Here is a 54695-nt window from a genome sequence, read left to right as displayed (position 1 = left end):
CCCACTGCGGGTTCATAACAAAAAAAATCTTTGGGATGCAAAAAAGCCCTAGTCTTTCGACTAGGGCTTCAATAGTGACCGGTGAAGAGCCATATTCTGAACATCGGACGAACCCCCACTGCGGGTTCATAACAAAAAAAATCTTTGGGATGCAAAAAAGCCCTAGTCTTTCGACTAGGGCTTCAATAGTGGTCGGTGAAGAGGGATTCGAACCCCCGACCCTCTGGTCCCAAACCAGATGCGCTACCAAGCTGCGCTATTCACCGACTTTTGTTTTATCTCGATTTTCATCAAGAATGGAAGCAAAGCTACCAGAATAATGGGGTGGCTAACGAGACTTGAACTCGCGACAACCGGAATCACAATCCGGGGCTCTACCAACTGAGCTATAGCCACCATCAATTTTAAGTTTACCGCTTTAATGTAGCCATAAACTAAGATAGTGGTCGGTGAAGAGGGATTCGAACCCCCGACCCTCTGGTCCCAAACCAGATGCGCTACCAAGCTGCGCTATTCACCGACTTTTGTTTTATCTCGATTTTCATCAAGAATGGAAGCAAAGCTACCAGAATAATGGGGTGGCTAACGAGACTTGAACTCGCGACAACCGGAATCACAATCCGGGGCTCTACCAACTGAGCTATAGCCACCACTGAAATTTTTACCGATAAACCTTTAGACGAATGGCACGCCCGAAAGGATTCGAACCTTCGACCTTTGGCTCCGGAGGCCAACGCTCTATCCAACTGAGCTACGGGCGCATGCCCTATCGGCGGAGTGGAATAATACGTATATCACACAATGCCGTCTAGTACTTTTTCAACTTTTTTTATCGTTTGGTGCCTTTTTGGGCAATTAAAGTGTGATAAACCCCTATTTCCCACCAGATATACCCCTTGATGCGGGTAACTTGTTGTTTATTGCAACAAGTTATCAGGATATAATCACCCATTATTTACATTGATTTAACAGCAACTCATCTTATGAAGGGCTGTTGGTCAGTCACAATCTAATAATAGGTAAGCACGAACTTACCTTCAGGAATGTAAAGTGAGTTTAATGGATATGTCTCGAAAATTATTAACCGCTTTGGTCGCTGCGATTACTTTTTCTAGCGCCTCTTTTGCAGCCAGCGTAAGCCAAGAAGAATATGATGCAATTGCAGAACGTATCAAACCTGTTGGTGACGTCTATCTTGCAGGTGCAGAGCCAGTAAAAGCTGAACCTACTGGTCCACGCGACGGTGCGACAGTGTACGGTACTTTCTGTATCGCTTGTCACTCTTCAGGCGTAAGTGGTGCACCAAAAACTGGCAATGCGGGTGACTGGGCTCCGCGTATCGCTCAAGGTAAAGACGTGCTAACTAACCACGCACTAAATGGCTTCAATGCGATGCCTGCTAAAGGTTCATGTATGGACTGTTCAGATGACGAAATCATCGCTGCAATTGAGCACATGATTAAAGGTCTATAACCCGTTCTATATCGATAAGATCGAAAAGGCTTGGATTGTCCAAGCCTTTTTTGTTTTTGCTACTTTTTGAACATCGCTCTTAGATTGGCGATATGTGCCTGGCCTTTTGCCATCCGTTCCTCGGCAGAGACGGGTTTCTTCGTTTGTTCCCACTCAACGTCGTCAAAAGGTAGTTCATCTAAGAATCGACTTTGAGTCGGCTTAATCAACTCACCAAACTGGCGGCGCTCCTTACACATGGTAAAAGTCAGCTCTCGCTGAGCACGGGTAATACCTACGTACATCAAACGGCGCTCTTCTTCGACATTGTCTTCATCTATGCTGGTTTGATGTGGCAGTATCCCCTCTTCACTACCAATTAAGTAAACATAAGGAAATTCCAGACCTTTAGAGGCGTGCAATGTCATCAGTTGAACAGCATCGCTATCATCGTCCTCTTCACCACGCTCCATCATGTCACGCAGGGTCAAACGCTGAACCACCTCTTTAAGGCTTTTCTCTTCTTGGTCATAGTTGTCCCCTTCAAGATCCGCTACTATCCAAGAGTACAGATCAGAGACGTTCTTCATGCGCATTTCTGCCGCTTTCGGACTCGACGACGTTTCGTATAACCAATCTTCATAGTTAATGTCTCGAACCAAAGAGCGCACTGCCTCGACGGTATCGCCACGCTCAGCCTGATCCGCAATTTTAACCAACCAAGTCGTAAAGCGACGTAGGTTTTCTAACCCTCTCCCTGAGAGTGTTTGCTCTAAGCCCATTTCGAAACTTGCGTCAAATAAGCTTTTGCCGCGCATATTGGCATAACTGCCCAGTTTTTCTAAAGTTACAGGACCAATTTCACGTCTTGGCGTATTCACAATACGCAAAAATGCATTGTCATCATCAGGATTCACCAACATTCTCAGGTATGCCATGATGTCTTTAATTTCTGCGCGAGCAAAAAATGACGTTCCTCCCGAGAGCTTGTACGGCACACGGTTTTGCATCAACGACTTTTCAATTAAGCGAGACTGGTGATTACCACGATAAAGAACGGCATAATCCTTGTAATCAGTCCGATTAAGAAACTTATGAGCAATCAGTTCGCCCGTGACACGTTCCGCTTCATGATCTTCATTCTTAGCCAGTAGGACTTTGAGTTTTTCCCCATCTGGAATTTCAGAGAACAACGATTTTTCATAAACGTGTGGATTGTTGGCGATTAAAATATTCGCTGCTCTCAGGATGCGGCTCGTTGATCGGTAGTTTTGCTCTAACTTAATCAAACGAAGATTGGGAAAGTCTTCACCAAGCAGGACAAGGTTTTGAGGCTTTGCTCCACGCCATGAGTAAATTGACTGGTCATCATCGCCAACCACAGTTAAACGTCCACGTTCACCTACGATAAGTTTGACCAAATCATATTGGCTAGTGTTGGTGTCTTGGTACTCGTCGACCAACAAGTAACGAATTCTATTTTGCCAACGCTGACGAACTTCCTGATTGGTTTTTAGCAACAATACTGGCAATGAAATCAGATCATCAAAGTCGAGCGCGTTATAGGCTTTCATCTGTTTCTGATACATCTCAAAGCAGAACGCAAACAGTTGCTGCTGCTCACCTTTCGCCTGAGCTTTGGCTTGCTCCGGCGTCAACATGTCGTTCTTCCAATTCGAAATAGTGCTCAACAATTGGCGTAACAGGTCTTTATCACCATCGAGCTGTTTCTCTGTCAGCTCTTTTAGTAATGCCATTTGGTCCTGATCATCAAACAGAGAAAAACCCGCTTTTAAACCGAGCGCTTTGTATTCGCGTTTAATGATGTTGAGACCAAGGGTATGAAAAGTCGAGACCATCAACCCCTTTGATTCTTGCTTGCCCAATGTCTGGCCAACCCGTTCTTTCATTTCCCGGGCGGCTTTATTCGTAAAGGTCACAGCGGCAATGTTACGAGCCTTGTAGCCACACTGCTGGACCAAATAAGCGATTTTATTGGTAATCACGCGCGTCTTACCTGACCCCGCGCCCGCTAATACTAGGCATGGACCAGATACATACTTTACCGCTTCGTCTTGATTTGGATTCAGCTTCATCGTGTTCTCAGGTGAATAATTCAAATGGTGACTATAATAATGCTGCAACACAGTGATTGCTATGCTCTCAACAACAAGAATTTTGCTTAGTTAGCTAAATAATTTGTTGCATATACCCATCCCTTTTGCATTATAATGAATGAACGTTCATTCACAACCAGATCAATGTAAGAATATGTCTGACTCTGAACTCAACGTAGATAAAAGGCAAAAGATCATGGATGCCGCTGAAAAGCTGATTGCAGAATCAGGATTTCAGGGACTATCCATGCAAAAGCTAGCGAAAGAAGCTCGTGTAGCTGCGGGCACCATTTATCGCTACTTCTCAGACAAAGAAGATCTCTTGCTGCAAGTTCGCTTAGCGGTAGTTCAACGCAATGCTGAGATTATTCAGCAAGGTGTTACGAACGAAATGACTCTCAAACAACGTTTTCGAAAAATGTGGTTAAACATTTTCGATTTGTCAGGGTCGAATATCAGCACTTTGAAAAATCGGGCTCAATACGACTCTTTACCATGTGTTCGTAGCCATGAAACTAAAGAGCTTGAACGAGCTATGTTCAGCAAGGTCGAGCAACTGTTTGAAGAAGGGCGTGAACAAGGGATATTTAAACCTTTGGAAAATCCAGTACTTGCTGCTCTCAGTCTTGAGGTTAGCGTCACTCTGGCACGTAAACAATCTCTCGGATATTACCATCTGGATGAAAAAGCGATTGAAGCCGCTATTGAAGCCAGTTGGGATGCGATTACAAAACACTAATTTGGAGTTCTTATCAGAATGAAAAAGTGGACATTCTTTATGCTTCTTATCGCGGTACTGCTGTTTGGCAGCGTGATAGGTTTCAACTTATTTAAACAACAGAAGATTGCCGAGTATATGGCTAATCGCCCCGAGCCAGAGTTTCCTGTCACCGTTACAGAAGTCAAACCTGTTGATTGGGTTCCTGTCATCGAAGCCATTGGTTTTATTGAACCTAACCAAGGTGTTACGGTTGCCAATGAAACCAGCGGTGTCATTGATAGAATCGCATTTGAATCCGGTACTCAAGTTCAAGAAGGCCAACCACTGGTGCTACTCGATTCAGCGGTAGAAAAAGCGAATCTAAAGAGCTCTCAGGCTCGCTTGCCTGCGGCTGAAGCGAAATACAAGCGCTACAAAGGTCTATTCACTAAAGGTTCTATCTCTAAAGAAGCCTACGATGAAGCAGAAGCTAACTACTTCTCTCTTCAAGCGGATATTGAAAGTCTAAAAGCTTCAATTGACCGCCGTGAAATCAAAGCACCATTTGCTGGTGTCGTAGGTATTCGTAATGTTTACCTAGGTCAATACCTACAAGCTGGTACTGATATCGTACGTTTAGAAGATACTAGTGTGATGCGTCTGCGCTTTACGGTTCCACAAACGGACATTTCTCGTATTTCACTTGGCCAAGAAGTCGATATCTTTGTTGATGCTTACCCTGAAAAACCATTTAAAGGTTCTATTTCAGCAATCGAGCCTGCGGTAAATATCCAAAGCGGTCTCATTCAAGTTCAGGCAGATATTCCAAACAGCGATGGTCAGCTACGTAGCGGTATGTTTGCTCGTGCAAATATCATCCTGCCTAAGCTTGAAAACCAAGTGACTCTGCCACAAACCGCAATCACATTTACGTTATACGGCGACAACGTCTACATCATTTCAGATAAAGATGGTGAAAAGCGCGTAATACAGCAAGTCGTAAAAGTGGGTGAACGCACTCAAGATATCGCACACATCCTTGAAGGTGTTAAACCAGGTGATGTTGTTGTTACTTCGGGTCAAGTGCGTCTAAGCAACCACGCTAAAGTTCGTGTAGTAGAAAGCGATGCAACTACTCCACCAGCTGAAACACCAATGCTGTAACTGGAGGCCTCATGCGCTTTACTGATGTTTTTATTAAACGTCCAGTTTTAGCGGTATCGATCAGCTTTTTGATTGCGCTGCTTGGTTTACAAGCAATCTTCAAAATGCAGGTCCGTGAATACCCTGAAATGACGAATACGGTAGTTACGGTTTCGACCAGTTACTACGGTGCGAGTGCAGATCTAATCCAAGGCTTTATTACTCAGCCTTTGGAGCAAGCGGTCGCACAAGCAGATAATATCGACTATATGACTTCACAATCGGTTTTGGGTAAATCAACCATTACCGTCAACATGAAGTTAAATACGGATCCAAATGCGGCACTGTCTGATGTTCTAGCAAAGACTAACTCGGTTCGTTCTCAGCTCCCTAAAGAGGCCGAAGACCCAACCGTTACTATGTCTACCGGTTCAACAACCGCGGTTCTTTACATCGGTTTCACCAGTGATGAGCTCTCTTCAAGCCAAATCACTGACTACCTTGAGCGTGTAATTAACCCTCAGCTGTTCACCGTTAATGGTGTATCTAAAGTTGATTTGTACGGTGGTATGAAATACGCACTGCGTATCTGGCTAGATCCATCAAAAATGGCTGCGCTGGGTCTTACCGCTACGGATGTAATGGGCGTACTGAATGCCAACAACTATCAGTCTGCGACAGGTCAAGCTGTTGGTGAATATGTTCTGTACAACGGTAGCGCGGATACTCAGGTATCAAACGTTGATGAGTTGTCGAACCTTGTAATTAGTACAGACGAAGGCGACGTAACTCGCCTCAGCGATATCGCTAAAGTAACGCTGGAGAAAAGTCACGACGTTTACCGCGCAAGTGCTAACGGTCAGGAAGCGGTTGTTGCAGCTATCAACGCAGCACCAAGTGCTAACCCGATCAATATTGCTGCAGATGTACTAGACCTGTTACCTCAGTTAGAGCGTAACCTGCCGAGTACAATCAAGATGAACATCATGTATGACTCAACGATTGCAATCAATGAGTCCATCAATGAAGTAATCAAAACGATTGTTGAAGCAGCGGTTATCGTACTTATCGTGATCACCCTGTTCCTAGGTTCGTTCCGTGCGGTCATCATCCCTATCGTTACTATCCCGCTTTCACTAATCGGTGTAGCGATGGTCATGCAAGGTATGGGGTTCTCTTGGAACCTGATGACACTGCTGGCAATGGTACTGGCGATCGGTCTGGTGGTTGATGATGCGATCGTTGTTCTGGAGAACGTCGACCGCCACATCAAGTTGGGTGAGTCTCCGTTCCGCGCAGCCATCATAGGTACGCGTGAAATCGCGGTCCCTGTTATCGCCATGACACTCACGCTAGGTGCGGTATATGCGCCAATCGCGTTAATGGGCGGTATTACTGGCTCACTATTTAAAGAGTTCGCATTAACTCTGGCAGGTTCGGTGTTCGTATCTGGTATCGTAGCACTAACACTATCGCCAATGATGTGTTCAAAAATGCTCAAAGCTAATGAAGAACCAAGCAAGTTTGAGCAGAAAGTTCACCACATACTGGATGGTATGACTAATCGCTACGCGAAGATGCTTGCCGCCGTTATGCAGCATCGTCCTGTTGTCATTGGCTTTGCTGTCATTGTATTCGCCAGTCTGCCTATGCTGTTTAAGTTCATCCCAAGTGAACTTGCACCATCGGAAGATAAAGGCGTTGTAATGTTGATGGGTACTGCGCCGTCTAACGCAAACTTAGACTTTATGCAGAACACCATGAATGACGTGAACACGATTCTATCTGACCAACCAGAAGTTGCGTTTGCTCAGGTGTTTACGGGTGTACCTAACTCGAACCAAGCGTTTGGTATTGCATCAATGGTACCTTGGAGTGAGCGTGAAGCGAGTCAGTCTGAAGTAGCAAACCGCGTAGGTGGCCTAGTTAAAAATGTCCCTGGTATGGCGGTTACTGCTTTCCAGATGCCAGAACTACCAGGCGCGGGGTCAGGTCTACCGATTCAGTTCGTTATCACCACACCAAATGCGTTTGAAAGTTTGTTCTCTATCGCGACAGACGTACTGACTGAAGTGAAGTCTAGCCCGATGTTCGTTTATTCAGATCTCGATCTGAACTACGACTCTGCAACGATGAAAATCAACATCGACAAAGACAAAGCGGGTGCATACGGCGTCACTATGCAAGACATTGGTATTACGCTAAGTACTATGATGGCTGACGGTTACGTAAACCGTATCGACCTGAATGGTCGTTCTTACGAGGTTATTCCTCAGGTTGAACGTAAGTGGCGTCTAAACCCAGAGTCGATGAACAACTACTACGTACGCTCGGCCAATGGCAAAGCAGTACCTCTAGGCAGCTTGATTACTATCGATGTTGTGGCAGAGCCTCGCTCTCTCCCTCACTTCAACCAGCTTAACTCTGCGACTGTGGGTGCGGTTCCTGCACCAGGCACGGCAATGGGTGATGCAATTAACTGGTTCGAAGGTATCGCAGCCGACAAGCTACCAAGTGGTTACAACCATGACTACATGGGTGAAGCACGTCAGTACGTAACAGAGGGTAGCGCACTCTACGCCACCTTTGGTCTAGCACTAGCGATCATCTTCTTGGTTCTGGCGATTCAGTTTGAATCACTAAAAGATCCATTGGTTATCATGGTGTCGGTACCACTCGCGATTTGTGGTGCTCTGATCGCTCTAGCTTGGGGTGCAGCAACGATGAACATCTACTCTCAGGTAGGTCTAATCACGCTGGTCGGTCTGATCACCAAGCACGGTATCTTGATCTGTGAAGTCGCAAAAGAAGAGCAGCTACACAACAAACTCAGTAAGACTGAGGCGGTAATGGAAGCGGCGAAAGTACGTCTACGCCCTATCCTAATGACAACAGCAGCGATGATTGCTGGTCTTATCCCGCTAATGTACGCAACGGGTGCAGGTGCCGCTCAGCGCTTTAGTATTGGTATCGTCATCGTTGCTGGTCTAGCAATCGGTACTATCTTTACGCTGTTTGTACTACCTGTTATCTACAGCTACCTAGCTGAGAAACACAAGCCACTGCCTGTGTTTGTAGAAGATAAAGATTTGGAAAAGCTGGCACGAGTTGATGAAGCGAAAGCGGCTCAGCGTGAACTGTCAGAAAGCAAATAATCTTAAGTAAATGAAAAAGGTCACTTCGGTGGCCTTTTTTATTGGCCACATTCACTGATGGTCGCTTCGAATTTTTACTATCCAAGTAGCGACTTTCCCGTATCAATTACATAGAATGAGGGCAAATTGAAAGGAGTTTTAGTCACATGTTTGATCCAAAGAAACTAGAGCAAATTGCTAAACAAATTCACGACTCTATGCCAACACCAGTAAAAGAGCTTGGCGCAGACGTTGACCAAAAAGTGCGTCAGGTTATTCAAGGCCAACTGAACAAACTAGACGTTGTTAGCCGTGAAGAGTTCGATGTCCAAACTCAGGTTCTACTGCGTACTCGTCAGAAGCTTACTGAAATGGAAAAGAAGCTGGCAGATCTAGAAGAGAAGCTAAGCGAAAAATAAGCGATCGGCTTGTGAAGGTTTGAAGGGTTGGCGTGAGAGCGTCAGCCCTTTTTGTTTGGCGAAACAAATCCGGCCACAAAAGTCACCACCAGTGTTCACCGTAGAAGAGTGCTGTCCTTTCTAGTATCTCCATCCCAATTTCCAAAAAAAAAGCTTGGTCAACGGAGACCAAGCTTTTTGATTAGATGTTGTGTTTTATGTTGTATTTATTGACCCCAGTCTACCCGGAGTTCTTGCCTAATTTATGTTAACAGATAACGAAAATTAGAGATTCTATGCGAAGCAGATCAGCCGCCTACCGCGATGTTTTTCATATCAGTCATGTAACCACGTAGCTCTTCACCAATGTATTCAACTGGGTGGTTACGGATAACATCGTTAACTTCGATAAGACGCGCGTTATCTACTTGGTTAGATTTTTCACCTAAACCACGACCGATTACGTCAGTGCCAATTGAAGGCATGAATTTCTCACGCAGTAGCGGTGTTGCTACGTTTGCAAATAGGTAGTTACCGTATTCAGCCGTGTCTGAAATAACGACGTTCATTTCGTATAGACGCTTACGTGCAACCGTATTAGCAATTAGCGGTAGTTCGTGTAGAGACTCGTAGTACGCAGACTCATCAATGATGCCTGATGCTGTCATCGCTTCGAATGCTAGCTCAACACCTGCACGAACCATTGCAACCATTAGGATACCGTTGTCGAAATACTCTTGCTCAGAGATCTCAACGTCACCTGCTGGGTAGTTTTCGAATGCAGTTTCGCCTGTCTCAGCACGCCAGCCAAGTAGGTTCGCGTCATCATTAGCCCAGTCAGCCATCATAGTGCTTGAGAAATGACCAGTGATGATGTCATCCATGTGCTTGTTGTATAGCGGACGCATTAGCTCTTTTAGCTCTTCAGAAAGCTCAAATGCTTTGATTTTTGCTGGGTTCGATAGACGATCCATCATGTGTGTGATGCCACCAAACTTCAGTGCTTCTGTGATGGTTTCCCAACCGTATTGCAGAAGTTTACCTGCGTAGCTCGGGTCAATACCGTCAGCAACCATTTTCTCGTAAGAAACGATAGAGCCTGCTTGTAGCATGCCACATAGAATAGTTTGCTCACCCATAAGGTCAGACTTAACTTCAGCAACAAATGAAGACTCTAGACAACCCGCGCGGTGACCGCCTGTACCAGCTGCCCAAGCTTTCGCGATATCCCAGCCTTCACCTTTAGGGTCATTTTCTGGGTGAACAGCGATCAGTGTTGGTACACCAAAGCCACGTTTGTATTCTTCACGAACTTCTGTACCTGGACATTTAGGAGCAACCATGACAACCGTTAGGTCTTTACGGATTTGCATACCCTCTTCAACTACGTTGAAACCGTGTGAGTAACCTAGTGCTGCCCCTTCTTTCATTAGCGGCATGACTGTTTCTACTACGTTAGTGTGCTGCTTATCTGGCGTTAGGTTGATCACAAGATCTGCGTCAGGGATTAGGTTCTCGTAGCTGTCTACTTCAAAGCCATTTTCTTTTGCATTTTTGTATGACTGACGTTGCTCATCAATCGCAGCCTGACGTAGTGCGTACGCGACGTTTAGACCTGAGTCACGCATGTTGAGACCTTGGTTTAGGCCTTGAGCACCACAACCAACGATAACGACTTTTTTACCTTTCAAGTAATCCGCTTCCGTCGCGAATTCGCTGCGATCCATGAAACGACAACGACCTAATTGGTCTAGCTGCTCGCGTAGGTTTAAAGTATTGAAATAGTTAGCCATATGGGCGCTCCTTTAAAGAATTTTTCCGTTGAGGTCGGTAGCTCTGGTACCGAATGAGTTCATACTAAAACAGACAGACTGTTGCCGAAAGTGATATATTCACAATTAGTAATTGCAATTAATGCAACAAAGGTGTGACCATTTCATGAACATTAAATGTCTCCAGCTATTTATTCATCTGTGTGATAGTAAAAGCTTTGCTAAGACGGCTTCTGCGATGCATATCAGCCCTTCAGCGCTAAGTCGTCAGATTCAAAAGCTGGAGAGTGATACCAATCAGGTTCTTTTTGTGCGTGACAACCGTAGTGTCGAACTCACTCCCGCGGCCAAGAAGCTTCTCCCCGTCGCACTTAAAATTCTCGGTGAGTGGCAAAACTATAACGCTCAGCTAAAAGGCCATGAGCAGGAACTTAGAGGAGAAATTCGCTTATTCTGTTCAGTAACCGCCAGCTATAGCCATTTGCCAGAACTGTTGTCTGAGTTCCGTCTGCAACACCCATTTATCGAGTTTAAACTCTCTACCGGCGATCCAGCACAAGCCATACAGAAAGTTCTCGCCAACGAAGTCGATATTGCTATCTCTGCCAAACCAGAGCAGCTGCCAGCTCGAATCGAATTCGAAACCATCAGTGAAATCCCCCTTTCCGTTATTGCACCAGTCGGGATCAGTAACTTTGCCGAAGAATTACAGAAGGACCAGCCAGATTGGTCCGCTATCCCTTTTATTGTTCCAGAATCAGGGACGGCACGTGACCGTGCCAATGCGTGGTTTAAGTCGATGAAGATTAAACCGACCATTTACGCACAGGTATCGGGTCATGAAGCGATTGTGAGTATGGTGGCCTTAGGATGCGGTGTTGGCATAGCGCCGGATGTTGTTATCAACAATAGCCCGGTGAAAGAGAAAATACAGCGCCTAAAAGTCGCCTCTATTAAGCCATTTAAACTCGGAGTGTGCTGCAACCGTTCACAGCTAGACAATCCTTTGGTGAAAGCGTTATGGGAAATGGCACACGATACTTACATCGCACCATAAACTGATGGCAGCAACAAAAAAAGCCACCGTGACAGGTGGCTTTTCAGATTCAACATCGTCCAATCGAATAATGGCTAGATGACTCGAGAGAATTGTTGCTGCCTTGCCTTAGCTCTTAGATACTTATCGAAACACATACAGATGTTACGGATAAGCAAACGGCCACGCAGTGTGACGCGAATTTCTTGGTCATCCACTTCAACCAATTCATCATTGATAAAGGTCTGAAGTAACCCTAAGTCTTCTTTAAAGTACGTATTAAAGTTAACGCCAAATTCTGACTCTATCTGGGTTTTATCAAGTTTGAAGTTACAGATAAGCTGTTTAATGACTTCTCGGCGTAGTAAGTCATCACTATCAAGCGCAACGCCTTTCCATAGAGCATGGCGCTGATCGTTGACTTGTGCATAATATTTCTTAAGTTCTTTCTGGTTCTGAGCGTAAGCATCACCAATCATTGAGATAGCAGAAACACCAAATCCGACCAAATCCGCTTCACCTTGAGTGGTGTAACCCTGGAAGTTGCGGTGCAGCACACCATTTCGCTGAGCAACCGCTAGCTCATCATCCGGCTGGGCAAAGTGATCCATACCGATAAACTGATAGCCTGCGTTAGTGAGCGTCGCAATGGTATCTTGCAAAATAGCCATCTTCTCTTCAGCTACGGGTAGGTCTTCATCTTTGATTTTACGTTGAGCAGCAAAGAGTTGTGGCATGTGAGCGTAGTTAAATACAGAAAGACGTCCTGGGGTCATCTCCAGTACTTGCTTCAGAGTCGCCGCAAATGACTCTTTTGTCTGCTTAGGCAAACCGTAAATAAGGTCTAAATTTGTCGAACGGAAGCCAAGTTCTTTCGCTCGCTCAACCATAGCAAAGATAAACTCCTCATCCTGCTCTCGGTTAACTAGCTTCTGAACTTCTTTGTTGAAATCCTGAACACCGATACTCAGACGGTTAAACCCTTCACTACGCAAGTGATCCAGCATATCCAGTTCAATTTCTCTTGGATCAACTTCGATACTGATTTCTGCTTCAACCTCAAAGAAGAACTCACCACGGAGAATGTCCATTAAACGGCTAATCTGTGCTTTGGTTAAGAAGGTTGGTGTACCACCACCAAAGTGAAGCTGAGTCACTTTTCTCCCTTGCAGTAGTGCCGCACGCGTTCTAATTTCCAGTTCCAGTACATCAAGGTACTCATCCGCTTTATGAGCATGACGAGTAATCACCTTGTTGCAACCACAGTAGTAACAAAGCTTGTGGCAGAAAGGGATATGAATGTATAGCGACAAAGGACGCTCAGGATACTGCGTACAAGCCATATCATAGTCAGCGACAGTGAAGGCCTCATGAAACTCCAACGCGGTTGGGTATGAGGTATAACGAGGACCAGAGTAGTTGTACTTATCTAGAACGGCTTGATCCCAGACAATTTGTTGGCTTGCGACGACAGGCTGCGACATGATGGTAGTTCCGTTTGGGCTGTAAGACTTAATTTGGCTAAAGAAGCCATTGTAGTTAGCAGGCTATTTTGCCACACCTAGATGATAGTCGTCGGGGGACTGGCTGCATTTTGAGTGGCAATGCTCAGAATTGATAACTCGATCACTACCCTTTTAGGATAGGTGATCGAGTTATAATACCAATCTAGATCATTTGAATATTGATCTGATTATTCAGCGGTTGAACCTTTTTCTGCAGTTGCTTCAATTCTTCAACAATCGCATCCTGAAGACGAGACTCTGCTTTGTGACGTTCTAGGTTTTGTTTCATGCGATCTTGCTTAGCAAGTTTCTGGCGTTCTTCTCCACGCGCCATATCTTTAACGATATGGAACAGTTCCGATGTCGCCGGATACTCTTTGTCAAAATCAACCCTATCTTCACCCTGAACATAGTCCATGATGTTGTATAGGCGGATACTCACCTCAGATAAGTCACACTGCTCTTGAATGCCCGCTAAGCAAAGGACGTGGACGCTTTCAAAAATGTTGGCATTACGTTTTTCAATTGCAAGCTTTTGATGCTGCAATTGCAATTCCTTTTGCTTTTTAAGCTTGAGCAGAAGGTAACCCGCATATGATGCTAAGCCGAGAATAATCACTCCGCCCGCGATGGCTAATAAGGTTACATTCATTGGCTCACTTATCCTTTAAATTGGTTCAAATCCAGATCTTCAAACTGAGAGAGTAAATCGTCATCCGATTGTGCTTTCTTGTAGCTTGCTTCCACCATTGGTGATTCATCCACTGATTGCTCTGAATCATCTTCATCATAGATGCCCAATTGCTTCATCAACACTTCAATGCGCGCAAGTTTCTCATCAACGTATTTCTGTAGGCCTGCACCTAGGTTTTCACCTTCATCAATACGGTCTAGCAACACGTTCAGTTGAGCGTCATTTTCTAGCATCTCTAGCTCTTGTTCAGCATTGAGACGTCGCTCTGATTTGGTTAGCTTCTTCTGCGGCTCGACAATCAAAGGAATCTTTTTCTTGCTGCCTAAACGCGGGTCACGTTGCTGACCAGCTGTTTGTGACTTCTGCTGTTTTTCGTCAGAGTTGCGGCTGCCAGTCTTTAGGCCTTTGCGCTTTTTATCTCTTTTACGTAGACGTCCTTCAACGTCTGATTGTGTGCGGTTACGTACAACGATAACTTCGTTGTGACCAACAGATCTCTTTTTCTTACTACGGCTCATTACTGGGCTTTCCTTAGTAAAATTACATCATTACCAATAAATTCAAGCTCGAGCTGATCCCGCTCTGCCAGATAGCGAAACGTATTCCGACTAAAAAAGACCACATGCGTAGGATCATTTTTATAGTGCCATGAGGCAAACGCTTCAACATCAATGACCATTTTGGTCATTAGACCAATCCAGCCACCCGGCTTAACTAAATTCAACCATTGCTGCCACACTTGGTTAGGCTGATATAAATGCTCTATTACTTCAGTGGCAGTCATAAAGTCATACGTTTTACTCAACACCTCAGCATCTGGGTGATAGTAAATATCGTACAAACTCATGGTATGCCCCTGCTCTTGCAACATTAGTGATAATGTTGGTCCCGGGCCACAACCAAAATCAATTCCGTGAGAACTTGGCTCAATACGCTCTAATATGGGGTCAGAGACCCTAGATAAAAAGCGTCGATACCCTTCATCGGCTGGATCATTCTCATGCAAATCGTAGTGGGCTTTTTCTTCTTTTGCATCTAAACGATGATCAGGATTAACGAAAACAAGCTCACACTGCTGACAGCGAAGATACTCTCGTCGCTTATCTGCATAGTAGTGTTCAATCTCCAAGCTTTGACAAAGGGGGCAGTTATGCATTGTTCCATCCTCAAACGGGGATGCGAAACATACCAGAAAGTCTCGTTAGAGTGGAGCACTATTGTGCAAATATTCATCGATTCATGAAAATTAGGAATAAAAAAAGCGATAGAGCTACTCTATCGCTTTCTAAATGCCTTTCGGCCAAACTGTGTTGCACTTATTTTAGTGCACCAATATTCCATTTGTTTTAGGTGCTTTCCCTGCCAAAAGTGTTGTTTGCCACCATCCTGGTGAGTTTTGGCTTTCCTTTTTACTTCCTGCTACCTGAGCTATTCCTTAGCCTGATCCTTTCCATTGTCTTTAACCATTAGACAAAGTGACCATCCTTATCAAGTAGGTGTCCTACCTACCCTGTATCCATTCTTCAACTACCAAGCGTCCATTACTTGCTTCCATGGAGACTTCCTAGTCTGATATCCGATATCAACGTCCTGCTGATGAATACACTTTAGCGTTTTACTCTCATTGAACAATCCACTAATAAGAAAAAATACGATTATTTTCTTGTGATTTTTTTATTCATTTATTTTTCAGCCATTTATAAAAACACAAGAGAGAAATGAAGTGCAACATATGGTCGATCTCTCACAAACAATAGGGATAGATCATCCATCGTTGACTAAATTGAGATGTGACCAAGCGCAAACGAAAAAGCCCAGAACTGAGTCTGGGCTTTTTCTTTACAACTTTATGCTCGAACGGATAAGTAGGGCTTAGTGTAGGCCACCAACGTATTTAGAAAGAGTATCAATATCTTCATCCGTTAGCTTTTTCGCGATATCACGCATCATAGCGTTCATATCGTTAGCGCGATTGCTATCACGGAATTTCTCAAGTTGGGCTTTGATGTAATCTGCATGCTGGCCAGAAATTTTAGGGAAGCCAGACAATTCAGTACCATTACCACGAGGGCCATGACACGCAATACATGCAGTTAAACCACGCTCAGCATCACCTGCGGAGTACAGCACCTTGCCTTTTTCAACAACATTCTCTGGAGTTGTGTTGTTAGAAATAGGAAGTGATGCGTAGTAAGCAGACAGATCTTGCATGTCTTGCTCTGTCAGCGGCATAGCCATGCCACTCATGACAGGGTCGTAACGACCTTGCTTTCCACCACTGGTCATACCCAGTTTCAGATCTTTAAGCTGCTTTTCAATATATTTAGCATGCTGACCTGCTAGCTTAGGGTACATTGCGAGTTGACTGTTGCCATCAGCACCATGGCAGGCAACACATGTTTGGGATTTTGCTTTACCAGCTTCAATGCTGCCTTGGGCCCACACAGAGCAGCTGGCTAAAAGACTCAAGATTAGCGCTAATTTCTTCATGACATTCCATTATAATTATCAAGCTTCCGGTACCACTCATGGTACAATAGGCGACCTTATGCCGAGCACGGTTATTTTACACAATTTCACAAAAAAGTAATCAATCGACTACACAAAGTCGAGATGGAGTTAACAGTGAGCGTAAAAATTCATTATCAAAACACGCATTTCATCACTAGTGCACCTGATATTCGTCATTTGCCAGAGGATGAAGGTATCGAAGTTGCGTTTGCTGGACGCTCCAATGCGGGTAAGTCGAGCTCTTTAAATCGCCTGACTAATCAACGTAGCCTTGCGAAAACCAGTAAAACCCCAGGTCGTACACAACTTATTAACCTTTTCAAAGTGACAGAGGGTTGCCATATTGTCGATCTTCCAGGATACGGCTTTGCTCAAGTTCCTCTAGAAATGAAGAAAAAGTGGCAAAAGTCTTTAGGCGAGTACCTACAAAAACGTCAATGTTTGAAGGGACTGGTCGTACTGATGGATATCCGTCATCCAATGAAAGACCTAGACCAGCAATTGATTTTCTGGGCAGTAGATAGTGGCATTCCTGTTCAAGTCCTGCTCACTAAAGCTGACAAGTTAAAAAGCGGTGCTCGCAAAGCCCAAGTGTTGAAAATCAAGAAAGACGCTGTCGGCTTTGGTGGAGATGTTAGTGTTGCTGCTTTCTCATCACTTAAAGGCATTGGTGTTGACGTATTACGTAACAAACTTGATGAATGGTTTGCACCAGCACTAGCAGAAGCTCTGGTTGATGAGATTGTTGACGAAGAAAATAGTGACAACGAAATCGAATAAGCCCGGATTGTCGTGATATCTAGCCCTACCTCATTGGTGGGGCTTTTTTATTTGGGTTATCTGAATCCGATAATAAAAGCCCCACCTTGTCAGATGGGGCAACGGGAGAGAATAGGTATTATTAATTATTATTTGCTAAGGATCTGTTATCTGCCGTTGCAAATCAACTTAATCTCTCCCACTAGAATCCTGCATCAATCAAAAGACAAAAAATTACAACCGATTGATTTATAAAATTTTAATTTAAATTAAATCTAAATTTCGCGACGAACCAAGGTTTTGATTTTCGAGTCAAAATAACCAAAGTGTGACTGGTAATAAGTTACATATTTTCTTTTAGTTACAAAACTGAAGATAGAGATGGTTTGCTTTGATGATATAAGACAGGAATAAAAGCAGTAGAAATGTTACTTGGGTAGAGCCACAAAGTTTTATTTGGCCCAATAAAAAACGCCCCAGTCAAAAGCTGACTGGGGCGGCTGAATCAGCCTAATCCAATAACGTGAAACAAAAGGTCTGAAAGATAGAACATCTTACCTCTGTACCCTACGTCGATTAATGTACAACAATTGGTCAGAAATGAAAACCACTTTTGTAAGTTTTTTTCATTAAAATTTTATTTAGCAACATTTAGACAGAGCCATTCAATACTTTATTCACGACAAAAAAAAGCCAGCGTTTGTGCGCTGGCTCATGTTAATTTCATTAAAATGGTTATTTTTTGTCTAGTGAGCCTGATCCCAGTTATCACCATGACCCGCTTCAGCCACAAGTGGTACTGCCAGCTCAGCTGCTGATTCCATCAATTCCTGTACTTTACTTTCAATTTCGGTCAAAGCTGACTCTTGAACTTCAAAAACCAGTTCATCGTGAACTTGCATCAGGAGTTTTACGCGACCATCACCTTCAGCTTGAATCCACTGATCGACTAACAACATCGCTTTCTTGATGATGTCGGCCGCAGTTCCCTGCATTGGAGCGTTGATTGCCGCTCGCTCTGCAGCTTTACGACGCATGCCGTTACGAGACTGAATTTCAGGTAAGTGCAAACGGCGACCAAAAATGGTTTCAACATAGCCCAGCTCAGCTGCGGCACTACGAGTATCTTCCATGTACTGCATGACACCAGGGTAACGTTCGAAGTATTTGTTCATGTAGTCTTGCGCTTCGCCACGAGGAATACCAAGTTGCTTCGCCAAACCAAAAGCACTCATGCCGTAAATCAGACCAAAGTTAACCGCTTTAGCGCGACGACGTTGTTCAGAACTCACTTGGTCTATTGTCGTACCCATGATCTCCGCAGCCGTAGCAGCATGAATATCTTTCCCTTGCTGGAACGCGTCCAGTAGTGCTTTATCACCAGATAAGTGAGCCATAATACGCAGTTCGATTTGCGAATAGTCGACTGCCATGATCTTGTATCCATGAGGCGCCACAAATGCCTGACGAATTCGACGGCCTTCTTCATTACGGATAGGGATATTTTGTAGGTTAGGATCCGTTGATGACAAGCGACCTGTCGCAGTAACAGCTTGATGATAGGAAGTATGCACACGGCCTGTCACCGGATTAATCATCTTCGGTAGCTTATCCGTGTAGGTAGACTTCAACTTCGCTAAGCCACGATATTCTAGGATGACTTTAGGTAGTGGATAATCTAGAGCCAGCTCTTGCAGTACTTCTTCATTAGTTGATGGCGTACCAGATGGCGTCTTCTTAATTACAGGCAGACCCATTTTTTCAAATAATAGAACCTGCAACTGTTTAGGAGAGTTCATGTTGAACTCTTGCTCAGCGATCTCATACGCCTTCTGCTCTAGTTCATCTAAGCGTAGGGCGATTTCCTGAGACTGGGCTGCGAGTTTCATGTCATCAATGAGAACACCAGTACGCTCAATGCGAGAAAGAACGGGCACCAAAGGCACTTCTATCTCTTGGTAAATCGCTTTGAGCTTAGCGTCTTGTTCGATGTTTTCCATCAAGCGGTTGTGAAGACGAAGTGTGACATCGGCATCTTCGGCTGCATACGGTGACGCCTGATCAAGCTCAATCTGGTTGAAGGTAAGCTGCTTTTTACCCTTACCAGCAATCTGTTCAAATGAGATACAGCTATGCTGTAGGAAACGAAGTGCCAAGCTATCCATATCGTGCTTGCCACCAACGCTGTTATAAACGTATGAGGCTAACATGGTGTCATGCTTGATGCCTTTCATCTCGATACCATAGCGAGCGAGCACGCTAGCATCGTATTTCAGGTTTTGTCCCACTTTCGCTTGGTTATCGTCTTCAAGTATTGGCTTCAACTGCTCCAACACCCAATCACGGTCTAGCTGCTGAGGTGCGTCAAGATAATCATGAGCAACAGGAACATAAGCAGCGACGCCCTCTTCTGTCGCAAACGACACACCAACTAAATTTGCAATCATGTAATCTAGGCTGTCAGTTTCTGTGTCGAAAGCGAAGACTTCCGCTGATTTTAATTTCTCTAGCCAAACATTGAATGTCGCTTCATCTAGAATCGTCTCATACTGACTACGATCTATGGTCACTGCCGATGTATCCATATCTGGCACTGAGCTTGCTGATGCACTATTACTCTGAGCACCTGACTTTTCGTCGGCTTCTACGACACCCGTACCACCATCAAGCAGCTCATTTAACCATGATTTAAACACTAACTGACCGTAGAGCTTAATCAATTCATCTTTATTTGGTTCCGCCTTGAGAAGTGATTCAGGCGTGCAATCTAACTCAACATCCAGTTTGATGGTTGCCAATTGGTAAGAAAGCTCAGCATTCTCTTTGTTATCAATTAGCTTCTGCGCCATGGTCTTAGAACCGCGGAACCCTAAGCCTGCGATATCATCAAGGTTTTCATAAAGCTTATCGATACCACCGATCCCTTGTAGCAGTGCAGTAGCCGTTTTATCACCAACACCAGGAACCCCAGGAATGTTATCCACTTTGTCGCCCATTAAAGCGAGATAGTCGATGATCAACTCAGGTGGAATACCAAACTTCTCAACCACCCCTTCACGATCCATTACCACGTTAGTCATGGTATTGATCAGTGTGATGTTGTCGTCGACCAACTGAGCCATGTCCTTATCACCCGTACTAATCAGTACCGGCATGCCTTCTTGCGATGCTTGGTAAGCTAACGTACCGATGACATCATCCGCCTCAACTCCGGGAATGCAGATCAAAGGTAAGCCCATTGCACGAATGACGTTGTGCAACGGTTCGATCTGACAGCGCAGATCATCGGGCATCGGTGGTCGGTTTGCCTTGTACTCTGGATACATGTCATCACGGAAAGTTTTACCTTTCGCATCAAAAACCACAGCAATACGGTCAGAAGCAAATTGACGCATCATGCTGCGCAACATATTCACCACACCATAGACAGCGTTGGTAGGAATATCACCATTGCTCATCGTGCCTGGATAAGCATGGAATGCGCGATAAAGGTAAGAAGAACCGTCAATTAGGATTAACGGATTATCAGGAATATGGGCCATAGCTTGTACGTATCCAAAGAGAATGCAAATAAGATCTGCCTAGGATGCCATGACTGCGAGAGTGAATCCATTTTAACTCTTTGCGACCGACTCACACATTTGCACATTCCTTTTTCAACAGAACGCCAAAATTGTGGATAACTCTGTTTATATTATTTACCCACAGGATATAAATGGTTAGCAAAAAGACAACCAGCACATCTTAACTACATGTAATAAAAGAACATTTAATTAGATCGATCATTCCTAACTCGATCTAACAATGATCCTTAACTGTGGAAAAGACTATTGGTGTCCTTTTGTTCATCCAAAAATCTTAGGTATAAAAAAAGCGACATCTTTCGATGTCGCCTAGCAAAAAGGGGTCAAAGCATATTCAGGTGAATGTCTCTGCTTTGCCATAAAGCTATAAATTACACTGGAAGCAATGTGAGCAATGTCGTGTCAAAAAGAACTCGTGCAAGTTCGATTAAGTTCTGTGTCATCACCAACTCCAATGTTGAATTTGGTAACTCACCGTCCTTGTGAACTTCTCTCATTCCCTAAGACGAGATAAATAATAACCATTCTCATTTAATGCGTCAACATCTAAATGAGAAAAAATCTCATTTATTTTTTTAACTCACTTGAGTACCTTCAAAAAGTGAATTCGGCTCTCCAGCAAAGGATTTTTTTGTTCAAATTTTTCAATGAGATAACCATTTCTAAGTAAGAGTCTTAACATCGCTGGAAACTGGTTTCTCGATTTCACTTTGAGTTGTTTATAGCCTTGTTCCTTTACCCAACGCTCTTGAACATCTAACAATTTCTGTGCGACACCTTTATTTCTCGCCTTAGACGAAACACCGCCAAACCAGCTATAAAACGTTTCTTCATCCAGTTGATAGCCAATCTTAAAGCCGAGCAACTGCCCTTCTTCCTCAGCAATCTGGATGAGATAGCGTTTTCCTTCGAGTCGCTCAGATAAACTACCAATGGTTTCTTTATGAATAAACTCGGTAATGTCATTCACAACCTCAACACACTCAGTCAACGTCCCTTCGCGGCATATAACTGTCATTACTCTTCCCCAAAAACAAAAAGGCCAGCGGATTGCTAGCCTTTAATTCAACAAATCAATGTTATGGCTTTACTCTTGTGAGCCTTTAAGATATTCAGCTGCCTGTGCATTCTCTTGCGCCAACCATTCAGCAACATCTTTAGCAAAGTAGGTCAGAATGCCATCGGCGCCTGCGCGCTTAAAGCACAACAGAGATTCCATCACCGTCTCACGCTCTTTCAACCAACCATTGGCAAAAGCCGCTTTGTGCATCGCATACTCACCAGAAACCTGATAAGCAAATGTTGGAACTTGTAGCTCAGACTTAACACGACGAACGATATCAAGATAAGGCATGCCTGGCTTAACCATAACCATATCGGCGCCTTCGTTGACGTCCATCGCGACTTCGTGAATCGCTTCATCACTGTTCGCCGGATCCATTTGGTAGTTCTTCTTATTGCCACCTTTAAGGTTGCTCGCACTACCAACCGCATCGCGGAATGGGCCGTAGTAACATGATGCATACTTCGCAGAGTAAGCCATGATCTGAGTATTGATGTGACCAGCCTGCTCAAGCGCTTCTCGAATTGCGCCGATACGACCATCCATCATGTCAGAAGGAGCGACGACATCTGCGCCTGCCTCTGCGTGTGATAGCGCCTGTTTAATCAGAACTTGAGTGGTTTCATCGTTAAGTACGTAACCCTCTTCATCGATGATACCGTCCTGACCATGTGTGGTGAACGGATCAAGAGCCACATCTGTGATAACACCGATTTCTGGGATGTGCTCTTTTAGAGAGCGTACTGCACGTTGCACCAAACCTTCTGGGTTGTACGCTTCCGCTGCGCACACACTTTTTGCGTCTTGATTCACAACAGGAAATAGAGCAATCGCTGGCACACCCAACTGAGCAAGGTATTGAGCTTCTTCTAACATCAAATCAATAGAAAGACGTTCAATGCCAGGCATAGATTCCACGGTTTCGCGGCGATCTTTACCCATTAAAATAAACATTGGGTAAATCAAATCATTTACAGACAGTTGGTTTTCAGCCATTAGACGGCGGCTAAAGTCATGCTTGCGCAGACGGCGCATGCGACGGCCAGGGAACTGACCTTGAATCGAAACTGACACTCTATTCTCCTTGTCTGGTGAAAGTGCTTGGATTGCATAATATCACTCCTCGGTAGTGACGCTAGCAACAAAGTAGAAAAATGCAAAAAATGACCAAATGCTCACACTGCCGTATACTGGCATCCATTAAATGAGTTCCAGAGACTGACCATGATCGATACCCATGCGCATATCTATGCCAGTGAATTTGATGCAGACCGTGATGACGTAGTTAAACGGGCCCTAGCCCAAGGCATTGATAGAATATTGTTACCTAATATCGACTTAGATTCGATAGAGCCAATGCTCGCTACTGAAGCGCAATACCCACAGATTTGCCGTTCGATGATGGGACTCCACCCTTGCTATGTCGATGGCAATGTCAAACAGACGCTGGATATCATCTATTCATGGTTTGAGAAACATCGCTTTATTGCCGTGGGCGAGATCGGTATTGACCTTTACTGGGATAAGACCTTTAGAGCAGAGCAAGAGATGGCCTTCATCACACAGCTCAATTGGGCGAAAGAGATGAAACTGCCTGTTGTCATCCATACGCGAGATTCGATTGAGGAAACCCTGAGCTTACTAAGTCAGGAACAAGACGGTTCCCTATCAGGCGTGTTCCACTGCTTTGGTGGCAGTCTCGAAGAGGCTAAAGCAATCAATGACCTTGGATTCCACCTCGGCCTTGGAGGCGTGTCTACTTTTAAAAATGGCGGGATGGACAAGGTGATACCTCATCTTGATATGAACTATGTCATCCTTGAAACGGACTGCCCTTATTTAGCGCCCGTTCCTCATCGTGGTAAGCGTAATGAGCCCGCTTATACCTCTTTGGTTGCCCAACGTATCGCTGAGCTGCGCCAAATCAGTGTCGAGCAGGTAGACCAGTTAACCACACAGAACGCGACAACCCTGTTTGCCCTTTGAATCAATATCTCTTTAAACGAAAAAGGCTTGCCGATTGGCAAGCCTTTTATGTATTTGGTAGAAGATTAGACTTCTTCTTCCTGCCCATCAGCCTCGTCCTTGCGAACATAGAAACGAGCAAAGAATAAACCCACCTCAAAAAGCAAACACATCGGTATTGCCAGCAAGGTTTGTGAAATCATATCTGGTGGCGTTAGCATCATACCAACGACAAATGCGCCGACCACAATATATGGACGTTTTTCACTCAAGCTTTTCGGTGTGGTTGCACCTGTCCAACACAACAAAATAATTGCGACTGGAACTTCAAATGCAATACCAAATGCGAGGAATAGAGCCAGTACAAAATCGAGATAACTCGAAATGTCTGTCGCAAACTCCACTCCACCCAACGAGATAGCGGTGAAGAATCCAAACACTAATGGAAATACCACAAAGTAGGCAAAAGCAACACCACAGTAAAACAGTAGTGAACTTGAAAACATAAGTGGCATGATGAGTCTACGTTCATGTTTATATAAGCCCGGTGCAACGAAAGCCCAAACTTGATAAAGAATAAACGGTACCGCGAGAAAAATAGACGCTATTAATGTCAGCTTTAACGGGGTAAAGAACGGAGATGCAACATCAGTTGCAATCATCGTTGCCCCTTCTGGTAAACGCTCTACCAAAGGTGCAGAGATAAACTCATAGATATCATTGGAGAAATAGATCAGCCCTATGAACACCACTAACACGGCTAGAATTGCACGTAATAAGCGATTTCGTAGCTCCAATAGGTGACTGATCAAAGGCTGTGTCTGCTCAACAGAAGACATGGAAACCTCTACTCAAAAAAATCGAAAAGGAGCTGCAATTAAACAGCTCCTCCTAATGCGAGACTATTCGGCTTTTTTATCTGCCTGTGGCGATGGTTGAGGAGATAAACTCTCAACCTTCTCCGTGGAGTCATTGGCGCTTGGAACGGATTCAATACTCTCATTCACTGTCTCAGACTTATTCAATGCTGAGTCGCTTTTGCTCGCATATGGGCGTTGTACATCTTGCGCAGCTTGCTTCAACTGCTCTACCGAAGCCTTCAGCTCTGGGGAAAGGTCTTCCATCCCCATTTGTTCCGCTTTACGCAAGTTTTCTTGCAGTTCTTGTATCTTAAGCTCGTGAGAAAGCTCATCTTTCACACTGTTCGCCATATTCTTTGCTGCGCCTATAAACTTAGAGACACTGCGAATTGCATGAGGCAAACGCTCCGGACCAAGAACCACCAGCCCAACGACAGATATTAATACCAGTTCCCAAAAACCGATATCAAACACGAGTTACGCCTGCTCTTTGTCTTTCTTAGTTTCAGCAGTCGCGTCCGTTTTCTGCTGTTCTAGGTTCTTTTGCTCGAAGTCAGCGTCTTTCTTAGCCGCATCATCTTCACTCATCGCTTTCTTAAAGCCTTTTACTGCGCTACCAAGATCGCCGCCAATGCCACGTAGTTTCTTAGTACCAAACAGTAGAACAACGATGACAGCAATAATTAGAAGTTGCCAAATACTAATACCACCCATTCTTTTTACCTCGGGTCTTATTAAACAAAATTATTTCAAGAGTTTAACGTCTATCGACGATAAGCTCGCCAACTAAGCAACCAAAATGTGACGCCACCTAGTGCGCTCACCATTGAAAGTTGCTCATATGTGCTGTTGACCAATATTGCCGAGCATACGACTAATGTGGCACCAACACCAAATAAAAATTTTCCTGTCGCTTGCTGACGCTTGCTGGAACGATAACCTTGATATAGCTGATCCATGCGCTGATTCATCATCTTGCCCTGACGCAAGCTGTCATACAGAAGCTCAGGCAACTCTGGCAATTTTTCGGCCCAGAACGGCGCTCTATCTTTCACCGCATTAATCACCGCCTGAGGCCCTACTTGGTTCATCATCCACTCTTCGAGGAATGGTTTAGCGGTTTCCCACAAATCCAATTGAGGGTATAGCTGTCGACCTAGGCCTTCCACATAGAGCAAGGTTTTTTGTAGCAAAACCAACTGAGGCTGAACTTCCATATTAAATCGTCGTGCTGTATTGAAGAGATTCAATAGCACATGACCAAATGAAATTTCGCACAAAGGCTTAGCAAATATAGGCTCACATACAATACGGATAGCAAATTCAAACTCATCCACATTGGTTTCACGTGGAACCCAACCTGACTCAACATGCAGTTCAGCGACTCGGCGATAGTCTCGGTTAAAGAAAGCTAAAAAGTTCTCTGCTAAATAGCGTTTATCTTCACTATTAAGCGTACCGACAATGCCACAATCTAAGCCTATCCAACGAGGATTCTCAGGGTGCTCCGGTTCAACAAACACATTGCCCGGATGCATATCAGCATGAAAAAAGCTGTCTCGAAATACCTGAGTAAAGAACACGCTTACACCACGTTCCGCTAGCAGCTTCATGTTGGTGCCATTCGCCTTCAGACCTTCGATGTCCGATACTTGAATGCCGTATATTCGCTCAGAAACCATGACAGTTTTATTACTGAAATCAGTGATCACTTCTGGAACGTAAAGTTCTTCACTACCTTCAAAGTTTCGTCGGAGCTGAATCGCGTTCGCCGCTTCACGTCTTAGATCAAGCTCATCAAGTAAGGTTTTCTCGTACTCACGCACGACCTCAACCGGTTTTAAACGACGTGCTTCAGGAAGTGCTTTTGCGACTATACGCGCCATGCGGTACATCAGTTTTAGATCTGCATCAATGACCGGGCGAATATCTGGCCTAATGACCTTTAATACCACTTCTTGGTTAGTCGACTTTAGCTTAGCCGTGTGAACCTGAGCAATGGAGGCCGAAGCCAGCGGTTTAATGTCAAAATCATCAAACCAAGTGTCAAGTGAACCGCCTAGCGCCTGCTCTATTTGCTGTTTAGCTAACTGACCATCAAATGGGGAAACCTGATCCTGCAGTAAGGCAAGTGGATCGGCAATCTGGGGAGGAAAAAGATCGCGACGTGTCGACATCATCTGACCAAACTTGATCCATACCGGACCAAGTTCTTGCAGCGCTAGTCGCAGTCTATCGCCAAGCGGCTTGTCTGGATGTTGATTCTTAATCCAGAACAGACTTTTTCGTGCTAACAGAGGCGCTTTAGTTAATTGATGATTGGGCAGCAACTCATCAAGACCATATTCCAATTGGACTCGGATAATTCGGTATAAGCGACGCAGCTCAGTTAAGGTCATGCACGCTCCAATAGCTGATTAAGTTTCGCTTCCACACGTGCAGCTTGACTTCTGACATCATCAACTTGATCACAGAAGTGAGCAATTTCAAGTGGCGCAGGGGCTATTTTCCACTCTTCAGTTAAGACTTGAGCAAGGTGGTTTTGATGCTTAGTCGCTTGTGACTTAATCATTTGACCCACGTTGGCCGCACCTTTCACGACAGTGTGAGCAACCACATCACCGGTCACTCTAGACAACCACTCTTCAATGTCAGGTTTGCAATCCGTCATAAGCTGAGAGAACTTCTGTGCCAGTTGGATATCACCTTCAAGAATCAACTTATCTTGTTTGATCAAACGAGTAATGTTGGACTGTTCACGCAATTCTGGAAGTACAGATAGATTAAGGGATAAGTAACAATCTGGCTCGCCTTCATAGTTTGCCAACACATCAATTTGCTGGCTAAAGATAAAGGTTAATGTTTTATTCAGTTCTTTGAGATGAACTTGAATAACCTGACCTTTTAAACGAGCAAGACGACGACCCAATTCTGGGTCATCCTTAATTAGAATGTTGAGCGATGTTTCAATCACTGCCGTTACAAGTGGTTCAAATGGCATAGCGAATAACCTTAGAATTTGTAACCACGGTGCAGCGCAACGATGCCACCAGTCAGATTGTAGTAACTGGTTTGCTCAAAACCGGCTTCGTCCATCATCCCTTTTAGCGTCTCTTGATCTGGGTGCATACGGATAGACTCTGCAAGGTAACGGTAACTCTCTGCATCGTTGGCCACCAGCTCACCCATTTTCGGCAATAAATGGAAAGAGTAACTGTCATAAACCTTTGATAGAGGTTCAAATACTGGCTTAGAGAACTCAAGCACAAGCAGACGACCACCCGGCTTTAATACACGATACATTGAACGCAGTGCTTTATCTTTGTCGGTTACATTACGTAAACAGAAGCTGATGGTAATTGCGTCAAAATAGTCGTCAGGGAAAGGAAGTTCTTCCGCGTTAGCCTGAACATAATGAACATTACCAACAATGCCATTGTCACGTAACTTATCACGACCCACGTTGAGCATTGAGTTGTTGATATCCGCTAGAATGACATGGCCTTTTTCGCCGACGATACGTGAGAATTTAGCCGTCAGATCACCTGTACCACCACCTAGGTCAAGAACACGCTGACCAGGACGAACACCACTGCAGTCGATCGTAAAACGTTTCCATAAGCGATGGATACCACCTGACATCAGGTCATTCATGATGTCGTACTTAGCTGCCACAGAGTGGAAAACTTCAGCAACTTTTGCGACTTTCTCTTCTTTCGCTACGGTGGTGAAACCAAAATGCGTGGTTTCATTAGATTCTAAAGCTGTATTCGATTGCACGCTTGTATCCGTCATTGTGATTCCTCTTCGTACAGTGCATTGAATTAATACGACCTAAGCACTGCGGGCGATTAGTTTACTTTATCCTCATCCGTATGTCTTTCAGCGAACGAGTCATTTTTATCCAAGCTTGCATTTTCTGTGAATTGATCGTGATGTGCGAGCTGAGCTAAGTCATTTGAGATGGATTTTTTCACCTCCACACCGAGCTGTTTAAAGCTTTCTGCCTGACGAATCACATTACCTCGTCCGGTAACAAGCTTATTCATCGCCCCTTGATAGGTCTGATTCGCTTTGTCGAGCGCACCACCTAAACTCTCCATGTCATCAACAAACAGACGCAGCTTGTCATAGAGCTTACTAGCCCGTTCAGCAATGATTTGTGCATTTTGGTTTTGACGCTCATTACGCCATAAATTATCAATGGTGCGCAAAGCAACCAACAAGGTCGTCGGACTGACTAAAATGATGTTCTGCTCCATTGCATCTTTGACTAGGCTTGGGTCGGCCTGAATCGCAACTTGGAAAGCAGGTTCGACGGGAATGAACATCAATACGTAATCTAAGCTCTGGATACCTTTTAGTTGATGGTAGTCTTTCTGGGATAACCCTTTGATATGAGCACGAATTGCAAGTAAGTGGTCACTTAAAGCACGCTCCCTATCATGGTTAGTTTCCGAGTTGAAGTAACGCTCGTAGGCAACCAGTGCCATCTTCGAATCCACCACGACTTGCTTATTCTGCGGTAAATGAACAATGACATCTGGCTGATAGCGCTTTCCAGCCTCGTTCTGTAAGCTGACTTGAGTCTGGTACTCATGTCCTTCACGCAATCCCGATTCCGCTAACACCCTTGCAAGTACCACCTCACCCCAGTTGCCCTGCTGCTTGTTATCACCTTTCAAGGCTTGAGTGAGATTCAACGCTTCCTTACTCATCTGTTCATTGAGACGTTGTAGATTCTTAAGCTCATGAACTAATGTATGGCGCTCTTTCGCTTCTTGATTGAAGCTATCACTAACCTGTTTCTTAAACCCTTCGAGTTGCTCTCTTAGCGGCGTAAGCAAACCATCGAGGCTTTGGCGATTTTGCTGATCAACCTTAGCGGTTTTGGCATCAAACAACTGGTTAGCAAGATATTCAAATTGCTGCTTTAAACGTTCTTCTGCTTGTTCCAGTAACTGTAGCTTCTCATGATTAGATTTATTCTCTTGCTCATGACGTGCTTCCTGCTCTCGCAACTGTGCTTCAAGCTGAGATTTTTGTTCACGAAGACGATCTAAATCATCAGCGTACTGCTGGCGCTCTTGTTTCACCGCTTCAAAGTAACGCAGCTTCTCAAGCACCGCCATCAGCTTTCCGTGGGATTGTTTAATTTCAAGTGCCGCTCTATCACGCTCACCATCGAGTTCATCAAGATCTTGCTGAGCTTCTGCCAGCTCCTTCTCTAGCTGTGCTATCTGAGTGCTCGCCAGCTGTTGATTCGATTCTACTTGTTGTTCAAGGAGCTGTTGGTTAAAACGCATTTTTTGTTTGACCCACCAGCCAACGGTCAACCCACTGGTTATTGCACTGATCATTCCACTAGCCAGCACGCCTTGATGCTCAAGAATCCATTGCATAATAATGATTTAACTCTTCATATTTCGATAGTTTCAATGGTATTTGACCACTGGATAAATGTCCAGTTTGTCGGCTAGATATCGAACAGCTAGACTAGGCGCTCCGTACTCTGTACCACACCAATGGCTAACGATATGCAAGTCATTGGTTTTATTAAGGAACATCATGAACGAGCGTCGCGCTTTAGGATTAGGTTTATCGGCTGTACTCCTCTGGTCAACGGTAGCCACTGCTTTCAAACTCACTCTGGCAGAGCTCTCTCCAATTCAAATGCTTACCATCGCAAGCATTGTCTCTGCCATTGCGCTTTTGGTCATATGTACCGTTCAAGGTAAGCTCAAACTATTACCAAGCACGTTCCTCTCTAACCCTTGGTACTACATACTACTTGGCCTGATAAACCCTTTGGCCTACTACATTATTTTGTTCAAGGCCTATGATTTGTTGCCCGCATCTCAAGCACAGGCAATCAATTACAGCTGGGCGATTACTCTCACTCTGATGGCCGCTGCTTTTTTGGGACAAAAGATTCGTAAGCAAGATTGGCTTGCCTGTACCTTTAGCTATCTTGGAGTCATTGTGATTGCCACTAAAGGCGATGTTCTCGGTTTGAATTTTGATAGCCCACTTGGCGTTGGTTTAGCACTACTTTCGACTCTATTGTGGGCAAGCTACTGGATTCTCAATACCAAAAACAAAGCGGATCCTATTGTTGGCGTGCTATTAGGTTTTCTCGTCGCAATCCCTTGTGCTATTGGTTTAACCCTGTATGAAGGCCTTTCCTTTGCACAGATATCGACTCAAGGATGGTTTGCAGTGACCTATGTGGGTCTTTTTGAAATGGGTGTTACTTTCGTCTTATGGCTAAGTGCATTGAAACTCACGCAAAATACGGCGCGTATTAGCAACCTAATTTTCGCCTCACCTTTTATCTCATTGATGCTACTGGCAAGCATTATCGGAGAGCAGATTCATCCATCGACTCTCATCGGGTTGGTGTTAATTATTGTGGGCTTGGTGATCCAACAGATCAGATTTGGCAAAAAGGATCTTAGTAAACAAGCCATCTAACCAGTTCGCAATAAATCATTCGCCTATCTATTTAGAACAATTGATAGGCGAGTTCGCTTCCCTGACCACGCACTTTATCAATTTTGGACGCCAGCTCTGGCGAAACCTGCAGAGCTTGAGCCGCTTTGCTATTCGCCAAGTAGCGTTGCTTTTCATGTTCTTCAAACATCGCGTCCCAACGCTGATGAGCATCACGAGCTAAGTACATCAGACAAGCGAGTCGTTTGGATTCAACCGCTTTGGCAGGGTGATTAACATTGGCTATCGCATCCACCAACTCATTTGGAAACTTCCAACTTTCAGCCAAGACTGCCCCAAGCTGCTGAGCATCAACACCAAGCACTTCCCTCTGTACCAAAGCCGCATTTTCTCCATTTGCGACACGCTGACTAATCGCAACGGCTTTTTCCGGTTCTAATGTGTGAATCATTAACTCGCCGATGTTATGCAAAATACCCGTTGTGAACGCTTCATTGGGATCGAGTTTGATATCTTTTGCGATGGTACTGGCGATAGTGGCCACTTCAAACGTGCCAGCCCAGTAGTCTTTGATGTTGAGCGTTTCTATTTTTGGAAAGCTAGAAGCCAAAATAGAAGATGAGATAAGATTACGAATGGCTCCGATACCGATACGAACTATTGCATCATTAATATTGGAGGTACCTTTAACGCCTCCAAACTGAGCCGAGTTTGCCATCCTCAACACACGAGCCAGCAGCACCTGATCCATAGCCATTTTATGTGCAAGCTCACTAAAGTCGATTGAGTCACGGTTGACCATCTCGAGCAGTTCTTGCAAAACACTTTCGATACGAGGTAATTCATTTATACGAGATATCAGTGCTTCTTGGCTCATAGAGTTCACTCCTTCGCTACCCTTCACTTTTTTATAGGATAAGTGTAGTACCTACGAGTGAACTCTATTCATATTTACTTCACGAAAATTACACCCACTGACCGGCCACAAAGCCGGAGCTCCAGCACCACTGGAAGTTATAGCCGCCGAGCCACCCTGTTACATCCATTACTTCGCCAATAAAGTACAAACCTTTGATTTGCTTACACTCCATTGTTTTTGAAGAAAGATGATTGGTGTCCACGCCCCCCAGCGTCACTTCCGCGGTTCGATAGCCTTCAGTTCCATTAGGCATTACCTGCCAGTTTTCCAAGGTATGGGTGATCTCACCAAGTTGCTTGGTGTTAAATTGTTTAAGCGGCTTATCTTGCAGTACTTTTCTATCGATGAGCACTTCAACTAAGCGCTTAGGTAACACCTTCGCCAGAGTATTCTTTAGTGTCTGATTTGGGTGCTTCTCAAGTGAACGTTGTAGCAGTTCATCTATATCCGCTTCAGGCACTAGGTTAATCGTCACCTTTTCTCCTGCCTTCCAGAATGAAGAGATCTGCAATACAGAAGGACCTGACAATCCACGGTGAGTAAATAGCAGCGCTTCCTTGAACATTGTGCCATCTTGAGCAGTGATCTCGGCAGGAACAGCAATTCCAGATAACTCAGCAAATGCTTCTTTATCTTCTTTGTGCAGAGTAAACGGCACAAGACCTGCTGTGGTTGAGATAACCTCTAGGCCAAACTGTTCCGCAATCTTGTATCCAAACGGTGTCGCGCCCAGCTTAGGCATAGAAAGTCCGCCCGTTGCAATAACTAACGATTGGCACTCAATCACATTGGTGTTGGCATGCAATACAAAACCATGCTCGGTTTTCTCAATTTGGTGAACATCTTGCTGATAGCGTTGTGTAATCGATGGTAAATCGCATTCAGCAAGCAGCATTTTCACTATGTCTTTTGACGTGTAGTCACCAACGCAAAATAGCTGACCATGATCGCGCTCTTCAAACTCAATACCATGTTTGCTGACCATGGAAATAAAATCCCAATTGGTATATTGAGATAACGCCGATTTAACGAAGTGAGGGTTTTGGCACAGGTAGTTATTCGCTGACACATCGTAATTAGTAAAATTACATCGACCGCCACCAGCAATAAGAATTTTACGACCTGGCTTTTTAGCATGATCGAGCACTAGTGTCTTACGGCCACGCTTCCCAGCTTCCGCCGCACACATTAGCCCCGCAGCGCCAGCTCCGATGATGACAACGTCAAACTTTTCCGTCATGAATAGCTACTCATTTAAACCAATAAAAAAGGATGTGCATTATGCACATCCTTAGCAATTTGAAAGGTTATTTTAGCGATATTTACTTTGAATGCCAATTCAACACTCAGAGAATCATCGCAGCGAGCAAGGTGACACCTAGCAGAGAGGTCGACAAGATGAACAGCTCTCGTACTCTATCGCACTTACCTGTAAACACTTCATCATGATGGTGATGGTACTCTTTACTCTTGAGGTAGTGAAATAAACGAACTTGCTTAGTGACATTACCGTGGGTAGTAAAGAAGCCATTGCCATCCACTTGCTGGTAAAGCAAAGGATGAGCCTCTCGCATAATGTAAATGAGTGAGCGCAGCGCGGTAAGATAGCGAACCATGTTCACCAGCGTCACCATCAATAATGCAAATAGAATTGTGTCGGCATTGATCATCTTTTCCTCCCTACATCTTCTAAAATGCCCAGAGAAAAAGACGACCTAAACTAGAGTGTCTTTCGCTGATTACTCAGCAGGGGCATCCATTATTGAAGATGAACCTTCTTTTGCCAAAGCTGCTAAATCTTTATCGATAAAGAACAGCGCTTTACCATCTTCACCAACAAGATCTAACTTATCTAAAATCCCTTTAAATAACTTCTCTTCCTCGTGCTGCTCAGCCACGTACCACTGCAAGAAGTTGAACGTTGAATAGTCTTGTGATGTAAACGCAAGATGAGCGAGCTTATTGATTTTTTCAGTAATCATTTGCTCATGCTCAAAAGTTTCGCGGAATACATCTCCTAGGCTATTGAACTCGTGCTTAGGTGCTTCAATAGCACCCAGAATCGGCATTGATCCTGTTTCACTTACGTAAGTGAAAAGACGTTGCATGTGCTCCATTTCTTCTACAGCGTGCTTACGTAAAAATTCAGCCGCACCTTCGAATCCTTTGTCTTCACACCAAGCACTCATTTGTAAGTATAGATTGGATGAGAAAAATTCGAGATTAATTTGCTCATTCAATTGATCAACCATTGCTTGAGAAAGCATGTACCACTCCTACTAAGTCTATGAAGTTAAATTGACTATATCATGTTCATCACCTTAACACTTTGCATAGCAAATGTGGATCTGAGATCACTCCTGCAAAATTTATCAATCTGAGGTGCTAATCTTTAATCAACACCCTTACAAGGAGATAGCACTATGAGTTATCAACATATTTTGGTCGCCATTGATCTCTCGGAAGACAGCAAGCTTTTGGTCGATAAAGCGGTATCTCTGGCCAAGCCTCTTGATGCTGTGGTTTCATTTATCCATATCGATGTGAACTACGCAGAGCTCTACACAGGCTTAATTGATATCAACCTAGCTGAGACTCAACATCAGGCAATCGAAGCATCTCAAAAACAACTTCAAGAGCTGGCAGAACACGCCAATTACCCGATTAAGCATACCTTAGTCGGTAGTGGTGATTTGAGTAATGAGCTGTGCGATACAATCAATGAGTTTAATATTGACCTAGTCGTCTGTGGTCATCACCAAGACTTCTGGAGCAAACTGCTCTCTTCGACTCGTCAGCTAATCAACTGTTCTCCTGTTGATATGTTGGTAGTACCACTTAAAGACTGATTGATAGTAAATATTGGTATAAACTGCCCGATAATTTTTGATAATGAGTCTTAGTTATGGGGTATTTATCCGCGGTCACTTTATTGTGGGCTTTCTCTTTTAGCCTGATCGGCGTCTATCTTGCTGGTCAGGTTGATTCTTGGTTTTCTGTATTGATGCGAGTGGCACTGGCCAGCCTCGTCTTCTTGCCATTCTTACGATTTAGAGGTGTCGACAAAGGTCTAATCGTTCGTCTAATGGTCATCGGCGGCTTCCAGCTCGGCCTGATGTATTGCTTCTACTATCAATCTTTCTTGTTGCTTTCTGTACCAGAAGTATTGCTGTTTACTGTCTTCACTCCTATTTACGTGACAATTATTTACGACCTCCTGAAGAGACGCTTCTCTCCATGGTACCTAGTGACTGCCGTTATCGCCGTTGCTGGAGCTGCTTTTATTAAGTTTGCTGGCGTAAATGAGAATTTTGTTGTTGGTTTCTTGGTCGTGCAAGGAGCGAATATCTGTTTCGCTATTGGACAGGTTGGTTACAAGTACCTGATGGAAAAATATCAGGTAGAACTTCCTCAACACACCATCTTTGGTTACTTCTATCTGGGGGCATTGTGCGTTGCAACTGTCGCTTTTGCTCTTATGGGTAATATCGAAAAAATGCCAACAACTAACACTCAGTGGGGCGTATTAATTTACTTGGGTCTTATTGCTTCAGGTCTTGGCTATTTTGCTTGGAATAAAGGCGCAACCATGGTCAATGCTGGCGCTCTTGCGATCATGAATAATGCCCTAGTACCCGCAGGTCTTATCGTAAACATCGTTATTTGGAACAGAGATGTTGATGTCACTCAACTCAGTATTGGCGGTGCGATCATTTTGCTTTCATTGTGGGTCAATGAAACTTGGGTAAAGAGAAAAGTGCAGCAAAGTCATCAAGAGCTAGATTGATCTCTTTATAATGCCTCGTACATAAAAAACGCTCTCCTTGTGGAGAGCGTTTTTTATTGTTCATTTAGTGGATGTTAGAACCACTTACAACATCCCGCATTTCCGAAATGGTTGCCGCTAAGGCCAACGTGTTCGGCAATTTTGTCTCGAGCTTTTGCTGCTTTTTGAGCAGTTTTTGTTGCTTCTTAGCCAATTTAAGCAGCTTCTTTTGTTGCTTGTAGTATTTTTTGAGTGTTTTCTTCGCGCGCTTAATCACTCGCTTACTAGGTAAATCACCCAGTTTGGGCAACATAACTTCCGTTTGTTGATGGTGTATTGACGGTTGAGGTTGTGCCACCTTCTCTTTGACACGCTCGACAACCTTTCTTATCGCTTGAGCCTTGTCTGGTGAAGGGATAACTTTAGGTGTCTTCGGCAAAGCTTCAGCCAGTAAAGCGCAGTTTTTTTGTTGCTCAATAGGCTGATTTTGACAAGATTTCGGAGGAATTGCCGATGGTTTACAAAGCGAGGCTTTCGATGATGAAGAGCGAGCACATGAACGGCAGACATACTTGGTATCGCTCACCAAGCGGTGAATTTCACCTAAGCTATCAGCGATTTGTTTACGGTTCATCTTACAAAGACGTTTAGTCACGCCACCACTCCAGCTAAGAATACGAATAGTTCTTAGTAAGATATAACCATTTAATCAATAATAAGCAAGCGCAAACATCGCAGAATTAAAACAGCGTTTGCTAAGTCATTGATGCATTGACATAAACATCAAATCGGTTCTTTTTCGTTTCAATCGCCATCGCTGGTTTCTTATCATTCAGCCAGTTTGCGTAGTCCGGTCTTTTCACTACAACCCTTTTAGTAGCAAGGGCTAAGGCAGGCTCTAACAAACCATCAGCGTCGAGGTCTGCCCCAACTAGAGACTGAAAAACTCGCATCTCTTTTTTTACCAGTGCACTCTTTTTTTTGTTTTCAGGGTGAGGATACATGGGATCCAAATACACCACGTCAGGTTTAACAAAGTTAGGATCAGCCGCCAATTGTTCAAGCGCATCATGGCTCGAAGCATGAAGTAATGACATACGTTCACTGACCCAATCGCCGATTTCTGAGTCTTGCTTAGCTCGCTCAAGACCATCATCTAAGAGCGCTGCGACAACCGGATGACGCTCAACCATTTGAACCTTACAGCCTAATGACGCCAATACAAACGCATCGCGGCCAAGGCCAGCGGTACCATCAAGTACGGTTGGCGTGCTGCCTTTGTTTAATCCTGCTGCTTTAGCAATAGCTTGTCCCTTGCCACCACCAAACTTACGTCGGTGTGCCACTGCACCACCCGCTAAATCCACATATATCGCACCAAGTTTGGGCTCATCGAGTTTACGCAGCTCAAGCCTATGCTCAGTCAGAACTAAAGCAAACGGACTGTCATCACTGTGAGTCAATCCCCAGCGTTGAGTAAGCTCTACAAACCGCTCAGTTTGAGTCTGGTCTTCACATTGAAGTTGTAGTTGCACGAAGTGCTCCAAAATGTTGTTACGATAAGAGTGCGCAGTGTACTGGATTTTCAATACGGGTACTAAGTTTTCTCTATCGCCATTAGCTCTTCCACTAACTCCGGCAGTGGCTTAGGTTTGCCAATGATGTATCCCTGAGCATAATCAACGCCCAACTCCATAAGTTGTTCAATGATGTGGGTATTCTCGACAAATTCAGCAACCGTTTTTTTGCCCATCTGACGCGCCAAATCATTAATCGATCGCACCATTAGGTGGTCCATTTCATTCACATCAATATCTCGAACAAATATCCCGTCAATCTTGACGATATCGACGGGTAGCTTCTTCAGATATCCGAACGACGATAGACCTGAGCCAAAGTCATCGAGAGCAATTTGGCACCCCAACGCTTTTAACTGCGTAAAAAACTCTATCGCTTGATTCATATTACTCATGGCGGCAGTTTCGGTAATCTCTAAGCAGATTTTGTCGCAAGGTACATCTGATTGCGTCAGTTTATCCAGCAAGAAAGCGATAAACTCCTTGTTGCCCATAGAGTGACCAGAAAGATTGATCGCACAGGTAGTGAGTTCCTTGAGCGCTTCAGGGTGCGCAGACAGCCAATCTAGCGCTTGTGTCACAACCTGTTTATCAAGGAGGTGAGCAATATTGTATCGCTCTGATGCCGGCATGAAGATACCAGGAGAGATATACTCCCCATCGGCGTTTTTAATTCGAATTAGAATTTCGAAATGCATGCCCTGCTCTTCACCTGTTAAATCAAGTATTCGCTGGGCAAACAGTTCAATGCGCTGGTTCGCCAACGCTTCATGAACCAGATTGACGCTCTCCATTTCCTGCTCCCGACGACGCAACTCCTTATCGTCGAGACAGTACATGCTGTAGCGATTCCTGCCCTCTTCTTTGGCGACGTGACAGGCTGTATCCGCTTGAGCATGGACCATTTGCGGAGAAGACGCAGTGTGGTCAATCAAGCGAATACCAATAGAGCAGTTGAGATTAAGACGGATATCTTCCCAAACAAAGGCATGCTCACTGAGAGTGGTAATAATAGTGTCGGCTACTTTCTTAACATCTAGTTCTGTGCAATCTCTTAGCAAGATAGCGAACTCATCTCCTCCCATACGAGCTAAAATGCTGTTGTATGGTAATACCTCTTCCAACATGCTGGCACAAAACTGAATCGCGGCATCACCAGCCTCATGGCCAGCAGTATCATTGAGAACTTTGAGCTGATCGAGGTCGATGTACAGCATGGCATGAGTGCGGGTATAACTTTCTACTTCACCCAGAGCCTTCTCTAATTCTCTCTCAAAATAGTTGCGGCTATAGGTTCCGGTAAGCAAATCATGTTGCGCTTGATACTGAAGCTGTTCTGACAATTTACGCGTTTCAGTGACATCTTCCCCGACGATCAGAATGTGTCCAGACTCAACCAAGGGTCTAATATTTTCCCTAACCCAGACGGTATGACCGTCAGCATGTCGATATTCGATATCACGGCGCCACACGCCCTTTATTGCCTGCTTAGGTTGCAATAATACTTGTCTAGGAATGAGAGCATCCTGATTAAAATAGAACTCTCTTAGACGATGACCCAAAATCTGATCCGACTTATAACCAAGCAGTTGTTCGGCAAATTGGTTAACTTGTTGAACACGATTCTGCTCATCCAACGTCAACATCATTACAGGTTGCTGATCATAGTAGTGACTTAGATTCGCCTCTCTTTGATAGAGACGCTCTTCGGTGATTTTCCTTGCCGTTATATCGCGAGCTTCAAGTAAGAATTGTTTGCCTCCTTGAGGAGACGGAATAGGTTTAAGCGCAACTTCCAAAACCATAGAACCGTGCTCAGCATGCCAAATCTCTGCTTCAAACTGCGCTACGGAGTCATTGGATGTTTGTCTGAAAAACTGCTGTAACTGCTTTGCTGCTTCTACTTCCCAATGTCGGTGCTGCCAAATAGGTCTATCGACACTAAAGTCCTGATGGTAGAGAAGCTCCTGAAGCTTACTATTGCTCGATGTAATGCAACCGTCAGCGTCTAAAACACCGATAAAATGATAACTTTGGTCAAACACCATTTCGATCAATGTCTGACTCTCTTTTGCCATCTGTTCACTGCGTTTTATGCGACTCAAATAGTAAATCAGTACCATGATGACGATTGACAGGAAGATAGTCAGACTGCCGACCACTTTAAGTTCTTTGGCATACCTATCGGTAAAGTTCTGCGGTTTATTGAACAATGAAGAGTCCGATTCACCTTCGGCTCCCAAGCCCCATTTCATCATCGCTTGGTAGTCAAGTTTGATGTCAGGAGTACCCAGTTTGACGCTTGGCAAAGGCTCAGTAGGGTTATTTAAGGCGCCCACTAAAAGTTTGGCCGCTTGTTGTCCATGCAGAAAACCACTTTGAACCACGCCCCCAACGGCGCCATAGCCCAGTGCAAGATCGTGCACCATATAAACCGGCGCTTTTGATACTTCATTAAGTCGTTTCCATTTGTCGTGCTCTGCGACAAGTTGACCGTCAATCTCACGATCATAGATCGAGAAGAGAATGCTATCTTGGCGACTTAACTTAGACACATGTTCAAGAAGCTGCTCATAAGTGTCTGGAATGTAGGAAACAATTCGATCTCGATAATGGGGGTAATTAGCAAGAAACATCCCAACCTGTTTTCGAATCCCTGCGCCGCTGACCGAGTGATCACTAACGATATGAATGAGCTTTACTTGTGGTTGAATTCGCTCGATCAGAGATATGTTGCTATCGATATCGATATCTTCAGCAATCCCAGTCGCATTTAGGTTCTCATGTAGATTGGGGGTGTAGTTGTTGATACCACCAAAAATAACCGGTATATCGCCTAATTCGCTGGCAAGTCGATTCATTAATGCTAATGCGTTGTTATCACTAACAATGATCGCTCTAAATGTCTCTTGTTCGAATTTGGTTTTGTACAGTTGATACAAACGTTCAAAGTAAGTATCACTTTGTATACGCTTACTATCGAGGTAGAGAACCCGTGTTGGGATGCCAGAGTCCTTCAATTGGCTATCTAAACCACTTTGAAAAGCGTCAGTCCAAAAAAAGCCCTGATGGTAGGAATGCACAACCAGCACATCTTGATCATGCGCCTGGGAAAACGAACTCAAAATTATCGCTAGAAGGAATAGACAAAAACGCACTAAAATGTGTCTCAGAACCAAAAAATTATATTTACTATTGTATCACCACTGGTGATAGTTTGTACTAAGGTCGTAACATTTACGAGAATTACAAGGGGTTACATGCAGGCTAACAACATCAAACTGGATGACCTAGATAAGGCAATCCTAAAAACCCTTATGGAAGATGCACGTACTCCTTATGCAGAAATGGCCAAGCAGTTTGAAGTGAGCCCTGCAACCATTCACGTCCGTATCGAAAAGATGAAATCGGCTGATATCATACAGGGAACCGAAGTGATCGTTGATACCAAAAAGTTGGGATATGACGTGTGTTGTTTTATCGGTATCAATCTTAATGCGGCTCGAGATTATCACTCCGCACTTGAAAAACTGAATGCGTTAGAGGAAGTTGTTGAAGCTTACTACACCACAGGTGCCTACAACATTTTCGTAAAATTAATGTGCCGCTCTATTGAAGAGTTGCAGTATGTTCTGATTGATAAGCTACAAGCCATTGATGAAGTTCAATCTACCGAGACTTTGATCTCTCTACAAAACCCAATCAACCGAAACGTTAACCCATAAAAAAACTCGCCGAAGCGAGTTTTATCAATTTTTTATCTTATTACTTTGAGGCAAGGTAACTCTTAAGATCTTCAACAGAAATACCTTGATCTGCAATCTGTTTAGCCAGTGATTCAACCTGCTCACCTTTGCGTGACTCAATCACCTGCTGAAACTGGTAAACCATATCTCGCAGAATAGGAAGCGGAACCTGTTTCGCCGCACTACGGATGCGCTCGCCACTTTGGTTACCCAATTCACTCAACAATTTACCAAACATTATTTTTTCTGGAGAATCTTCCAATTGTTCCAGAACTCGAGCCATCTCATAGGTTGTCATTGACATCGTAGCGATTTATCCACACATACCGATATAAAGAAGCACAAATATACAACGTTTTATTTAATTATCAAAGCGCGTCTCGTAAGATTACGCCACTGCATGGTGCCAGTAACGGCCTGTTCTTGACCATAGAATAGCAAGTGCAGGTGTGACAATAAGCATTAAGGTTGCGATCATAATTTGTGGTTCCATACCTAGGCGCTGCACGGTACCTACGACTAAACCCGAACCGCTCATTTGAAATAGTCCCAGCAGCGCTGCTGCTGTACCCGCTTTATCGCCAAATGGGGCAAGCGCTTTACCAGCGGCTGCGCCAAGAATCCATGCAAAACCAATCGAAGACATAAAGATTGGTAGCATAAACGCCATCGCTGTCGCTTGACCTTTCAGAAGCATCATCACCACACCAGCAATTACCAAAGTTACAATGCCGACAGTCAGTGCCATATGCGTTCCAAATCTATCCATAAATTTTGGCGCACTCATACAAGCCACAATATTGATTGCCGCATTAATACCAAACCACATGGTGAACTCATTCATACTAAGGCCAAGATTCTCCATCAGTACTACGGGAGCCGATGTTACATAGCCGAGAATGACCGCCATCGCTAACATACAAAGAGTTGCGTGAAACAAGAATGACGGTGTACGCACGACATCAAGATAGCGATTAAGTTTGAATACCGGATCTTTACTCATTTGTGGGTTAGTCTCTTTTAGCCCAATCCATAGCATCACCAAGACGACTACCGCAAAGCCTGCCATAAAGCTAAAATTCGATCGCCAACCAAATTGCTGTGTTAACCAACTACCGAGTATTGGGGCAAGCGCAGGGATAAAGCAGATCGCACCATTTAAGTAACTAATCATTTTGCCACTTTTTTGTGGACCAAAGATGTCGCGAACTGTTGCAAAGGCTGCTACCGATGTCGCACACGCACCTAAGCCTTGTAGCAAACGAGAGACCAGCATCCATTCGATATTTTGAGCACTCCACGCCAATAAAGCACTGACCGCATAGATACTTACTCCTCCCAATGCAACAGTTCGACGTCCTAGTTTGTCCGCTAAAGGACCTGCAAATAGCTGACCGACGCCCATAGCAAACAAGAACCAAGTAATCGTATCTTGCGCTAACGCATGTTCCACGTGGAACGTTGACGAAATTAATGGCAGAGCAGGCAAATAAATATCGATAGCTAAGGGGCTAAACAGAACAAGTAATGTAAGAAGCATTAGCTGTTGCTTGGTTGGGTTGGTTGAGGTTGCCGTCTGCACTTGTATCTCCGCTGCGCATGATGAAATTGCCTGTATAGTAGGCTAAACTAGATATGCCTGCTAATGACGTATTGTCATCAAAGTTATTCCTTCTGAGAATTTCTAATGAATATAGAGAAACTTGCTCGTCTTGATCTGAATTTACTGGTCTGTTTGCGCGTGTTAATTGAGGAACTTAATGTTACTCGCGCAGCGCACCGATTGTGCCTTAGCCAATCTGCTGTCAGTAAGAATCTTGCCAAGCTTAGGACACAGTTTGATGACCCTCTGTTCGTGCGTCACGCCCATGGCCTAAAACCAACACCTAAGGCGCTGTTTCTTAAGCCCAAGCTTGAGATACTAATAAATCAATTAGAACAGCTAACACAACCTGAAGAGTTTTCGCCTAGCTCGAGTGATTATCGCTACCAGATTGCCGCAGTCGAAAGTGTTTACCCACTGATCTTACCCCACTTCCTTCCTCAGATATTTAACCGTGCACCGGGCGTCACTATCAGTACTCATGCTTGGTCTGACGATACATTTCGCCAAATACAGCGGGGTGAAATTGACTTAGGCATTACTGGGAAAGATATCGACATCAATGATGCAAAACTCACCATGCTGCCGCCTAGCGACATTTGCGAGCAGGAAATATACCGTGATAACCAAATGTGTTTAGTCCGAAAAGAGCATCCGGCTCTGGGGCAAATTTGGAACCTCGATAACTTTTTGGCTCAGCGCCACGTTCAAGTTCGCTGTGATGGCAACGAAAGATGGTTACTTGACTATCGATTAGCCGACATCGGCAAAGAGCGCGATATCGCGATTACCGTACCTGACTTTAACAGTGCGGCAAGCTTATGTTCTTACACAGACTTCGTATTTACCGCACCGAGTCATTTCGTAAAGCTAGCCTCAAAGCAACTAGACTTGACTGTCCTACCTTTACCGATGGAATTTCCTCCGATGGCATATACGCTGTTCTGGCACCGTGATAGAGAAAATGACCCTGCATTATCTTGGCTACGACAAATCATTCGGGATAAAACCACCGCTCTTAGATAATTTGCAGGCTGACGGTAAAAAGAGTAGCTTATTCTCATCGTCCAACTGCACGCTTAAACGTTGACACGGACAACTAGACAATAATGAAGGATTACCACAGATGCTTACGACTACAGAACAGCGTTTGGCTGCTATTCGCGAATGGCTCGCACAGAATAATTTAGACGCCCTGCTTGTCCCACATGAAGACGAATACCTTGGCGAGTACGTTCCCGCTCACAATGAGCGTCTCCACTGGCTGACTGGATTTACAGGTTCTGCCGGTGTTGCTGTCATTACTCAACACAATGCCGCTATTTTCGTTGATGGCCGCTACACGGTTCAAGTAACAAAACAGGTTCCATCAACACTGTTCGAATATCGCCACTTAATTGAAGAGCCTGCTCTTGATTGGATCCTAGAACATCTTGAAACAGGATGTTCAGTCGCGATCGATCCACGTATGCATAACTCAGCTTGGTTAGATTCAGCTCAAGCAAAACTTGCAGGAAAGCTGGAGCTCAATATTTTGCAAAGCAACCCGATTGACCAGTTGTGGCATGATCGTCCTGCCCCCGTCATTTCGGATGTAAGACTGATGACGACAGAAGCTGTTGGTCAATCTAGTGAGAGTAAGCGTCAAGAGATCGCTCATTTGGTTGCAAAGGCAGGAGGTCACGCCGCTGTGATAACCGCATTGGACTCAATTTGCTGGTTATTGAACGTACGTGGTCTTGATGTCTCACGCTTGCCTGTTTTGCTATCTCACGCGATTCTTCATGACGATGCGAGTGTCGAGTTCTTCCTTGACCCAGCACGTCTACCTAGCAACTTCTCTGAACATGTTGGTAATGGTGTAACCGTCCATCACCCAGATTCACTCAAGGCACAGATCGAAGCGCTTGCGGGTAAAAAAGTGCTACTCGATCCAGCAACCAGCAACGCTTGGTTCAAACTGATTCTGCAAAACAGCGGTGCGTCAGTCATAAATGCTGCCGATCCTTGTCTAAGGCCTAAAGCATCGAAGAACGAAGTCGAAATTTCAGGAATGAAAGCTTGCCACGTTAGAGATGGCGTCGCGATGTGTAAGTTCTTGAGCTGGCTAGATTCAGAAGTAGCGGCGGGAAGTCTTCACAATGAAGCAGTACTGTCCGACAAACTTGAGCAATTCAGAAAACAAGATCCGACACTCATGGATCTTAGCTTTGACACTATTTCTGCAGCCGGCAGCAATGCCGCAATGTGTCACTACAACCATGAGAATCAACCTGAGCCTGGAGAACTTCAACTAGACAGTCTTTACTTGGTTGATTCTGGCGGTCAATATCTCGATGGCACCACAGACATTACGCGTACCATTGCTATCGGAAAACCTAGCGACGAAATGATTAAGCAGTTCACGCTTGCATTAAAAGGTCACATTGGTGTCGCTCGCGCTCGTTTCCCTAAAGGTACTCGAGGATACCAGATTGATACTCTAGCTCGTCAGCACTTATGGGCCGAAGGCTACGACTATGACCATGGTACTGGACACGGCGTAGGGCATTTCCTCAGTGTTCATGAAGGACCTGCTAGCATATCTAAAAAGCAAATTGATGTGCCTCTCACTCAAGGTATGGTTTTGTCTAATGAGCCAGGTTACTACCGCGCTGATGCATTCGGTATCCGAATTGAGAACCTAGAGCTTGTCGTCGAAACACCGACTAAAGGCGACTTCCCTGTACTCAGTTTTGAATCGCTAACACGTTGCCCAATTGATATCAGAAACATCAATGTTGATATGCTGACGCGTCCAGAACTCGCGTGGCTAAACGACTACCACCAAAAAGTGTGGAATGATATCAACCCACTGGTCGAAGGCGACGTCAAAGAGTGGCTAAAGAACGCGACTCAGCCTCTGACCCATTCATAGAGTAAGTTCTTATACTTATAAAAAAGGCTCTCCGACCGGAGAGCCTTTTATTATTAATCAACTCTATGGCGATGTTTCACGTGAAACACTCTAACCAGAGTATGCAGAATGCCAATCTCGCCACACCGGATCTAAACCTTTCGACCTAATCATTGTTTCAATTGAATTCGCGCTTCTCTCATCACTAATCTCAAACTGTTCAAGCTCCGCGTCATTTGAAGCGTATCCCCCAGGCTGAGTTTTTGATGCCGCTGACATACTCGTAATACCAAGCGATAAAACATTGTCTCTAAACTGAGGTGACTCTCTGGTAGAAAGTGACAACTCAACTTCAGGGTTGAGCAGTCGATATGCGCAAATGAGCTGGACTAACTGTTTATCGCTCATCACAGATTTCGGCACAACGGAGCTTTCTCCCCCCTCACATGGTCTCAGCCGAGGGAAAGAAATAGAGTAACGTGATTGCCAATACGTCCGCTCGAGATAGTCGAGATGTGCTGCAACGTAAAAACAATCCGTGCGCCACTCATCCAAACCAATTAGAGCTCCGATGCCAATTTTGTCGATACCAGCCTTAGCTAATCTATCTGGCGTATCCAGCCTAAACTCAAAATCCATTTTATTGCCGCGCAAATGATGTTTGGCATAAGTGGAAGCGTTATAAGTTTCCTGATAGACCATGACCGCATCTAAACCGAGCGTTTTAAGCTCTGCGTATTGATGCTCCTGTAATGGCTGAACCTCCATAGCTAAGTAGTTAAAGCGCTGCTTTATTAGTGGCACCATCTCCCTAAAGTAATTCATACCTACCTTAGTCTCATGCTCACCAGTTACCAGCAGAACATTGTCAAACTTCATACGCTTTATCGCCTCGACTTCTGCCTCGATTTCTGGCTTATTCAATGTGCGACGTTTAATGCGATTCTCCATAGAAAATCCACAATACGTACAAGCATTGGCACATAAGTTTGAAAGATAGAGCGGTATATAAAGCGACATCGTGTTACCAAAGCGTGTACGTGTCGCTGAATATGACAGTTGGGCCATTTGCTCAAGATAGGGCTCTGCTGCTGGAGAGATTAGCGCTTTAAAATCTTCCAAGTCTCGTCGGCTCTTAGTCAAAGCATTCTCAACGTCTTTGGCAGTTTTGGCATAGATCGACATCGAAATATCATGCCAATTGTATTTTTTGTACTGTTCAACAAAACTCATACGATCTCCTCACTGCTGTTTATGACAGTTGATCGAGAAATGATGTGAGAGGACTAGATGCAATCGCATGGTTTGCTTTTCCTGCGAGTCCTGCTTCATATGCCATGCGGCCAGATTCGACGGCAAATTTGAATGCTATCGCCATCTCTACAGGATGAGTAGATGCCGCAATCGCTGTGTTTACAAGCACGGCATCTGCACCCATTTCCATCGCGAGTGCAGCATGAGATGGCGCACCAATACCTGCATCGACAACAACGGGTACATTCGCTTGGTCAATAATGATCTCGAGAAAGTCGCGGGACACAACTCCTTTGTTGCTGCCGATTGGCGCTCCAAGAGGCATAACAGCAGCACACCCTACTTCCTCAAGGCGTTTACATAACACTGGATCAGCATGGCAGTAAGGTAGAACTATAAAACCATCTTTAACGAGTTGTTCAGCTGCAAGCAACGTCTCAATCGGGTCTGGCATTAGGTACTTAGGATCAGGATGGATTTCCAACTTAAGCCAGTTGGTTCCTAGAGCTTCCCTCGCTAAATGAGCTGCGAAGATTGCGTCCTTTGCGGTTTTTGCACCAGAGGTGTTCGGAAGTAAGTTAACACCTGCATTGATTAGTGGCTGCAAGATATTATCTTGCTTATCGTTAACATCAACACGCTTAAGAGCCATAGTGGCTAACTCAGAGCAAGATGCCTCAATAGCTTTTACCATCAACTCACTATTAGCGAACTTCCCTGTTCCGGTAAACAGACGAGATTTAAATTGTTTGTCGGCAATTTTAAGCATTGATTCAGCCCCCTGCTATAGCTTGAAATAGAGAGATGCTGTCTCCCTCAATGAGAATGGTATTACTCCAGTCACTGCGTGGCACAACCTGATTATTGATCGCAAATACGTACCCAGAATCAGTAATGGCAAACTGGGTCACTATGTTTTCTAGGTTACAGCCAAAAGGTACAAGCTGCGGAATTGAATTGATCTCAACGGTTATCGTCGAACTACTGGTACTATCAAGCGAATCAGACGACACCGAAACTTTATTTGATGTACTCATATTTGCACCTCTGGAACTTTAGACTGACTTAACGACCCACAAGCAGAACATTGACTATCTCTGTTTATCGATAAGGTTTGCCAAGCAAGCTTTAACCCATCAAATAGATGTAAGGTAGCGGACTGAAAGTGAAACTTACCGGTAGCGAAAAGCTGAATTGCCGCGATGGCTTGATAGTTACCCATTGTTCCAACTACTGGCCCCAGCACTCCGCTATCGCTGCACCTAACCGGAAGTGTAAGCTCGTCGAACGGGAACAAACAGCGATAACAGCCATTTTCGGAGTCGGAATTACGATAATCGAATACAGAAAACTGTCCTTTCCATCCTATTGCCGCGGCCGTGATCAGAGGTTTGCGCTGTTCAATACAAGCTTGGTTGGTCATCTGTCGAGTTGTCATGTTGTCGCTACAATCCAAAACGACATCAGCAAGCATGACCTCGAGACTCAATTGCCGACCATCTAATCGTCTATTGATCGCCCTAATAGCAACGTTAGAATTCAACGCTCTAATTTGCGTTTGAGTCGCGATGACCTTTGGTCTATTGACGTCCTGCTCCCGATATATGACTTGACGATGCAAGTTACTCGGATCGACCACATCATCATCGACAATTACTATCTTTCCTACCCCTGCGCCGGATAGATATAGACTCGCAGCACTCCCTAATCCACCACAACCAATGATTAACACGTGTGCTTCCGATAACGCCTGCTGCCCTAGTTCAGCAAACTCAGGTAAGGCGATTTGGCGCTGATATCTAACAAATTCTTCATCACTTAGCATGTGTAAGTTCCTCTGAATTGTTTTTGTCTCGAACGCTGTGCTTACTCATTACTTGTTGAAAAAACTCTATCGCCTGTTCTATTGAGTCAGCTTCAGTGATTGCTCTGACTACCGCGAGACTGGAAACCCCACACTGCCAAACTTGATGCGCATTTGTTTGATTAATACCACCAATCGCTACAGTAGGAAGCCCTTGGTTCCCATGATAAGGAATGGTATCGATCAATTGCTGGTATAGAGCCAATCGAACCAATCCTTGTGGTAATGAAGGCATTTGCTTTGTCGTTGTTGGGAATATATGTCCTAAGGCGATATAACTTGGATAAATCTGCGCTATACGTAACAACTCATAATATCCATGTGTCGACAGCCCAAGACATAGTCCGGCTTCTCTCAATAGATCTAGGTTGGACTGCTCTATATCTTCTTGTCCAAGATGAACACCAAAGGCACCGTGCTTTATCGCCAACTGCCAATAGTCATTGATAAACACCTGAGCGTTGTGCTGGCGACCAAGCGCTACAGCTCGTTCTATTTGCTGCTCCAAATCATGCCGATGTGGATCTTTAATTCGCAGCTGAATCGTCTTCACGCCTAACTCTAGTAAACGCTCTATCCATTCAACACTGTCAACAACAGGATATAGACCCAACGCTAACTTCGATAACCATGGAAAAGATAAGGCTTGATTTGCATTCGACCAAGCCACATCAATACCAAGTCTTGAATCATTTAAAACAGGTACAGGAAAATGAGCATAGGAATTTGGCCATGTTTTGTTGAACCCGATTCTTGGATTGGAAAGTGTTTCACGTGAAACATCATCAGAGGAAGCCAACATTGCTCTGGCTAATGTCAGTGCGTCTTCAATAGGAAAGTCCAGAGCAAGTAGTGTCACCACCCACACAAAATGCGTTTTGGGACTAAACAAGAGCGAAGGCGCAGCGGAAAGTGCCCGTACCTCCCCTGTGTCTGGATGCCGCCAGACATCGAGCTGCGATGGTATGCAACTTACATCGCCTTGCTCAGCATCTTCTACATCGATAAAAATAGAGTTATTGGGTTGCTCTAGGTATCTCTCAATATCAATCGAACCATGATAGTAAAGAACGTAATCTAGAAGCACTTGACCATCATGCTTAGATATTAAGTCTGTACTGATGTGAGTGATATGTTGGTCGCGAACAAGTTGGATATGTAGAGTTGGGCTAACGCCCAACTCAATACACTCGATATCAAATCCTTGTTCTCTAGCCAACAATAGACATTGCTGAACATTCCCCGTCATTGCTATACATGACGCAGGTATAAGGATTTTCATCACTACTCGGCTACCTCTGGCTGAACGGCAGGATGGTACAACTCTGAACCTGTAGAACGAAATTCTGCCGATTTTTGACGCATTCCTTCCAGCGGATCACCGAGCATTTTTATCGATATAGCTTGATCTGCTGCTACCTGTTCGGTGTCTTTAGCATACTCACGAACTTCCTGTGAGATCTTCATGGAACAGAACTTAGGACCACACATTGAACAGAAATGGGCAACTTTGCCTGACTCTTGTGGCAGAGTCTCATCATGGAAAGCACGCGCCGTATCTGGGTCTAGCGCTAGGTTAAATTGATCTTCCCAACGGAACTCAAAGCGAGCTTTTGACAAAGCATTATCACGAACTTGGGCACCAGGATGCCCTTTAGCTAAATCTGCCGCGTGTGCGGCAAGCTTGTAGGTAATCATCCCCGTTTTAACGTCTTCTTTGTTAGGCAAACCAAGATGTTCTTTTGGCGTCACATAACAAAGCATTGCACAGCCATACCAACCTATCATCGCAGCCCCAATACCAGAGGTAATGTGGTCATAGCCTGGAGCGATATCAGTTGTAAGCGGTCCAAGTGTATAAAAAGGGGCTTCATGACAGTGTTCTAGCTGCTGATCCATATTCTCCTTGATCATATGCATTGGAACATGGCCAGGCCCCTCAATAATGACCTGAACATCGTATTCCCAAGCTATCTTGGTGAGTTCACCAAGCGTGCGTAACTCAGCAAACTGAGCTTCATCGTTTGCATCAGCAACTGAGCCAGGGCGAAGACCATCACCTAACGATAGCGCGACGTCATACTTCGCACAGATCTCGCATATCTCTCTAAAGTTCGTGTAGAGGAAACTTTCTTGATGATGAGCTAGACACCATTTGGCGATAATGGAACCGCCTCGCGAAACGATACCTGTAACTCGTTTGGCCGTCATTGGAACATATCGAAGAAGAAGTCCGGCATGAATAGTAAAGTAATCAACACCTTGCTCCGCTTGCTCGATCAGCGTATCGCGCATCACCTCCCAGTTAAGGTTTTCGGCAATACCGTTCACTTTTTCAAGAGCCTGATACATAGGAACCGTACCAATTGGCACTGGACTATTACGCAATATCCACTCACGTGTTTCGTGTATATTCCGCCCTGTTGAGAGATCCATAACCGTATCGCCACCCCAACGAGTGGCCCACACCAGCTTCTCAACCTCCTCCTCGATAGACGATGTAACCGATGAGTTACCAATATTTGCGTTGACCTTAACTAGAAAGTTTCGGCCAATAATCATAGGCTCAGACTCTGGATGGTTGATGTTAGATGGAATTATTGCGCGCCCCTGAGCAACTTCATTGCGAACAAACTCAGCGGTAATGTCGTTGGGCAAGTTAGCACCGAAACTTTGACCAGGATGCTGTTGATTAAGCACTTCATCACGATACTTGGCGCGTCCCATATTCTCGCGCAAAGCGATGTACTCCATCTCAGGAGTAATTAATCCTTTACGAGCATAGTGCAGCTGAGTCACACAGTGACCCGATTTCGCGCGTCGAATTCTAGGTAGATTCCCGTAACGAAGGTCATCTAACGTTTCGTCTGCTAATCGCTGCTTTGTATAAACCGAACTGACATCATCAAGAATTTCAGTGTCGCTACGCTCTTCGATCCAAGTTTCTCTAAGCTTAGGGAGTCCGTTATACAGATCTATTTCGTGGCTTGGATCGGTATAGACACCAGAAGTGTCATAAACGCGTACAGGCTCATTGGGCTCAAATATAGGGGATTCTTTAGTGCCACCGATTAGGCTATCAGACAGCGTGATTTCTCGCATTGGGACCTGAATGTCAGGACGAGAGCCCTCTACGTACACTTTCTGTGAATTAGGATACGGTTGAACAGACAACGTATCGATGAATTGTTTAGCTTCCAGTCTCGCTTGTTTGCGACTCGACATAGCATTTTTCCTTGCTTGTTATTCTAGATAAAAAGATTTTGGATAAAAATGCTTGGCGGAAAGATGCGACAAGAGGTATCGAAAACAGTGCTAAAAGTATGACTGTTTACAGAATCGATATTTGATATTAACCAGTTTGATACTGGTTAAGGTATCTTCTCTTGTTCCCTTCGCAGATACTAATCTGATCAGGTTCAACGGATCCCGAATTAACGGTCTCAGCCTTATGGCACTCCGACAAGTAAAGCGAGTATATAAAATCGGCTTGGTTAAACCAAGCCGACCTGTGCAAAAAATGTTAAAAAAATGAACAAAAAATAACTACGAACTTTTGACTAGTAGATGAAATCCTACCCAAGCAGCAGAGATACTCAACACGACATTGAGCAATACGTTCAGCCCCATCTTGAAAAATGCGCCTTGCTGCATGAGTAAAACGTTATCCATCGAGAAGGTAGAAAACGTCGTCAAGGCACCTAAGAAGCCAAGACCGATAATCTGTCTCCACGGCTCTGGTGCAAGAAGCTCATTCTCAAACGCTGCAATCAGCAAGCCCATAATAAAAGAGCCCACCACATTAACGGTTAACGTACCGTATGGAAAGCCTCGACCAAACAACATGATACACAACTCGGATATCAAATAACGCGAGCAAGCACCAAAGGCACCACCCACTGCGATAAAACCAAGAATAGAAAGCTGACCCATAACTCCCCCAAAAACTATCTTCTGGTTGATATTGTATCGATCATCGATAAATAATCGACCAAAATTCATAGCATCTTACATCAAACAAAGTTTGAAATTTAAAAAGTTACAGGTGTCACTTAACTTCAATATATCCCATCAAACCCGTTTTCATATGCTCGATAACGTGGCAGTGGTACATCCAGCGTCCTGGATTATCCGCAACGAAAGCCGCCTTCGCACTTCCATTCTTACCCAGCAACACAGTGTCAGTGTGGAAAGGGATATCAACTTTCTTTCCGTCTAACTCGAGAACTGTAAATGTGTGACCGTGAATATGAATGGGATGATGGTACTGAGTGACATTTTTAAGATTAAAGATATAAGTTTTACCAAGCTCAAGCGTCGCTAATGGAGCGGGAATATTATCTTTGCTCATACCCTCCCAGGCACGCTTATTGGTCAACCAGAACTTGGGAATCGACTTCCCATTCTTACCTACAGGCGTTACCGCGCCCTCCCACTCAAATACAAAATCAATCAACTCTGCATTGGTAAGATCAAGCTTAGGAATAGGGTTCAAGGGAATCACGGGGATCTCTGACTGATCTGGCAGATCAGATTCGATCACCGAAAAGGAACAGAGAGGAAATGGAAAACGTCCTTTCATCTGACGTACAAAAATACGCTCTCCAGCCACTGGAGCGATAAAGGCAACATCAACCCTCATTCCGGGTCCAATCTTGTGCTGAGATAGCTTATAGGGCGTTCTAATAGGGTTACCATCAATAGCAACTACCCATGCATCAACGCCTTCTATTGCTATAGGATAGGTTATTGTATTGTCGACATTGGCAATTCGTAATCGAGTCGTCGCGTTAGCCTTGAGCGTGTATTCTGGTTCATGAACACCATTAACGCTACTCCATTCGCCAGGTGTTCCCATACGCGCACTCAAGCGAGGGATCATTAGGTCCTTCCACTGCCCTTCCCGATCTAAATGCCAGTGTTTGAGCATCAGTTCACGCTCTTCATCGAACATAACAGGCTGTTGTTCTTCAACAATAATCAGTCCAACTAGCCCCATACCTAATTGCTTAACACTGTTCATATGTGGATGGTACCAAAAGGTACCCGCATCAGGCGGAGTAAAGCGATATTCGAATGTTTCGCCGGGCATGATTGGTGGTTGACTCAAAAAAGGAACGCCATCCATTTCAATTGGGATACGCAAACCATGCCAATGAATGGTGGTAGGTTCGGACAATTTATTAGTGAAGCGTATTGTCACCTCTTGACCTTGGCGACATCTAAGTGTCGGTGCTGGAATCTGGCCGTTAAACCCTAACACCTGAGTCTGATAACCGGGAACTAGCTCAGCTACAGAAGGCTCAGCGGTCAAATCATAGACATAATTACCTTGCTCATCCCGAGACTCAATTAGTGTACAAGCCGGAAGAACAGAAAGAGCTGAGAATGCCAATGAAGATTTGAGAAACGTACGACGAGAGATTTCCATAGTTGAAGCCTTAGTGATCCTGATGAGATATAAGATATCAGACTAATAAGAATAATTCTCAATACAATGCCAACTTTCAAATATTTATCAGATAAACACTACGCATTTAGTATCAAGTTTGCAGATACAAATATCAGAAAACAAAAAGGCTCTAGTCATTCGACTAGAGCCTTCTTAAGTATGGCAGGGGGGGAGATTTGAACTCCCAACACGCGTGTTTTTTTGGTATCGGCGGAATCCGCTGCTTTGTCGATACAAGCATGAGAAAGCAAAAAAGGCTCTAGTCATTCGACTGGAGCCTTCTTAAGAATGGCAGGGGTGGAGAGATTCGAACTCTCGGCACGCACGTTTTTTGGTATCGGCGGAATCCGCTGCTTTGTCGATACAAGCATTAGAAAACAAAAAGGCTCTAGTCATTCGACTAGAGCCTTCTTAAGTATGGCAGGGGTGGAGAGATTCGAACTCCCAACACGCGGATTTGGAATCCGCTGCT

Annotated in this window: 48 protein-coding genes, 5 tRNA genes and 1 riboswitch; of the genes, 14 read left to right on the top strand and 39 right to left on the bottom strand. The window is 44.5% G+C overall.

Annotated features, from left to right (window positions below; translation table 11 throughout):
• Nucleotides 1-189: 189 nt before the first annotated feature.
• From ACQEXP_RS19270 to ACQEXP_RS19250, 5 genes are all read right to left on the bottom strand, one after another.
• A tRNA-Pro gene (locus ACQEXP_RS19270) sits at nt 190-266 on the bottom strand.
• Between the two features lie 54 nt (nt 267-320).
• Nucleotides 321-396, bottom strand: a tRNA-His gene (locus ACQEXP_RS19265).
• 47 nt (nt 397-443) lie between these two features.
• A tRNA-Pro gene (locus ACQEXP_RS19260) sits at nt 444-520 on the bottom strand.
• A gap of 54 nt (nt 521-574) precedes the next feature.
• Nucleotides 575-650 (bottom strand) — tRNA-His (locus ACQEXP_RS19255).
• 34 nt (nt 651-684) lie between these two features.
• Nucleotides 685-761: transfer RNA gene (locus ACQEXP_RS19250), tRNA-Arg, on the bottom strand.
• Between the two features lie 298 nt (nt 762-1059).
• Here ACQEXP_RS19250 and ACQEXP_RS19245 point away from each other — a divergent pair.
• Nucleotides 1060-1473 (top strand): c-type cytochrome, encoded by a 414-nt coding sequence (locus ACQEXP_RS19245; RefSeq protein WP_426971268.1) that lies wholly within the window; start codon nt 1060-1062, stop codon nt 1471-1473.
• A gap of 59 nt (nt 1474-1532) precedes the next feature.
• Here the strand turns inward: ACQEXP_RS19245 and rep are convergent, their stop codons facing one another.
• Nucleotides 1533-3548, bottom strand: coding sequence for a DNA helicase Rep (gene rep / locus ACQEXP_RS19240; protein ID WP_331427893.1), 2016 nt, complete (start codon nt 3546-3548; stop codon nt 1533-1535).
• A 139-nt stretch (nt 3549-3687) separates the two neighbouring features.
• On the opposite strand from rep, the gene ACQEXP_RS19235 reads away from it, so the two are divergent.
• The 4 genes from ACQEXP_RS19235 to ubiK all read left to right on the top strand — a co-directional run bounded on the left by ACQEXP_RS19235 (nt 3688) and on the right by ubiK (nt 8965).
• Complete coding sequence (locus tag ACQEXP_RS19235; RefSeq protein WP_426971267.1) at nt 3688-4308, top strand: TetR/AcrR family transcriptional regulator; 621 nt, start codon at nt 3688-3690, stop codon at nt 4306-4308.
• Nucleotides 4309-4326: 18 nt separating this feature from the next.
• Entirely contained in the window at nt 4327-5433 is a 1107-nt protein-coding gene (locus tag ACQEXP_RS19230) for an efflux RND transporter periplasmic adaptor subunit (RefSeq protein WP_269378122.1), read from the top strand.
• An 11-nt stretch (nt 5434-5444) separates the two neighbouring features.
• Nucleotides 5445-8567 carry a multidrug efflux RND transporter permease subunit gene (locus tag ACQEXP_RS19225; RefSeq protein WP_269378123.1) on the top strand — a complete coding sequence of 1041 codons (3123 nt, stop codon included), beginning with the start codon at nt 5445-5447 and terminating at the stop codon, nt 8565-8567.
• A 146-nt stretch (nt 8568-8713) separates the two neighbouring features.
• Nucleotides 8714-8965 (top strand): ubiquinone biosynthesis accessory factor UbiK, encoded by a 252-nt coding sequence (ubiK, locus tag ACQEXP_RS19220; protein ID WP_269378124.1) that lies wholly within the window; start codon nt 8714-8716, stop codon nt 8963-8965.
• A 287-nt stretch (nt 8966-9252) separates the two neighbouring features.
• On the opposite strand, the gene ilvC is transcribed toward ubiK, so the two are convergent.
• Nucleotides 9253-10737: a ketol-acid reductoisomerase gene (gene ilvC / locus ACQEXP_RS19215; RefSeq protein WP_426971266.1), complete on the bottom strand. Its 1485-nt coding sequence runs from the start codon at nt 10735-10737 to the stop codon at nt 9253-9255.
• 145 nt (nt 10738-10882) lie between these two features.
• Between ilvC and ilvY the strand changes: the two genes are divergently transcribed.
• Nucleotides 10883-11773 carry an HTH-type transcriptional activator IlvY gene (gene ilvY / locus ACQEXP_RS19210; protein WP_426971265.1) on the top strand — a complete coding sequence of 297 codons (891 nt, stop codon included), beginning with the start codon at nt 10883-10885 and terminating at the stop codon, nt 11771-11773.
• A gap of 74 nt (nt 11774-11847) precedes the next feature.
• On the opposite strand, the gene hemN is transcribed toward ilvY, so the two are convergent.
• From hemN to ACQEXP_RS19185, 5 genes are all read right to left on the bottom strand, one after another.
• On the bottom strand, nt 11848-13236 hold the full coding sequence (gene hemN / locus ACQEXP_RS19205) for an oxygen-independent coproporphyrinogen III oxidase (RefSeq protein ID WP_426971264.1): 1389 nt from the start codon (nt 13234-13236) through the stop codon (nt 11848-11850).
• Nucleotides 13237-13420: 184 nt separating this feature from the next.
• Nucleotides 13421-13909, bottom strand: a complete 489-nt coding sequence (locus ACQEXP_RS19200; RefSeq protein ID WP_138973707.1) for a DUF2489 domain-containing protein — start codon at nt 13907-13909, stop codon at nt 13421-13423.
• An 8-nt stretch (nt 13910-13917) separates the two neighbouring features.
• Complete coding sequence (yihI, locus tag ACQEXP_RS19195; RefSeq protein WP_426971263.1) at nt 13918-14469, bottom strand: Der GTPase-activating protein YihI; 552 nt, start codon at nt 14467-14469, stop codon at nt 13918-13920.
• A complete protein-coding gene (locus tag ACQEXP_RS19190; protein WP_426971262.1) occupies nt 14469-15107 on the bottom strand; it encodes a class I SAM-dependent methyltransferase in 639 nt (212 codons plus the stop codon). The genes yihI and ACQEXP_RS19190 overlap by 1 nt, the downstream gene beginning before the upstream one ends.
• Nucleotides 15108-15823: 716 nt before the next feature.
• Nucleotides 15824-16441 (bottom strand): c-type cytochrome, encoded by a 618-nt coding sequence (locus tag ACQEXP_RS19185; protein WP_269378129.1) that lies wholly within the window; start codon nt 16439-16441, stop codon nt 15824-15826.
• 135 nt (nt 16442-16576) lie between these two features.
• Between ACQEXP_RS19185 and yihA the strand changes: the two genes are divergently transcribed.
• Nucleotides 16577-17242: a ribosome biogenesis GTP-binding protein YihA/YsxC gene (gene yihA / locus ACQEXP_RS19180; protein ID WP_269378130.1), complete on the top strand. Its 666-nt coding sequence runs from the start codon at nt 16577-16579 to the stop codon at nt 17240-17242.
• Between the two features lie 725 nt (nt 17243-17967).
• Here yihA and polA read toward each other — a convergent pair.
• The 3 genes from polA to hemB all read right to left on the bottom strand — a co-directional run bounded on the left by polA (nt 17968) and on the right by hemB (nt 22942).
• Complete coding sequence (gene polA, locus ACQEXP_RS19175; RefSeq protein WP_426971261.1) at nt 17968-20763, bottom strand: DNA polymerase I; 2796 nt, start codon at nt 20761-20763, stop codon at nt 17968-17970.
• 622 nt (nt 20764-21385) lie between these two features.
• Nucleotides 21386-21823: a GNAT family N-acetyltransferase gene (locus ACQEXP_RS19170; protein WP_269378132.1), complete on the bottom strand. Its 438-nt coding sequence runs from the start codon at nt 21821-21823 to the stop codon at nt 21386-21388.
• Between the two features lie 69 nt (nt 21824-21892).
• Entirely contained in the window at nt 21893-22942 is a 1050-nt protein-coding gene (gene hemB, locus ACQEXP_RS19165; RefSeq protein WP_269378133.1) for a porphobilinogen synthase, read from the bottom strand.
• Nucleotides 22943-23092: 150 nt separating this feature from the next.
• On the opposite strand from hemB, the gene ACQEXP_RS19160 reads away from it, so the two are divergent.
• Entirely contained in the window at nt 23093-23854 is a 762-nt protein-coding gene (locus tag ACQEXP_RS19160) for a TatD family hydrolase (protein WP_426971260.1), read from the top strand.
• A gap of 65 nt (nt 23855-23919) precedes the next feature.
• On the opposite strand, the gene tatC is transcribed toward ACQEXP_RS19160, so the two are convergent.
• From tatC to rmuC, 7 genes are all read right to left on the bottom strand, one after another.
• Nucleotides 23920-24672 (bottom strand): twin-arginine translocase subunit TatC, encoded by a 753-nt coding sequence (tatC, locus tag ACQEXP_RS19155; protein ID WP_269378135.1) that lies wholly within the window; start codon nt 24670-24672, stop codon nt 23920-23922.
• A 63-nt stretch (nt 24673-24735) separates the two neighbouring features.
• On the bottom strand, nt 24736-25167 hold the full coding sequence (gene tatB / locus ACQEXP_RS19150; RefSeq protein ID WP_426971259.1) for a Sec-independent protein translocase protein TatB: 432 nt from the start codon (nt 25165-25167) through the stop codon (nt 24736-24738).
• Between the two features lie 3 nt (nt 25168-25170).
• Nucleotides 25171-25407: a Sec-independent protein translocase subunit TatA gene (tatA, locus tag ACQEXP_RS19145; protein WP_138973696.1), complete on the bottom strand. Its 237-nt coding sequence runs from the start codon at nt 25405-25407 to the stop codon at nt 25171-25173.
• A 50-nt stretch (nt 25408-25457) separates the two neighbouring features.
• The gene (gene ubiB, locus ACQEXP_RS19140; protein WP_269378137.1) at nt 25458-27092 is read right to left on the bottom strand and encodes a ubiquinone biosynthesis regulatory protein kinase UbiB; all 1635 of its coding nucleotides are present in this window, start codon (nt 27090-27092) and stop codon (nt 25458-25460) included.
• Nucleotides 27089-27694, bottom strand: coding sequence for a ubiquinone biosynthesis accessory factor UbiJ (locus ACQEXP_RS19135; protein WP_138973694.1), 606 nt, complete (start codon nt 27692-27694; stop codon nt 27089-27091). Before ACQEXP_RS19135 ends, ubiB begins: the two co-directional genes overlap by 4 nt.
• An 11-nt stretch (nt 27695-27705) precedes the next feature.
• Nucleotides 27706-28488: a bifunctional demethylmenaquinone methyltransferase/2-methoxy-6-polyprenyl-1,4-benzoquinol methylase UbiE gene (gene ubiE / locus ACQEXP_RS19130; protein WP_138973693.1), complete on the bottom strand. Its 783-nt coding sequence runs from the start codon at nt 28486-28488 to the stop codon at nt 27706-27708.
• A 56-nt stretch (nt 28489-28544) separates the two neighbouring features.
• The gene (rmuC, locus tag ACQEXP_RS19125; RefSeq protein ID WP_426971258.1) at nt 28545-30095 is read right to left on the bottom strand and encodes a DNA recombination protein RmuC; all 1551 of its coding nucleotides are present in this window, start codon (nt 30093-30095) and stop codon (nt 28545-28547) included.
• 166 nt (nt 30096-30261) lie between these two features.
• Here rmuC and ACQEXP_RS19120 point away from each other — a divergent pair, with 166 nt between their 5' ends.
• Nucleotides 30262-31167 (top strand): DMT family transporter, encoded by a 906-nt coding sequence (locus ACQEXP_RS19120; RefSeq protein WP_426971257.1) that lies wholly within the window; start codon nt 30262-30264, stop codon nt 31165-31167.
• A gap of 31 nt (nt 31168-31198) precedes the next feature.
• Here the strand turns inward: ACQEXP_RS19120 and ACQEXP_RS19115 are convergent, their stop codons facing one another.
• From ACQEXP_RS19115 to ftnA, 4 genes are all read right to left on the bottom strand, one after another.
• Nucleotides 31199-32023 carry an HDOD domain-containing protein gene (locus ACQEXP_RS19115; protein ID WP_269378140.1) on the bottom strand — a complete coding sequence of 275 codons (825 nt, stop codon included), beginning with the start codon at nt 32021-32023 and terminating at the stop codon, nt 31199-31201.
• 88 nt (nt 32024-32111) lie between these two features.
• Nucleotides 32112-33305: an NAD(P)/FAD-dependent oxidoreductase gene (locus tag ACQEXP_RS19110; RefSeq protein ID WP_138973689.1), complete on the bottom strand. Its 1194-nt coding sequence runs from the start codon at nt 33303-33305 to the stop codon at nt 32112-32114.
• 106 nt (nt 33306-33411) lie between these two features.
• Entirely contained in the window at nt 33412-33735 is a 324-nt protein-coding gene (gene uspB / locus ACQEXP_RS19105) for a universal stress protein UspB (protein WP_269378141.1), read from the bottom strand.
• A gap of 69 nt (nt 33736-33804) precedes the next feature.
• Nucleotides 33805-34332: a non-heme ferritin gene (ftnA, locus tag ACQEXP_RS19100; RefSeq protein WP_138973687.1), complete on the bottom strand. Its 528-nt coding sequence runs from the start codon at nt 34330-34332 to the stop codon at nt 33805-33807.
• 156 nt (nt 34333-34488) lie between these two features.
• Here ftnA and uspA point away from each other — a divergent pair, with 156 nt between their 5' ends.
• A complete protein-coding gene (gene uspA / locus ACQEXP_RS19095; protein WP_269378142.1) occupies nt 34489-34914 on the top strand; it encodes a universal stress protein UspA in 426 nt (141 codons plus the stop codon).
• A 56-nt stretch (nt 34915-34970) separates the two neighbouring features.
• Nucleotides 34971-35852, top strand: coding sequence for a carboxylate/amino acid/amine transporter (locus ACQEXP_RS19090; RefSeq protein ID WP_426971256.1), 882 nt, complete (start codon nt 34971-34973; stop codon nt 35850-35852).
• 64 nt (nt 35853-35916) lie between these two features.
• Here the strand turns inward: ACQEXP_RS19090 and ACQEXP_RS19085 are convergent, their stop codons facing one another.
• The 3 genes from ACQEXP_RS19085 to ACQEXP_RS19075 all read right to left on the bottom strand — a co-directional run bounded on the left by ACQEXP_RS19085 (nt 35917) and on the right by ACQEXP_RS19075 (nt 40566).
• Complete coding sequence (locus ACQEXP_RS19085) at nt 35917-36486, bottom strand: hypothetical protein (protein ID WP_269378144.1); 570 nt, start codon at nt 36484-36486, stop codon at nt 35917-35919.
• A 100-nt stretch (nt 36487-36586) separates the two neighbouring features.
• Nucleotides 36587-37366: a class I SAM-dependent methyltransferase gene (locus ACQEXP_RS19080; protein WP_426971255.1), complete on the bottom strand. Its 780-nt coding sequence runs from the start codon at nt 37364-37366 to the stop codon at nt 36587-36589.
• A gap of 62 nt (nt 37367-37428) precedes the next feature.
• The gene (locus ACQEXP_RS19075; RefSeq protein ID WP_426971254.1) at nt 37429-40566 is read right to left on the bottom strand and encodes an ABC transporter substrate binding protein; all 3138 of its coding nucleotides are present in this window, start codon (nt 40564-40566) and stop codon (nt 37429-37431) included.
• A 102-nt stretch (nt 40567-40668) separates the two neighbouring features.
• Here ACQEXP_RS19075 and asnC point away from each other — a divergent pair, with 102 nt between their 5' ends.
• Entirely contained in the window at nt 40669-41133 is a 465-nt protein-coding gene (gene asnC / locus ACQEXP_RS19070) for a transcriptional regulator AsnC (RefSeq protein WP_138973682.1), read from the top strand.
• A gap of 40 nt (nt 41134-41173) precedes the next feature.
• On the opposite strand, the gene ACQEXP_RS19065 is transcribed toward asnC, so the two are convergent.
• Both ACQEXP_RS19065 and ACQEXP_RS19060 read right to left on the bottom strand, forming a co-directional pair.
• On the bottom strand, nt 41174-41458 hold the full coding sequence (locus ACQEXP_RS19065) for a hypothetical protein (RefSeq protein ID WP_138973681.1): 285 nt from the start codon (nt 41456-41458) through the stop codon (nt 41174-41176).
• An 84-nt stretch (nt 41459-41542) separates the two neighbouring features.
• Complete coding sequence (locus ACQEXP_RS19060) at nt 41543-42736, bottom strand: multidrug effflux MFS transporter (protein WP_426971253.1); 1194 nt, start codon at nt 42734-42736, stop codon at nt 41543-41545.
• A gap of 105 nt (nt 42737-42841) precedes the next feature.
• Here ACQEXP_RS19060 and ACQEXP_RS19055 point away from each other — a divergent pair, with 105 nt between their 5' ends.
• On the top strand, nt 42842-43783 hold the full coding sequence (locus ACQEXP_RS19055) for a LysR substrate-binding domain-containing protein (RefSeq protein WP_269378148.1): 942 nt from the start codon (nt 42842-42844) through the stop codon (nt 43781-43783).
• 100 nt (nt 43784-43883) lie between these two features.
• Nucleotides 43884-45674 (top strand): aminopeptidase P family protein, encoded by a 1791-nt coding sequence (locus ACQEXP_RS19050; RefSeq protein ID WP_426971252.1) that lies wholly within the window; start codon nt 43884-43886, stop codon nt 45672-45674.
• A 90-nt stretch (nt 45675-45764) separates the two neighbouring features.
• Here ACQEXP_RS19050 and thiH read toward each other — a convergent pair whose 3' ends face one another.
• The 8 genes from thiH to ACQEXP_RS19010 all read right to left on the bottom strand — a co-directional run bounded on the left by thiH (nt 45765) and on the right by ACQEXP_RS19010 (nt 54202).
• Entirely contained in the window at nt 45765-46886 is a 1122-nt protein-coding gene (thiH, locus tag ACQEXP_RS19045; protein WP_426971251.1) for a 2-iminoacetate synthase ThiH, read from the bottom strand.
• Nucleotides 46887-46905: 19 nt separating this feature from the next.
• Complete coding sequence (locus tag ACQEXP_RS19040; RefSeq protein ID WP_426971250.1) at nt 46906-47676, bottom strand: thiazole synthase; 771 nt, start codon at nt 47674-47676, stop codon at nt 46906-46908.
• Nucleotides 47677-47680: 4 nt separating this feature from the next.
• The gene (gene thiS / locus ACQEXP_RS19035) at nt 47681-47944 is read right to left on the bottom strand and encodes a sulfur carrier protein ThiS (RefSeq protein WP_426971249.1); all 264 of its coding nucleotides are present in this window, start codon (nt 47942-47944) and stop codon (nt 47681-47683) included.
• A complete protein-coding gene (locus ACQEXP_RS19030; protein WP_426971248.1) occupies nt 47941-48732 on the bottom strand; it encodes a HesA/MoeB/ThiF family protein in 792 nt (263 codons plus the stop codon). Before ACQEXP_RS19030 ends, thiS begins: the two co-directional genes overlap by 4 nt.
• Nucleotides 48722-50056, bottom strand: coding sequence for a thiamine phosphate synthase (locus ACQEXP_RS19025; RefSeq protein WP_426971247.1), 1335 nt, complete (start codon nt 50054-50056; stop codon nt 48722-48724). The genes ACQEXP_RS19030 and ACQEXP_RS19025 overlap by 11 nt, the downstream gene beginning before the upstream one ends.
• Complete coding sequence (gene thiC / locus ACQEXP_RS19020) at nt 50056-51996, bottom strand: phosphomethylpyrimidine synthase ThiC (protein WP_426971246.1); 1941 nt, start codon at nt 51994-51996, stop codon at nt 50056-50058. The genes ACQEXP_RS19025 and thiC overlap by 1 nt, the downstream gene beginning before the upstream one ends.
• Nucleotides 51997-52144: 148 nt before the next feature.
• A riboswitch (TPP riboswitch) is annotated at nt 52145-52243 on the bottom strand.
• A 74-nt stretch (nt 52244-52317) separates the two neighbouring features.
• Nucleotides 52318-52704, bottom strand: a complete 387-nt coding sequence (gene crcB / locus ACQEXP_RS19015; protein ID WP_269378156.1) for a fluoride efflux transporter CrcB — start codon at nt 52702-52704, stop codon at nt 52318-52320.
• Nucleotides 52705-52819: 115 nt separating this feature from the next.
• On the bottom strand, nt 52820-54202 hold the full coding sequence (locus tag ACQEXP_RS19010) for a multicopper oxidase domain-containing protein (RefSeq protein ID WP_426971245.1): 1383 nt from the start codon (nt 54200-54202) through the stop codon (nt 52820-52822).
• Nucleotides 54203-54695: the final 493 nt, after the last annotated feature.

Source organism: Vibrio sp. TRT 1302 (genome assembly GCF_050113875.1).
GTDB lineage: Bacteria > Pseudomonadota > Gammaproteobacteria > Enterobacterales > Vibrionaceae > Vibrio.
This window is presented reverse-complemented; position numbering and strand designations above follow the sequence as displayed.

Coding starts and splice junctions, on each gene's coding strand:
- ACQEXP_RS19245 (WP_426971268.1), top strand. CDS start 1,060: ATGGATATGTCTCGAAAATTATTAACCGCTTTGGTCGCTGCGATTACT.
- rep (WP_331427893.1), bottom strand. CDS start 3,548: ATGAAGCTGAATCCAAATCAAGACGAAGCGGTAAAGTATGTATCTGGT.
- ACQEXP_RS19235 (WP_426971267.1), top strand. CDS start 3,688: ATGAACGTTCATTCACAACCAGATCAATGTAAGAATATGTCTGACTCT.
- ACQEXP_RS19230 (WP_269378122.1), top strand. CDS start 4,327: ATGAAAAAGTGGACATTCTTTATGCTTCTTATCGCGGTACTGCTGTTT.
- ACQEXP_RS19225 (WP_269378123.1), top strand. CDS start 5,445: ATGCGCTTTACTGATGTTTTTATTAAACGTCCAGTTTTAGCGGTATCG.
- ubiK (WP_269378124.1), top strand. CDS start 8,714: ATGTTTGATCCAAAGAAACTAGAGCAAATTGCTAAACAAATTCACGAC.
- ilvC (WP_426971266.1), bottom strand. CDS start 10,737: ATGGCTAACTATTTCAATACTTTAAACCTACGCGAGCAGCTAGACCAA.
- ilvY (WP_426971265.1), top strand. CDS start 10,883: ATGAACATTAAATGTCTCCAGCTATTTATTCATCTGTGTGATAGTAAA.
- hemN (WP_426971264.1), bottom strand. CDS start 13,236: ATGTCGCAGCCTGTCGTCGCAAGCCAACAAATTGTCTGGGATCAAGCC.
- ACQEXP_RS19200 (WP_138973707.1), bottom strand. CDS start 13,909: ATGAATGTAACCTTATTAGCCATCGCGGGCGGAGTGATTATTCTCGGC.
- yihI (WP_426971263.1), bottom strand. CDS start 14,469: ATGAGCCGTAGTAAGAAAAAGAGATCTGTTGGTCACAACGAAGTTATC.
- ACQEXP_RS19190 (WP_426971262.1), bottom strand. CDS start 15,107: ATGCATAACTGCCCCCTTTGTCAAAGCTTGGAGATTGAACACTACTAT.
- ACQEXP_RS19185 (WP_269378129.1), bottom strand. CDS start 16,441: ATGAAGAAATTAGCGCTAATCTTGAGTCTTTTAGCCAGCTGCTCTGTG.
- polA (WP_426971261.1), bottom strand. CDS start 20,763: ATGGCCCATATTCCTGATAATCCGTTAATCCTAATTGACGGTTCTTCT.
- ACQEXP_RS19170 (WP_269378132.1), bottom strand. CDS start 21,823: ATGACAGTTATATGCCGCGAAGGGACGTTGACTGAGTGTGTTGAGGTT.
- ACQEXP_RS19160 (WP_426971260.1), top strand. CDS start 23,093: ATGATCGATACCCATGCGCATATCTATGCCAGTGAATTTGATGCAGAC.
- tatC (WP_269378135.1), bottom strand. CDS start 24,672: ATGTCTTCTGTTGAGCAGACACAGCCTTTGATCAGTCACCTATTGGAG.
- tatA (WP_138973696.1), bottom strand. CDS start 25,407: ATGGGTGGTATTAGTATTTGGCAACTTCTAATTATTGCTGTCATCGTT.
- ubiB (WP_269378137.1), bottom strand. CDS start 27,092: ATGACCTTAACTGAGCTGCGTCGCTTATACCGAATTATCCGAGTCCAA.
- ACQEXP_RS19135 (WP_138973694.1), bottom strand. CDS start 27,694: ATGCCATTTGAACCACTTGTAACGGCAGTGATTGAAACATCGCTCAAC.
- ubiE (WP_138973693.1), bottom strand. CDS start 28,488: ATGACGGATACAAGCGTGCAATCGAATACAGCTTTAGAATCTAATGAA.
- rmuC (WP_426971258.1), bottom strand. CDS start 30,095: ATGCAATGGATTCTTGAGCATCAAGGCGTGCTGGCTAGTGGAATGATC.
- ACQEXP_RS19120 (WP_426971257.1), top strand. CDS start 30,262: ATGAACGAGCGTCGCGCTTTAGGATTAGGTTTATCGGCTGTACTCCTC.
- ACQEXP_RS19115 (WP_269378140.1), bottom strand. CDS start 32,023: ATGAGCCAAGAAGCACTGATATCTCGTATAAATGAATTACCTCGTATC.
- ACQEXP_RS19110 (WP_138973689.1), bottom strand. CDS start 33,305: ATGACGGAAAAGTTTGACGTTGTCATCATCGGAGCTGGCGCTGCGGGG.
- uspB (WP_269378141.1), bottom strand. CDS start 33,735: ATGATCAATGCCGACACAATTCTATTTGCATTATTGATGGTGACGCTG.
- ftnA (WP_138973687.1), bottom strand. CDS start 34,332: ATGCTTTCTCAAGCAATGGTTGATCAATTGAATGAGCAAATTAATCTC.
- uspA (WP_269378142.1), top strand. CDS start 34,489: ATGAGTTATCAACATATTTTGGTCGCCATTGATCTCTCGGAAGACAGC.
- ACQEXP_RS19090 (WP_426971256.1), top strand. CDS start 34,971: ATGGGGTATTTATCCGCGGTCACTTTATTGTGGGCTTTCTCTTTTAGC.
- asnC (WP_138973682.1), top strand. CDS start 40,669: ATGCAGGCTAACAACATCAAACTGGATGACCTAGATAAGGCAATCCTA.
- ACQEXP_RS19065 (WP_138973681.1), bottom strand. CDS start 41,458: ATGTCAATGACAACCTATGAGATGGCTCGAGTTCTGGAACAATTGGAA.
- ACQEXP_RS19055 (WP_269378148.1), top strand. CDS start 42,842: ATGAATATAGAGAAACTTGCTCGTCTTGATCTGAATTTACTGGTCTGT.
- ACQEXP_RS19050 (WP_426971252.1), top strand. CDS start 43,884: ATGCTTACGACTACAGAACAGCGTTTGGCTGCTATTCGCGAATGGCTC.
- thiH (WP_426971251.1), bottom strand. CDS start 46,886: ATGAGTTTTGTTGAACAGTACAAAAAATACAATTGGCATGATATTTCG.
- ACQEXP_RS19040 (WP_426971250.1), bottom strand. CDS start 47,676: ATGCTTAAAATTGCCGACAAACAATTTAAATCTCGTCTGTTTACCGGA.
- thiS (WP_426971249.1), bottom strand. CDS start 47,944: ATGAGTACATCAAATAAAGTTTCGGTGTCGTCTGATTCGCTTGATAGT.
- ACQEXP_RS19030 (WP_426971248.1), bottom strand. CDS start 48,732: ATGCTAAGTGATGAAGAATTTGTTAGATATCAGCGCCAAATCGCCTTA.
- thiC (WP_426971246.1), bottom strand. CDS start 51,996: ATGTCGAGTCGCAAACAAGCGAGACTGGAAGCTAAACAATTCATCGAT.
- crcB (WP_269378156.1), bottom strand. CDS start 52,704: ATGGGTCAGCTTTCTATTCTTGGTTTTATCGCAGTGGGTGGTGCCTTT.
- ACQEXP_RS19010 (WP_426971245.1), bottom strand. CDS start 54,202: ATGGAAATCTCTCGTCGTACGTTTCTCAAATCTTCATTGGCATTCTCA.